This is a genomic window from Collinsella tanakaei (assembly GCF_030373545.1).
GTDB classification, from domain to species: Bacteria; Actinomycetota; Coriobacteriia; order Coriobacteriales; family Coriobacteriaceae; genus Collinsella; species Collinsella tanakaei_C.
The window spans coordinates 54,813-112,105 of the sequence record NZ_JAUDCO010000005.1; the positions used below are offsets into that span (position 1 = coordinate 54,813).

Annotated in this window: 52 protein-coding genes and 3 tRNA genes (2 of these 55 cut by a window edge); 49 read left to right on the forward strand and 6 right to left on the reverse strand. The window is 65.1% G+C overall.

The features are described from left to right. The 9 genes from hisC to QUW00_RS05630 all read left to right on the forward strand — a co-directional run. Positions 1 to 134: the 3' portion of a histidinol-phosphate transaminase gene (hisC, locus tag QUW00_RS05590; RefSeq protein ID WP_289613403.1), read on the forward strand. It extends 949 nt beyond the left edge of the window; only the last 134 of its 1,083 coding nucleotides appear in the window; its start codon lies beyond the left edge, outside the window; its stop codon occupies positions 132 to 134. Positions 135 to 196: 62 nt separating this feature from the next. Further along, on the forward strand, positions 197 to 784 hold the full coding sequence (hisB, locus tag QUW00_RS05595; protein ID WP_289613404.1) for an imidazoleglycerol-phosphate dehydratase HisB: 588 nt from the start codon (positions 197 to 199) through the stop codon (positions 782 to 784). A 105-nt stretch (positions 785 to 889) separates the two neighbouring features. Continuing rightward, complete coding sequence (locus tag QUW00_RS05600) at positions 890 to 1,642, forward strand: glutamine amidotransferase-related protein (RefSeq protein WP_289613405.1); 753 nt, start codon at positions 890 to 892, stop codon at positions 1,640 to 1,642. After that, positions 1,639 to 2,433, forward strand: coding sequence for a HisA/HisF-related TIM barrel protein (locus tag QUW00_RS05605; RefSeq protein WP_289613406.1), 795 nt, complete (start codon positions 1,639 to 1,641; stop codon positions 2,431 to 2,433). Before QUW00_RS05600 ends, QUW00_RS05605 begins: the two co-directional genes overlap by 4 nt. Further along, on the forward strand, positions 2,427 to 3,209 hold the full coding sequence (gene hisF, locus QUW00_RS05610) for an imidazole glycerol phosphate synthase subunit HisF (protein WP_289613407.1): 783 nt from the start codon (positions 2,427 to 2,429) through the stop codon (positions 3,207 to 3,209). Before QUW00_RS05605 ends, hisF begins: the two co-directional genes overlap by 7 nt. A 60-nt stretch (positions 3,210 to 3,269) precedes the next feature. Then, positions 3,270 to 3,590 (forward strand): phosphoribosyl-AMP cyclohydrolase, encoded by a 321-nt coding sequence (gene hisI, locus QUW00_RS05615; protein ID WP_289613408.1) that lies wholly within the window; start codon positions 3,270 to 3,272, stop codon positions 3,588 to 3,590. A 44-nt stretch (positions 3,591 to 3,634) separates the two neighbouring features. Next, positions 3,635 to 3,952 carry a phosphoribosyl-ATP diphosphatase gene (hisE, locus tag QUW00_RS05620; RefSeq protein ID WP_235422609.1) on the forward strand — a complete coding sequence of 106 codons (318 nt, stop codon included), beginning with the start codon at positions 3,635 to 3,637 and terminating at the stop codon, positions 3,950 to 3,952. A gap of 155 nt (positions 3,953 to 4,107) precedes the next feature. Further along, entirely contained in the window at positions 4,108 to 4,560 is a 453-nt protein-coding gene (locus QUW00_RS05625) for a response regulator transcription factor (RefSeq protein ID WP_289613409.1), read from the forward strand. Positions 4,561 to 4,622: 62 nt separating this feature from the next. Then, a complete protein-coding gene (locus QUW00_RS05630) occupies positions 4,623 to 4,982 on the forward strand; it encodes an arsenate reductase family protein (protein WP_289613410.1) in 360 nt (119 codons plus the stop codon). 410 nt (positions 4,983 to 5,392) lie between these two features. Here QUW00_RS05630 and QUW00_RS05635 read toward each other — a convergent pair whose 3' ends face one another. After that, entirely contained in the window at positions 5,393 to 5,833 is a 441-nt protein-coding gene (locus tag QUW00_RS05635) for a hypothetical protein (protein ID WP_289613411.1), read from the reverse strand. A gap of 202 nt (positions 5,834 to 6,035) precedes the next feature. On the opposite strand from QUW00_RS05635, the gene larB reads away from it, so the two are divergent. From larB to QUW00_RS05680, 9 genes are all read left to right on the forward strand, one after another. Then, entirely contained in the window at positions 6,036 to 6,800 is a 765-nt protein-coding gene (larB, locus tag QUW00_RS05640; RefSeq protein WP_289613412.1) for a nickel pincer cofactor biosynthesis protein LarB, read from the forward strand. A gap of 6 nt (positions 6,801 to 6,806) precedes the next feature. Continuing rightward, positions 6,807 to 8,192 carry a LarC family nickel insertion protein gene (locus QUW00_RS05645; RefSeq protein ID WP_289613413.1) on the forward strand — a complete coding sequence of 462 codons (1,386 nt, stop codon included), beginning with the start codon at positions 6,807 to 6,809 and terminating at the stop codon, positions 8,190 to 8,192. Between the two features lie 105 nt (positions 8,193 to 8,297). Next, a complete protein-coding gene (locus QUW00_RS05650) occupies positions 8,298 to 8,672 on the forward strand; it encodes a hypothetical protein (RefSeq protein WP_289613414.1) in 375 nt (124 codons plus the stop codon). A 62-nt stretch (positions 8,673 to 8,734) separates the two neighbouring features. Further along, complete coding sequence (yfcE, locus tag QUW00_RS05655; protein WP_289613415.1) at positions 8,735 to 9,304, forward strand: phosphodiesterase; 570 nt, start codon at positions 8,735 to 8,737, stop codon at positions 9,302 to 9,304. A gap of 2 nt (positions 9,305 to 9,306) precedes the next feature. Beyond that, entirely contained in the window at positions 9,307 to 10,167 is an 861-nt protein-coding gene (gene mazG, locus QUW00_RS05660) for a nucleoside triphosphate pyrophosphohydrolase (RefSeq protein WP_289613416.1), read from the forward strand. A gap of 208 nt (positions 10,168 to 10,375) precedes the next feature. Then, the gene (eno, locus tag QUW00_RS05665; RefSeq protein WP_289613417.1) at positions 10,376 to 11,665 is read left to right on the forward strand and encodes a phosphopyruvate hydratase; all 1,290 of its coding nucleotides are present in this window, start codon (positions 10,376 to 10,378) and stop codon (positions 11,663 to 11,665) included. Positions 11,666 to 11,913: 248 nt separating this feature from the next. Beyond that, positions 11,914 to 12,723, forward strand: coding sequence for an FtsB family cell division protein (locus QUW00_RS05670; protein ID WP_289613418.1), 810 nt, complete (start codon positions 11,914 to 11,916; stop codon positions 12,721 to 12,723). An 11-nt stretch (positions 12,724 to 12,734) separates the two neighbouring features. Next, entirely contained in the window at positions 12,735 to 13,703 is a 969-nt protein-coding gene (locus tag QUW00_RS05675) for a Ppx/GppA phosphatase family protein (protein ID WP_289613419.1), read from the forward strand. A gap of 50 nt (positions 13,704 to 13,753) precedes the next feature. Beyond that, positions 13,754 to 13,838, forward strand: a tRNA-Leu gene (locus QUW00_RS05680). A 150-nt stretch (positions 13,839 to 13,988) separates the two neighbouring features. Here QUW00_RS05680 and QUW00_RS05685 read toward each other — a convergent pair. Beyond that, positions 13,989 to 14,609: a tetratricopeptide repeat protein gene (locus QUW00_RS05685; RefSeq protein ID WP_289613420.1), complete on the reverse strand. Its 621-nt coding sequence runs from the start codon at positions 14,607 to 14,609 to the stop codon at positions 13,989 to 13,991. 290 nt (positions 14,610 to 14,899) lie between these two features. Between QUW00_RS05685 and QUW00_RS05690 the strand changes: the two genes are divergently transcribed. From QUW00_RS05690 to arcC, 7 genes are all read left to right on the forward strand, one after another. Beyond that, complete coding sequence (locus tag QUW00_RS05690) at positions 14,900 to 15,277, forward strand: VOC family protein (RefSeq protein ID WP_289613421.1); 378 nt, start codon at positions 14,900 to 14,902, stop codon at positions 15,275 to 15,277. Between the two features lie 99 nt (positions 15,278 to 15,376). Next, a tRNA-Leu gene (locus QUW00_RS05695) sits at positions 15,377 to 15,463 on the forward strand. A 475-nt stretch (positions 15,464 to 15,938) separates the two neighbouring features. Continuing rightward, on the forward strand, positions 15,939 to 17,096 hold the full coding sequence (locus QUW00_RS05700) for an Mbeg1-like protein (RefSeq protein WP_289613422.1): 1,158 nt from the start codon (positions 15,939 to 15,941) through the stop codon (positions 17,094 to 17,096). A gap of 84 nt (positions 17,097 to 17,180) precedes the next feature. Further along, complete coding sequence (locus tag QUW00_RS05705; protein WP_289613423.1) at positions 17,181 to 17,975, forward strand: biosynthetic peptidoglycan transglycosylase; 795 nt, start codon at positions 17,181 to 17,183, stop codon at positions 17,973 to 17,975. 534 nt (positions 17,976 to 18,509) lie between these two features. Further along, positions 18,510 to 20,735 carry a MurT ligase domain-containing protein gene (locus QUW00_RS05710; protein ID WP_289613424.1) on the forward strand — a complete coding sequence of 742 codons (2,226 nt, stop codon included), beginning with the start codon at positions 18,510 to 18,512 and terminating at the stop codon, positions 20,733 to 20,735. A 284-nt stretch (positions 20,736 to 21,019) separates the two neighbouring features. Beyond that, on the forward strand, positions 21,020 to 21,715 hold the full coding sequence (locus QUW00_RS05715; RefSeq protein ID WP_289613425.1) for a hypothetical protein: 696 nt from the start codon (positions 21,020 to 21,022) through the stop codon (positions 21,713 to 21,715). Between the two features lie 397 nt (positions 21,716 to 22,112). Beyond that, on the forward strand, positions 22,113 to 23,075 hold the full coding sequence (gene arcC, locus QUW00_RS05720; protein ID WP_289613426.1) for a carbamate kinase: 963 nt from the start codon (positions 22,113 to 22,115) through the stop codon (positions 23,073 to 23,075). A 214-nt stretch (positions 23,076 to 23,289) separates the two neighbouring features. Here the strand turns inward: arcC and QUW00_RS05725 are convergent, their stop codons facing one another. Continuing rightward, positions 23,290 to 24,600, reverse strand: coding sequence for a C39 family peptidase (locus tag QUW00_RS05725; protein WP_289613427.1), 1,311 nt, complete (start codon positions 24,598 to 24,600; stop codon positions 23,290 to 23,292). 236 nt (positions 24,601 to 24,836) lie between these two features. Between QUW00_RS05725 and QUW00_RS05730 the strand changes: the two genes are divergently transcribed. The 15 genes from QUW00_RS05730 (at position 24,837) to nth (ending at position 38,494) form a co-directional block, all read left to right on the forward strand. Next, positions 24,837 to 25,781 (forward strand): zinc dependent phospholipase C family protein, encoded by a 945-nt coding sequence (locus tag QUW00_RS05730; RefSeq protein ID WP_289613428.1) that lies wholly within the window; start codon positions 24,837 to 24,839, stop codon positions 25,779 to 25,781. Positions 25,782 to 25,962: 181 nt separating this feature from the next. Continuing rightward, positions 25,963 to 27,213: an MFS transporter gene (locus tag QUW00_RS05735; RefSeq protein WP_289613429.1), complete on the forward strand. Its 1,251-nt coding sequence runs from the start codon at positions 25,963 to 25,965 to the stop codon at positions 27,211 to 27,213. Between the two features lie 113 nt (positions 27,214 to 27,326). Beyond that, entirely contained in the window at positions 27,327 to 27,908 is a 582-nt protein-coding gene (locus tag QUW00_RS05740; protein WP_289613430.1) for a QueT transporter family protein, read from the forward strand. A 64-nt stretch (positions 27,909 to 27,972) separates the two neighbouring features. Beyond that, positions 27,973 to 29,181, forward strand: coding sequence for a glycosyltransferase (locus tag QUW00_RS05745; protein ID WP_289613431.1), 1,209 nt, complete (start codon positions 27,973 to 27,975; stop codon positions 29,179 to 29,181). After that, positions 29,157 to 30,527 carry a histidine kinase gene (locus tag QUW00_RS05750; protein ID WP_289613432.1) on the forward strand — a complete coding sequence of 457 codons (1,371 nt, stop codon included), beginning with the start codon at positions 29,157 to 29,159 and terminating at the stop codon, positions 30,525 to 30,527. Before QUW00_RS05745 ends, QUW00_RS05750 begins: the two co-directional genes overlap by 25 nt. A gap of 71 nt (positions 30,528 to 30,598) precedes the next feature. Continuing rightward, the gene (locus tag QUW00_RS05755) at positions 30,599 to 31,315 is read left to right on the forward strand and encodes a LytR/AlgR family response regulator transcription factor (protein ID WP_289613433.1); all 717 of its coding nucleotides are present in this window, start codon (positions 30,599 to 30,601) and stop codon (positions 31,313 to 31,315) included. 23 nt (positions 31,316 to 31,338) lie between these two features. After that, on the forward strand, positions 31,339 to 31,803 hold the full coding sequence (locus QUW00_RS05760; RefSeq protein WP_289613434.1) for a metallophosphoesterase family protein: 465 nt from the start codon (positions 31,339 to 31,341) through the stop codon (positions 31,801 to 31,803). A gap of 156 nt (positions 31,804 to 31,959) precedes the next feature. Then, positions 31,960 to 32,037, forward strand: a tRNA-Asp gene (locus tag QUW00_RS05765). Between the two features lie 420 nt (positions 32,038 to 32,457). Beyond that, positions 32,458 to 32,946: an RrF2 family transcriptional regulator gene (locus QUW00_RS05770; RefSeq protein WP_289613435.1), complete on the forward strand. Its 489-nt coding sequence runs from the start codon at positions 32,458 to 32,460 to the stop codon at positions 32,944 to 32,946. A 48-nt stretch (positions 32,947 to 32,994) separates the two neighbouring features. Further along, entirely contained in the window at positions 32,995 to 33,891 is an 897-nt protein-coding gene (locus QUW00_RS05775) for an adenine glycosylase (RefSeq protein WP_289613521.1), read from the forward strand. Positions 33,892 to 34,376: 485 nt separating this feature from the next. Continuing rightward, positions 34,377 to 34,916 (forward strand): rubrerythrin, encoded by a 540-nt coding sequence (gene rbr / locus QUW00_RS05780; RefSeq protein ID WP_289613436.1) that lies wholly within the window; start codon positions 34,377 to 34,379, stop codon positions 34,914 to 34,916. Positions 34,917 to 35,123: 207 nt separating this feature from the next. Further along, positions 35,124 to 35,795, forward strand: coding sequence for a hydrogenase maturation protease (locus tag QUW00_RS05785; protein ID WP_289613437.1), 672 nt, complete (start codon positions 35,124 to 35,126; stop codon positions 35,793 to 35,795). Between the two features lie 375 nt (positions 35,796 to 36,170). Then, on the forward strand, positions 36,171 to 36,350 hold the full coding sequence (locus QUW00_RS05790; protein ID WP_289613438.1) for a hypothetical protein: 180 nt from the start codon (positions 36,171 to 36,173) through the stop codon (positions 36,348 to 36,350). Positions 36,351 to 36,431: 81 nt separating this feature from the next. Beyond that, a complete protein-coding gene (locus tag QUW00_RS05795; protein WP_436232157.1) occupies positions 36,432 to 37,826 on the forward strand; it encodes a DNA recombination protein RmuC in 1,395 nt (464 codons plus the stop codon). Further along, positions 37,826 to 38,494: an endonuclease III gene (gene nth, locus QUW00_RS05800; protein ID WP_289613522.1), complete on the forward strand. Its 669-nt coding sequence runs from the start codon at positions 37,826 to 37,828 to the stop codon at positions 38,492 to 38,494. Before QUW00_RS05795 ends, nth begins: the two co-directional genes overlap by 1 nt. 133 nt (positions 38,495 to 38,627) lie before the next feature. Here nth and QUW00_RS05805 read toward each other — a convergent pair whose 3' ends face one another. Then, positions 38,628 to 38,840 (reverse strand): hypothetical protein, encoded by a 213-nt coding sequence (locus QUW00_RS05805; protein WP_289613440.1) that lies wholly within the window; start codon positions 38,838 to 38,840, stop codon positions 38,628 to 38,630. Here QUW00_RS05805 and QUW00_RS05810 point away from each other — a divergent pair. The 7 genes from QUW00_RS05810 to QUW00_RS05840 all read left to right on the forward strand — a co-directional run bounded on the left by QUW00_RS05810 (position 38,839) and on the right by QUW00_RS05840 (position 50,860). Continuing rightward, a complete protein-coding gene (locus tag QUW00_RS05810; RefSeq protein WP_289613441.1) occupies positions 38,839 to 39,567 on the forward strand; it encodes a UTRA domain-containing protein in 729 nt (242 codons plus the stop codon). The two genes, QUW00_RS05805 and QUW00_RS05810, sit on opposite strands and share 2 nt — an antisense overlap. An 802-nt stretch (positions 39,568 to 40,369) precedes the next feature. Continuing rightward, positions 40,370 to 41,959, forward strand: a complete 1,590-nt coding sequence (locus tag QUW00_RS05815; protein ID WP_289613442.1) for an alpha-glucoside-specific PTS transporter subunit IIBC — start codon at positions 40,370 to 40,372, stop codon at positions 41,957 to 41,959. A 153-nt stretch (positions 41,960 to 42,112) separates the two neighbouring features. After that, on the forward strand, positions 42,113 to 43,456 hold the full coding sequence (locus QUW00_RS05820) for a 6-phospho-alpha-glucosidase (RefSeq protein WP_289613443.1): 1,344 nt from the start codon (positions 42,113 to 42,115) through the stop codon (positions 43,454 to 43,456). A 414-nt stretch (positions 43,457 to 43,870) separates the two neighbouring features. Then, positions 43,871 to 44,470, forward strand: a complete 600-nt coding sequence (locus tag QUW00_RS05825) for a hypothetical protein (protein WP_289613444.1) — start codon at positions 43,871 to 43,873, stop codon at positions 44,468 to 44,470. Between the two features lie 218 nt (positions 44,471 to 44,688). Continuing rightward, positions 44,689 to 45,864, forward strand: a complete 1,176-nt coding sequence (locus QUW00_RS05830) for an MFS transporter (RefSeq protein ID WP_289613445.1) — start codon at positions 44,689 to 44,691, stop codon at positions 45,862 to 45,864. Positions 45,865 to 46,059: 195 nt separating this feature from the next. Continuing rightward, entirely contained in the window at positions 46,060 to 49,644 is a 3,585-nt protein-coding gene (gene mfd / locus QUW00_RS05835) for a transcription-repair coupling factor (protein ID WP_289613446.1), read from the forward strand. Positions 49,645 to 49,777: 133 nt separating this feature from the next. Then, a complete protein-coding gene (locus tag QUW00_RS05840; protein WP_289613447.1) occupies positions 49,778 to 50,860 on the forward strand; it encodes a YitT family protein in 1,083 nt (360 codons plus the stop codon). Between the two features lie 19 nt (positions 50,861 to 50,879). Here QUW00_RS05840 and QUW00_RS05845 read toward each other — a convergent pair whose 3' ends face one another. Together QUW00_RS05845 and QUW00_RS05850 are read right to left on the reverse strand one after the other, a co-directional pair. Further along, on the reverse strand, positions 50,880 to 52,112 hold the full coding sequence (locus QUW00_RS05845) for a Fic family protein (protein ID WP_289613448.1): 1,233 nt from the start codon (positions 52,110 to 52,112) through the stop codon (positions 50,880 to 50,882). 284 nt (positions 52,113 to 52,396) lie between these two features. After that, on the reverse strand, positions 52,397 to 53,392 hold the full coding sequence (locus tag QUW00_RS05850) for a YitT family protein (RefSeq protein WP_289613449.1): 996 nt from the start codon (positions 53,390 to 53,392) through the stop codon (positions 52,397 to 52,399). Between the two features lie 574 nt (positions 53,393 to 53,966). Here QUW00_RS05850 and QUW00_RS05855 point away from each other — a divergent pair. After that, positions 53,967 to 55,976, forward strand: a complete 2,010-nt coding sequence (locus QUW00_RS05855) for a RecQ family ATP-dependent DNA helicase (protein WP_354003406.1) — start codon at positions 53,967 to 53,969, stop codon at positions 55,974 to 55,976. A gap of 132 nt (positions 55,977 to 56,108) precedes the next feature. Beyond that, positions 56,109 to 57,293, forward strand: the 5' portion of a protein-coding gene (locus QUW00_RS05860; protein ID WP_289613450.1) for a zinc ribbon domain-containing protein. It continues 153 nt past the right edge of the window; the window shows 1,185 of its 1,338 coding nt (coding positions 1-1,185); its start codon is at positions 56,109 to 56,111; its stop codon lies off the right edge, out of view.

The window sequence follows — 57,293 nt, forward strand, 5'->3', positions numbered from 1 at the left end:
TCCGCGACGAGTTCTCGATCCTTGTGCGCGATTTCTCCTATGCGCCGGGGCTCGACGACTGCCTGCGCATCACAGTGGGCACGCCCGAGGAGAACGACGAGGTGCTGGCCGCGCTTGCGGCGCTGCTAGACTAACGGATAAGGCGCGGCGATACGCCGCCCTCCGGGACCGAGAATAACGAGGAGGTGCGATGCCCATGGCGCGCACAGCTGAAGTGACCCGCACGACGGGCGAGACCGATATCACCATCAAGCTCGATCTGGACGGCACGGGCATCTGCGACATCGCGACCGGCGTGCCGTTTTTCGACCACATGCTCAACGCCTTCGGTCGCCACGGCCAGTTTGACCTGACGGTGCGCGCGACCGGCGACGTCGAGGTCGACGCGCACCACACCGTCGAGGACACCGGCATCGTGCTGGGGCAGGCCTTCGCGGCGGCGCTCGGCGACAAGGCGGGCATCGCGCGCTTCGCCGATGTGGCCATCCCCATGGACGAGACGCTCGTCATGGCGGCGGTGGACATCTCGGGGCGCGGCCAGGCCTATTGCGACCTGCCGCTGCCGACCGAGCAGGTCGGCGCGTTTGACACCGAGCTCGCCGTCGAGTTCTTCTACGCGTTTGCGCGCGACGCCCGCGTCACCCTGCACGTGCGCGAGCTCGCCGGCGCCAACAGCCACCACATCATCGAGGCGGCGTTCAAGGCGGTGGGCCGCTGCATGCGCTTTGCCTGCGAGCTCGACCCGCGCGTGGTGGGCGTGCCGTCCACCAAGGGGTCGCTGTAGCGCCGGAGAAGGGCACGGCGCGGCTGCGGCGGTCGGCTTCGGACCCGACCCGTGCCCTGCCCCAAAATTCTCCTGGCCCCGATTGGGACATCTGAGAGGAGCGATATGCCGACGATCGTCGTCATCGATTATCACAAGGGCAACCTGTCGAGCGTGGCGCGCGGCCTTGCGCGCGCGGGCGCCGAGGCGGTTGTGTCCGACGACCCCGAGCGCATCCGCGCCGCGGATGGCCTGGTGCTGCCCGGCGTCGGCTCGTTTTACGACGCGATGGCGTTCATGTGCGCCACGGGTCAGGACCGGGCGGTCATCGACGCGATCGCACAGGGCTCGGGCACCCCGTTTCTGGGCATCTGCCTGGGGCTGCAGCTGCTGTTCGAGCGCGGCGACGAGGGTGTGCCGGCTGATGCCGCAGCCGAGTCCGCCGACGATGCGATGGGCGACGGCCTTGCTCCCGGCGCGGTGTTCGAGGCCGAGGGAACGCGCTGGGTGCGCGGCCTCGGCGTGCTGCCCGGCTCCTGCACGGTGCTGCCGTCGCGCCGCCTGAAGGTTCCGCACGTGGGCTGGGACCAGGTGCACCTGACGCCGTCGGGTGCCGCCTGCCCGCTGCTCGAGGGCTTCGACGAGGGCGCGAACCTCTACTTCACCCATTCGTACGCGCTCGACGAGGACGTGGACGCTGCCGACATCGCCGCGCGCACGTTCTATGCGCGCAATTTCGGGTCGGTCGTGTGGCACGGCAACATCTACGGCTGCCAGTTTCACCCCGAGAAATCCTCGGCGCACGGGCACCAGATGCTCGAGAACTTCGTGCGCATCGTCGCGGCACGCGCGCAGGGGGCCCAGGAGGTGCGCTCATGATCGTCTTTCCCGCTATCGACCTCATCGCCGGCAAGGTGGTGCGCCTGGAGCGCGGCGACCGCGCCCACATGAAGGTGTACTCCGAGGATCCGGTCGCCCAGGCGCACGCGTTTTTGGAGCAGGGGGCCACGTGGGTGCACGTGGTCGACCTGTCCGCCGCCCTCGAGGAGGACGATGACGCGCGCCACGCCAACTCGGAGGCGATTCGCGCCATCTGCCAGATCGAGGGGCTGTCCGTCGACGTGGGCGGCGGCGTGCGCTCGCTCGCGCGCATCGATGAGCTCGCCGGGTACGGCGCCCGCCGCATCGCGCTGGGCACGGTGCTCGTGACCGAGCCAGGGTTTGCCGAGGTCGCAGCCCGCGGGTTCGGCAATCTGCTCGTTGCCGACGTCGCCGCACACGACGGCCAGGTCAAGATCAACGGCTGGCGCGACGGGATCGAGCGCAGCGTCGAGGACGTGGTCGGCCAGCTGACCGAGCTCGGCTTCAAGCACCTGGTGTTCACCGACATCGCACGCGACGGCATGCAGACGGGCATCGATGTCGAAGCGTACCGGCGCGTGGCGGCTTGCGCGGGCTTTCCCGTGGTGGCTTCCGGCGGCATCTCCACGCTGGACGACATCCGCGCGTGCGCGGCTGCGGGTCCGGACGTCATCGAGGGCTGCATCACCGGCCGCGCGCTGTACGAGGGCAACTTCACGCTCGCCGAGGCGCTTGCCGCGGCGAGCGAGGGCGACGGCGACGCTGCGGGTGCGATCGCCGACGCAGACAACAAGGAGGCCGCATGCTGACCAAGCGCATCATCCCGTGCCTTGACGTGAAGGACGGGCGCGTCGTCAAGGGCGTGAACTTCGTGTCGCTGCGCGATGCGGGCGACCCCATCGAGCTCGCCGCCGCCTATGACCGCGAGGGTGCCGACGAGGTCGTCTTCCTCGACATCACGGCGACGAGCGACAATCGCGCCACGACGATCGACATGGCGGCGCACGCGGCATGCGAGCTGTCCATTCCCTACACGGTGGGCGGCGGCTTCCGCGATCTGGCGGGCATGCGCCAGATGGTCGCGGCGGGTGCGGACAAGGTGTCGATCAATTCGGCCGCGGTGCGCAATCCTGAGCTCATCTCGCAGGCGGCCGCGGCTTTCGGCAGCCAGGCGGTCATCGTGGCGATCGACGCCAAGCGCGTGGGTGAGCCCGGTGCTCCCGGTGCCGACAAATGGGAGGTCTACCTCGCGGGTGGACGCACGCCGACGGGCATCGACGCGGTGGCGTGGGCCGAGGAGGCGGCGCGCCGCGGCGCCGGCGAGATCCTGCTCACCAGCATGGATCGCGACGGCACCAAGGAGGGCTTCGACCTGGCGCTCACGCGTGCCGTGGCCCGTGCGGTGCCCATTCCCGTCATCGCGAGCGGCGGCGTGGGCACGCTTGAGCATTTTGCCGAGGGCATTCTCGAGGGCGAGGCTGACGCCGTGCTGGCCGCGAGCGTGTTCCACTTCGGCACGTACAGCATCCGTCAGGTGAAGGAGTACATGGCGGCGCAGGGCATCCCCGTCCGCCTCGACTTCTGATGTCCGATGTCCCAAAAGGGGCCAGGAGAAAATTGGGACATGCGCAGGGAAGGGATGACGATGGAGATCGATAAGCTGAAGTTCGATGCGCAGGGGCTCATCCCGTGCGTCGTGCAGCAATACGATACGGGCGAGGTGCTCATGGTGGCGTGGATGAACGCCGAGTCGGTGCGTCTCACGCTTAAGACCGGCACCACCTGGTTTTGGAGCCGCAGTCGCCAGGAGCTGTGGAACAAGGGCGCGACGAGCGGCAACATGCAGCAGCTGCACGAGCTGCGGGTGGATTGCGATGCCGACACGCTGCTCGCCCTCGTGGACTCACCCGGCCCTGCCTGCCACACCGGCAACCGCACCTGCTTCTTCCGCACCCTGGGAAAATAGGGGCAGGCACTTTTTTCCCGCTGCCTTCAAGAAAGGACCGCAACATGGGCGTTCGTACCGCCAACGTAACCGACGGCAACATCGGGGAGACCTTGACCGGACTTGCTGCGGTCATCCACGGTCGCCGCGAGGCTTCGCCGGAGACCTCCTACACGGCCAAGCTTCTGCAGGGCGAGGCCGACAGCCTGCTCAAGAAGCTTGCCGAGGAGGCGAGCGAGGTCATCATGGCCTGCAAGGACGACGACCACGACCACATTCGCTATGAGGCGGCGGACCTCGTCTACCACCTGATGGTCACGCTCGAGCGCTACGGCATCACCCTCGAGGAGCTCGCCGGCGAGCTGGATGCCCGCCATCGCTAGGCGCCGCATCGGTCGCGTCGAGCATGTAGACATCCTGCACGACACGTTTTATCTGCGAGGACGTTGGAAAAATCAAGCAGCTGCACGACAGACCGAATCGCGTCGATAGGGAATAATCCCCCATGTAGACAAGGGGTCGGACAAGGAGGTCGGCTATGTTCCCCAAAGGATTCGAGTGGGTCATCATCATGGTTACGTTCCTGTTCGTGCTCCTGCCCATCATCGCGGCGGTGCTCCTGGTCGTCTTGCTCGCAAGGCGTTCGAGCAGGAAGCAAGACTGCCCGCCTGCTACACCGGGCGCGGCGCAGACGGTCTCGGCGGGACCTTCCGTTCCCGCGCAGCCCGCGCCGACGGTTCCGGGTGCGGGTGTCGCCGAAGATGCCCGGGCGCGTATCGACCGCCTGCTTGCCGAGCGTAACCTGACCGACCGGGAACGCGACATCCTGGTCGGCATCTATCAGGGCAAGACCCAGGCGCAGCTCGCCGAGGAGCTCTTCCTGTCGCGCTCGACGATCGGCACCTATTGCACGCGCGCCTACGAAAAGCTCGGTGTCGCCTCTAAAGACGAGGCGATCGCGGCCCTGCGCCGTGCCGCCGGGCAACAATAGGACATTCGAGCGCATGGTACAATCGCCGCGATACCTGTTTGCGGCGTGAGAAAGGCCAGCGCATGTCCGTCCTGTTTGTCGAATACCCCAAATGCTCGACCTGCAAGAAGGCCAAGAAATGGCTGGATGAGCACGGTGTCGAGTATATCGACCGCCATATCGTGGAGGACAATCCGCGTGCCGACGAGCTCGCCGCGTGGCAGCAGAAATCCGGCCTGCCGGTCCGCCGTTTCTTCAACACGAGCGGCATGAAATACCGCGAGCTGGGCATCAAGGCCAAACTGGATGCCGGCATGTCCGACGACGAGGCGTTTGCCCTGCTTGCGACCGACGGCATGCTCGTCAAGCGCCCTATTGTGGTGACCGATGGAACGGTGCTCGTCGGGTTCAAAGAGGATGCGTGGGCCGAGGCCCTGGTGTAAGGGGCTCACGGCGCGACCGGGGAGGGCGCGCGGTAGCTAAAATGCCATATCCCCGTTTACGGTTCGGTTTTGGAGGCGCCTCTCGAGTAGAGGCGCTCTTTCGCCCAAAGAATCAGCAGGTACAGAGCTTGCCGTTTTGTGCGCTATTCGACCGGTCGTCTCCAAACCGAACCGTAAACGGGGTTTGCGTTTCGCGAGATTTCCAGTACCCCCGTTTAGGGGACGGATTTGCGCGCGCCTCTTGAGTAGACCGTATTTGAGCGCCGCATCTACCTGCAAGTTTTATAGTGCTAAAAACCCGTCTACTCAACAGCCCTTTCAAAAACCGTCCCCTAAACGGGGGTAGTGAAAATACGGCGTCGTGTGGGGCCAAAAACGGGTTTCGAGCAATGCCCGTGGCCGGCGAACGCCTACAGAATGCCGAGCTGCATCAGATAGAGCACGTAGCCGACGGCCATGACCGCGTTGGCGACGACGCAGATGAAGCCCAAGACCTTGCCGGCGGTGATCATGCGCGGGTACGGGGCGTTTTGGCGCTTGGCCATGGTGCCCAAGACGATGGCGACGATACCGGCGACGATGCTCAAGATCCAGCTAACGAACAGGGCGAGGATGATGCCGACGATGCCGAAGATCGCCGTCGCGACCGAGAGGCCAGGGTTGCCGAAGGCCTCATCGGCTTCCTCGTCGGCGTCGGCGCCCTCATCGGCGTCGGAAGGGGAGGCGACGTCGGCGGGCTCGTCGCCCCGCGGCGTGTCGGCCTCAGGCGTGCATGCAGCAGGTGCGGTCGCATCCGCCTCGATGCCGTCGTCGATGTTCTGCTTGATATCTTCGCTCTGGTCAGATGCCATGGTTCCTCCACAGGGGTCGGGCGGTGCAGCCGCCGCCGTGCCGCGCGCGTCCGTGCGGTTCGCGCGTTTTGCAGCAGGATACTCGCTTTTGTGCCGGCGTGTGCGCAGCCCGTGTGGAATCGGTTCCGCGTGCCATGGCTTGAAACGCGCCACATGGGGTATCGTCAAAGGCGGACAATCACGTGCAAGGCGGGAGGTTGCGATGGATGCATCCGATCTTGAGGAGCTGGCGCGCGCCGTTGCCGCGGGCGACATGACGCCGCGGCAGCTGGTCGAGCGCGTGCATATGGATTCCGTCGTCGATGTGGGCTACGCGCAGGTCGATACGGCGCGCGGCGTGCGCACCGGCGTGTCGGAGGTCATCTACGGAGCGGGTAAGACGCCCGAGCAGATCGCCGGCATCGTCGCCGCCATGTGCGACGCGGGACAGCGGCGCGTGCTGATCACGCGCCTCGACGCCGCCAAGGCCGCGAAGCTCGCCGAGTTGGGCTGCACGTTTTCCTATCACGAGCTCGCGCGTGCGGGCGTGGTGGGCGAGCTGCCCGAGCCCGACGGCAACGGGGAGATCTTGGTGCTCACGGCCGGTACGAGCGACGCCGCCGTCGCCGAGGAGGCGGCGCTGACGGCGCGCTTCCTGGGAAACCGCGTCACGTGCGTGCACGACGCGGGCGTGGCGGGCATCCATCGCCTGCTGCGGCACGGCGAGCAGATCGCCCGCGCACAGGTGATCATCGCCATCGCGGGCATGGAGGGCGCGCTGCCCTCCGTCGTGGGCGGCCTTGCGTCCTGCCCGGTCATCGCCGTCCCCACGAGCGTGGGCTACGGGGCGAACCTGGGAGGTCTGACCGCTCTGCTCGCCATGGTCAACAGCTGCGCGAGCGGGGTTTCCGTGGTGAATATCGACAACGGGTTCGGCGCTGCCTACCAGGCGTCGCTCATCAACCATCTTCCGGGCAAGGAGGCCTGATAGCCTATGGTCAGCAACGGTTGCGCGCGCACGGGAAGCGCGCTGTATCTGGACTGCCAGGCCGGCATCGCCGGTGACATGCTCGTTGCCGCCCTGCTCGATGCGGGCGCCGACGAGGCGGCGATGCGCCGTGCCCTGGCGAGCCTGCCGGTGGACGGGTTCGAGATCGAGGTGTCTCGCGTCAAGAAAGCCGGCATCGACTGCTGCGACTTCGCCGTCGCGCTGGACGCGGCGCACGAAAACCACGACCACGATATGGCGTATCTGCACGGAATCGGCCATGCTGCCTCCGAGCACGAGCACGAGCACGAGCACGAGCACGAGCACGAGCACGAGCACGAGCACGAGCACGAGCACGAGCACGAGCACGAGCACGGCGGCCGCCACGGTCACCACCACCATGAGCATCGCGGCCCCGCCGACATCGCGGGCATCATCGATGCGGCCGACATGACCGTCGGCGCCCGGACGCTCGCCCATCGCACGCTCGACATCCTCGCCGCGGCCGAGGCGGCGGCGCATGCCGTCCCGCTCGACCAGGTGCACTTCCACGAGGTGGGCGCTGTCGATTCCATCGTGGACATCGTCGCGGCGAGCGTCCTGCTCGACAGCCTCGACGTCGAGCGCGTCTACGTCCCCGTCCTCGTCGACGGCAACGGCGCCATCCGCTGCCAGCACGGCATCATCCCGGTTCCCGTTCCCGCGACGCTCAATGTGTGCACGCAGCACGGCCTTCCGCTTGCTCAGGCCGACGTCGAAGGCGAGCTCGTCACGCCGACCGGCGCAGCGCTGGTGGCCGCCCTCGACCCCACATTCACGCTTCCGAAGCGCTACGTCGTGCGTCGCGTCGGACTCGGCGCGGGCAAACGTACCTACGAGCGCCCTTCCATCGTCCGTGCCCTGCTGATCGATGAGCTTCCCGCACCGGAGGCCGCGCCCGAGCAAGTCCCCGGGACGCCGGTGCACGTGGTCAAGCTTGAGTGCGATATCGACGACTGCTCCTCCGAGGTGCTCGCCTATGCGGCGGAGCGCCTGCGCGACGCCGGCGCGCGCGAGGTTCATTGGCTGTCGGTCTACACAAAGAAGAATCGCCCTGCCTATCAGCTGCAGGTCATAGCGGCGCCTGAGGATGTCGAGCGGCTCGAGGCGATCATCTTCGCCGAGACGACGACCATCGGCGTCCGCCGGAGCGCATGGGACCGCACGGTGCTCTCGCGCACGTTCGAGTCGGTCGAGACTCCTTGGGGAGGCGTGCGCATCAAGCGCGTCGCGCTGCCCGACGGGAGCGCGCGCATCGCTCCCGAATACGAGGATTGCGCCGCCATCGCGCGCCGCGAGGGCGTCGCCCTGCAGGCGGTCATGGACGCCGCCCGCGCCGCTGCCCGCGGGTGATTGCCGCCGGAGCCGTCGTCCGTCCGCATGTGCGAGCGGGGTACAATGGTCGTCGCGGGCGGCCGCGAGGCGTCCGGTTCGGTACGAGTGCGAAGGCGGTTGGGCATGTCTGTTCTGCAACGGGCGTTTCGGGTTATAAGCGCGCTGGCGATCGTCGGAGCGATCGACCTGAGCATCACCGCGCGCGTGCTCGCCACCTCCGGCACCTCGATCGAGCCGCTTCAGGTGGTGACGATCGTGCTGTCCGTCGCCATGTCGCTCGTCTTGGGTATCGCCGGCTTGGCTTCTGCAGGCAGGCCCGATGCGGTGCGGCGGCTCTTCCTTGCCATCGTGCTGGCGATCTGGGCGAACGCGTGCGACGTGCTCCTGCTGGTGTTAGAAGGGGAGTTCATCTTCTCCGTCGTGATCAACGCCGCGATCGTGGTCGCCTACGCGTATCTGGCGCATCGGGTGCGCCGCGAGCCCCCTTCGTCCTCATAGTCACCTGTGCGCTCGGCGCAACAGGGCGCCGCGGCTTCACATCCATCTGAAAGGACCCTCCCATGAAGTTCCTCATCGCCTCGGATATCCACGGATCGGCCTATTGGGCCGGCCGCCTCATGGAGGCCATCGACACCGAGGCGCCCGACCGTATCATCCTGCTGGGCGACCTGCTCTATCACGGCCCGCGCAACGACCTGCCGCGCGACTACGCGCCCAAGCGCGTCATCCCGCTGCTCAACGAGCTGGCCGCAACGGGTCGTCTTATCGCCGTGCGCGGCAACTGCGAGGCCGAGGTCGACCAGATGGTGCTCAGCTTCCCGTGCATGGCCGACAGCGCGACGGTGATGGATCCCGACGGGCGCCAGCTGTTCTGCACGCACGGCCACGTGTTCGGCGCCGGGTTCCACAACAGCGTGGACAACCTGCCGCAGCTGCCCGAGGGCTCGGCGATCGTGTACGGGCACACCCACGTCAAGGTGAACGAGGCCGTCCCGGGCTTCCCGTCGATCTGGGCGTTCAACCCGGGCAGCGTCTCCATTCCCAAAGACGGCACGCACAGCTACGGCATCTACGAGAGCGGGCTTCCCGCGGCGGAGGCTTTCCGCCACGTGGTGCTTGAGGAGGAGTAGCCATGGAGACTTCGCAGGACGCCGCCGCGCGCGACACCTCGACGCTTGCGGATGCGCGCGATGAGTTCCAAGCGCTCGTCCAGACCATCTGGCGCCTGCGTCAACCCGACGGGTGCCCGTGGGACCGCGTGCAGACGCACGCCTCGATCGCGCGGAACATGATTGAGGAGGCCTACGAGGCGGTCGATTGCATCGAGCAGGACGATGTGGTGCACCTGCGTGAGGAGCTGGGCGACGTGCTCATGCAGGTCGTGCTGCACGCGCAGATCGCGGCAGATGCGGGCGAGTTCACCATCGCCGACGTCGCGGCGGAGCTCAACGAGAAGCTCATCCGCCGCCATCCCCATGTCTTCGGCGAGCACGCGGACGCCCAGAGCGCCGGCGAGGTGCTCGACATCTGGGACGACGTCAAGCGTGCCGAGCGCGAGGCGCGCGCGACGAAGGCGGGCGAGTCCGCCGACGACGCACGGCCCGAGGGGCTGCTCGACAGCGTGCCGTCGTCGTTCCCGGCCCTCATGCAGGCGCAGAAGGTGTCCAAGCGCGCCGCCAAGGTGGGGTTCGAGTGGGATACCGTCGATGACGTGTGGGATCAGGTCGCCTGCGAGCGGCGCGAGTTCTTGGCCGAGGAGCCGGGCAGCGACGCGCGCGAGATGGAGTTCGGCGACATGCTCTTCGCCCTCGTCAACGTGGCGCGCCGCGAGGGCATCGACGCCGAGCACGCCCTGCGCAGCTCGACGGCGAAGTTCAGGCGCCGCTGGAGCGCGGTCGAGGCGCGTGCGGCACAGATGGGGACGACGGTCGAGGACCTGACGACCGAGCAGCTCAACGAGCTGTGGGACGACGTCAAGCGCGCGGAGTCCTAAGGGCGCAGAACCATAAGAGCCTGATGGCGGAGGCAGGCGGCCGACAGCGGGGGCGTTTCCGTTGTCGGCTGCCTTTTGTTGTGCTCCGGCCACCGTTTGCGCCGTATCCCCGTTGCTGTGCATAGGCTCCTGGGAACTGGGCATACTGTATAAAGTTTGCTTTGGGTAACCTAGCCCGAGCAGTGTGCTCAAGAGAGAGGACTCAGCTATGAGCGAAATTCTGGATGTCTACGGTCGCGAGGTTCTCGATTCCCGCGGCAACCCCACCGTCGAGGTCGAGGTCGTGCTCGATGACGGCTCCTTCGGTCGCGCCATGGTGCCCTCCGGCGCCTCCACCGGCGCCTTCGAGGCCGTCGAGCTGCGCGACGGCGACAAGGACCGCTATATGGGCAAGGGCGTCACCAAGGCTGTCGACCATGTGAACAAGGAGCTCGCCGACGCCGTCATCGGCATGGACGCCTTCGACCAGCGCGCGGTCGACGCGGCCCTTATCGAGGCCGACGGCACCCCCAACAAGGGCAACCTGGGCGCTAACGCCATCCTGGGCGTATCGCTTGCCGTGGCCCGCGCCGCCGCCCAGTCCACGGGCCTGGAGCTCTACCAGTACCTGGGAGGCGTAAACGGCCATCTGCTGCCCACGCCCATGATGAACATCCTGAACGGCGGCGTGCACGCCGACAACAACGTCGACTTCCAGGAGTTCATGATCATGCCGGTCGGCGCTCCCACCTTTACCGAGGGCCTGCGCTGGTGCGCCGAGGTGTACCACACGCTCAAGAGCGTCCTCAAGGACTCCGGCCACAGCACCGGCGTGGGCGACGAGGGCGGCTTCGCTCCCGACCTGGCCACGAACGAGGAGCCGCTGCAGTACATCGTCCGCGCCATCGAGGCGGCCGGCTACAAGCCGGGCGAGGACTTCATGATCGCCATGGATCCCGCGACGACCGAGTGCTACGACGCCGAGCGCGGCGTGTACGTGCTGGCGGGCGAGGGCCGCGAGCTCACGACCGACGAGATGATCGACTACTGGGCGGCGCTCGTGGAGAAGTACCCGATCATCTCCATCGAGGATGGCCTTGCCGAGGAGGACTGGGACGGCTGGGTCAAGCTCACCCAGCGCATCGGCGACAAGGTCCAGCTCGTGGGCGACGACCTGTTCGTCACCAACACCGAGCGCCTCAAGAAGGGCATCGAGATGGGCGCGGCCAACGCCATCCTGGTCAAGGTGAACCAGATCGGCTCGCTCACCGAGTCCCTCGAGGCCATCGAGATGGCCAAGAAGGCCGGCTACGCCTGCATCGTCTCCCATCGTTCGGGCGAGACCGAGGACTCCACGATCGCCGATCTTGCCGTGGCCACCAACGCCGGCCAGATCAAGACGGGCGCCCCGTGCCGCTCCGACCGCATCGCCAAGTACAACCAGCTCATCCGCATCGAGGACGAGCTGTACACGAGCGCTCAGTACGCGGGCAAGGATGCGTTCTACAACATCAAGTAGCCGTTGAGGCTTGCGCGTCCTGCTTCTTTCGCGCGGGTGCGCGGGCTGCCGGGCGTAAAGCTCGGCTGCCCAGCATGTTGAGCATGCGCGGCGCCGGCTCCTCGAGGGGCCGGCGCCGCGTTCGTTGGATGCGCGCATGCGTGCGGCTTTCGCGTGGGCGCGAACTGTGCCGTTCGCGTATCGGCCCGCGTGGTATAAACTAGATGCACAAACCAAGCGCAAACGAACTTCAAACACACAAGGCGCCTATGAACGACTACCGTAACAGCTCTATTCCCCTCGCCACGGTGCGACCGCGCGAAGGCTCTGCGCGCCGCGCCCAGGGCCCGTCCTATGCCGCTGCCGCCCCCGCGCTCGCGGGTGCGGGTTCGCGCGCCTCGTCGGGCTCGGCCTCCTCGGTCGCATCGGGGCGTGGGGCACGGACCCGCTTCGGCGCGCAGACGCCCGCGGGCGACGGCCGCCGCCCGGCGTCGCGTCGCGGCGCTGCCCGGCAGGACGGCACAGCTGAGCCGCGCACCCCCGCGCGCGGTGCCAAGGCCCGGCGTGCGGGTTCCGCTTCGGGTCGCCGCCAGACCAACTTCATGCGGTATGCCGCCGACAATCGCTTTATCCAAGCGGCCTATTCCTTCATGACGGGGTCCACGCGCCCCCTGTTCATCGCGCTCGTCGCGCTTGCCGTCGGCGTCGGCCTGTATTTTCCGGTGCGCGACTACTACATCGCCCAGCGCACCAACGAGATCCTGACACGTCAGGTGGCCCTGCGCGACTCCTTTAACGAGAAACTCGGGGATGAGGTCGACCAAGATTTGTCCCTAGACGGCATCGAGCGCTCCGCGCGCGAGCTCGGCATGGTGCTTCCCGGCGAGACCTCCATCGAGGTGACCGGGGGGTCGTCCTCTGATGCCGACGAGGGAGACGACGCTACCGCCTCGAGCGAGGCGCTGCGCGCCGAGCAGGCCGTCGCGGAGGACATCCCGTGGTACTTCAGGGTCCTCGACGCGGTGTTCTTCTTCCACGGCGTCGAGGGTCAGGTCATGACGTCTGCCGGCGAGGAGTAAGGACGAATCCCATGCGCATCGCAGCCATCGATCTGGGGACGGTGTCCTCGCGCCTGCTGACGGCACGGGTCGAGAACGGACGGGTGGTCGACTCGACCAAGCGGACCGTGATCACCGATTTGGGCGAGGGTGTCGATGCGACGGGGCGCCTGGGCGACGCCGCCATCGCGCGCGTCGTCGATGCGTGCGCGGGTTTCGTGCGCGAGATCGCGGCGTTTGGTCCGGATGCGGTGTGCACCACGCTGACGAGTGCCGCGCGCGACGCCGACAACGGCGCCGAGCTGCTCGACGGGCTTGCCGCGCTCGGACTGCATCCCCAGGTGATTCCGGGCGAGATCGAGGCGCGATTGACGTTTTACGGCGTCGCGCACGACTTTGCCGGCGAGCGCATCGCGGTAGCCGACTCGGGTGGAGGCTCGACCGAGCTCGCCTTGGGTTCCTATGTGCCCGGCGAGCCCTTGGCGCTCGAGGCGGTCCGCTCCCTGAATATCGGATGCCGCCGGGTGACCGACCGGTTTTTATCGGGCGATCCGCCGACGGCCGACGAGATCGGGCGCGCGGCAGCGTGGGCGCACGATCAGTTTGCGGCGTACTGGCAGGACAGGGCGTCGCGTCCCGACCGGCTCGTCGCCGTGGGCGGTACGGTGACGACGCTTGTCGCCATGGCGCACGAGCTTGCCGTGTACGACTCATCGTTTGTCCATCTGCGCGAGCTGCCGATTGCAGACGTGGAGAAGTGCATCGAGCTCATGCGCGTGCGGACCCGAGCCCAGATCGCCAAGCTGCCGGGCATCCAGCCCAAGCGCGCGCCGGTGATGCTGGGCGGCGCGCTCATCATGCGCGAGCTCATGCGCGCGGCGGGGTACGAGATGTTGACGGTGAGCGAGAACAGCCTGCTCGTGGGCATGGCTCACACGGTCGCCGAGGTGTTGGAGGGGCACGAGCCGGTCATCGGCTGGACGCCCGAGCTCTCGCGCTGATCGCACCGACAGGCTCCGGACAACGCGAACGTGCTACACTTACCCACCACGGGGGCGTGGCGGAATTGGCATACGCAGGAGACTTAAAATCTCTCGCCGCAAGGATTGAGGGTTCGAGTCCCTCCGCCCCTACCAGGTAGAATCGGGCTCCGACGCCGGGGCCCTTTTACGTTTTGGGCCCCTTGTCTGGGTCAGTTGGGGACGTGTTCGCTCCAACCCATTGAACCTTTCAATCCCTACCAAGTGATGGCGGGTCCCGGCGACGGAGACTTTGTGCTTCGGGCCCTAGCCCTCGTTGATGCGGGAGACCGAGCGCTTCAGGTACTCGTCGCGCTTCTCCATGTTGCCCTTGTTTTGGTACTGCAGGGCGAGCAGGTACTCGAGCTGGCCGCGCGCGGGGCCCGATTTCTTTTCGAGGGCGCTCTCCATCAGCTCGATGTAGTTGTACTTCTTGAGCACGGCGATGTCATACATCATGCGGCAGTCATCCTGGGCGCTTTTGTACTTGGACGGGTCGAGCTGCTCGATCTCTTTGAGCATCGCCTTGGCCTTCTTGCCCTTGTTGAGACTGATGTACACGTTGAAGGCCTTGATGATGAGGTCGGCGCGCTGCTCGGCGCTCGTCTTGCGCGAGAGAAGGTCATCGAGTACCTCGAGCGCGGCCTTGTCGTCACCTTTCACCATGTAGGCGTTGAGCTTGAAGTACGTGCGGTTGTAGTCGGGGAACGTCAACCGCGTGAAGGGCGCATCGATCAGGCGGAAGAACTCGTCAAACTTGCGCTCCTCGACCAGCATGGTCAGCTTCGCGAACGCGCGGCGCTTGTTGATGGCGATGGCAATCGAGATGATCGCCAGCACGACGAACATGACGATGGTGACGATGGTCAGGATCTGCAGCGGCTCCATGGGTCCTCCAGCTCAAAACCGCCCGTGTCTGCGCGGGCGGACGATGTGCGTTTGGGTATTATCGCGCAACCGGACGCTTCGTGCACGGACGCTCGCTGCGAGGAGCGGGCGAATCTGTCGTGCCGACCATTGCGCGCGCTTTGTAGGGCTGCGAATATGGGTCTGGTGTTTCGATTGCCCTGCGTGTGGGTAAAGCGGATATACGTGACGGCGCGCCGGCGGGCGCGCTGCGATTGCAACGATGACGCCGCCGGTCAGGTGCCGGCGCAGCGGCATCGGGAAGGAGCATTATGGCCGAGAACACCCAGAATCCTGTCGAGCTGTTTGATATGTACGTCGCCCACGTGGGCATCAACGCGACCGATCCCGCGGATGCCGACCGCATCGCCGGGGAGTTCGGCGACCTGATGGGTCTCGAGGCGCGCGATACGCCCGTGTCGGTTTTCTCCGGCACGCTGGTCGAGACCATGAAGCAAAACGGCCGCGGCACCAAGGGCCACATCGGCTTCCATGTGAACGACATGGCTGCCGCGGAGAAGTGGTTCAGCGAGCACGGCATGGAGATCAACGAGGAGTCCCGCGCGCTCAATGCGGACGGCACGACGCGCCTGGTCTACTTCAAGCAGGAGATCGGCGGGTTTGCCATCCACATCACGTCGGATAAGTAGGAGAAGAGCGACGTCGCGCAGGGTGGCGGTTTCTGCGGCGCAAGATTTGCGAAAAAACTCCTTGCACTCGGCGCACGATTTGCTAAACTTTAACAGCACGCGGGCGTGGCGGAATTGGCAGACGCGTATGGTTCAGGTCCATATGGGGGCAACCCCGTGAAGGTTCAAGTCCTTTCGCCCGCACCATCTGAGATTGAAGGCACCTGCAAGGGTGCCTTTTTTCGTGCCGGGCCCCGCGCAGGGACTTGAACCTGGGAAGGCGCGGAGTGGAGCCAACGGCGCGAGCCGTTGGCCACGGAGCGCGCAAGGCGCGAAGCGCCGCGGCGGCGGCGCGGCCGGAGGCCGCGCGCAAGTCCTTTCGCCCGCACCATCTGAGATTGAAGGCACCTGCAAGGGTGCCTTTTTTCATGCCGGGCCCGTGCAGGGACTTGCGTGTTATGGGACAAAACGTGTGTCTGATTCAGGAGCATCGACGCAGCGTGACGCCTCTTTTTCGCGTTTTTAAATTCGAGCGGGAACGGCGGCCACCTGGACAGGATGCGTGTCTGGGATCACCTTGGCTTCGCAGGAAGATGCCGTGACATGTTAAAAAATCCCTAGGGTGTTTTTACATCGCTCGTGGGTACAAGGCGTACAAGCACCAGATTCCAAGGGGGTCGCTATGCCCGTGCTCTTTGATTATCTCGAGTCGGAGCTCGCGACGTTTGACCAGAAGCCGTTCTGCCCGCTCGATTCAGCCGTTCTTTCGCAGGCGTGTCTGATAGACGGTGCCGGTGTCGTGCCGATGGTGCCCAGCGAGCCAGACCATGCTTTTGCCAGGCTCGGCGTCCTCTTGGCTGGCCGCTCGCCCTCCGCTCGCTTTGCGGATCTGATGCGCACCGAGCGCTTTGCCACGATGTTTGTCGGGCTTGTGCCCGGCGACCTCAAGCGCTGCTTGTTCTTGCTTGCGTCGAGCCCTCGCTATCGCGATCTTGAGCTGTGCCACTATCGCAGCGTGTTCGACGAAGCCTCCCATACCCAGTTTTGTGCCATGGCTTTCGTGTGGCGCGACGAGTTCGCATACGTTGGGTTCCGCGGGACGGACGCTTCCTTTACGGGGTGGCGCGAAGACCTGGACATGGCCTACAAGCCTCGCGTGCGCTCTCAGGATCTTGCCTGCTCGTACTTGGAGGAGGTCGCAGACCTGTTGCCGTCCCGCTTGCACGTGGGCGGGCACTCCAAGGGCGGCAACTTGGCGCTGTTCGCGGCGCTGAGCTGCAGCGATCGCGTTCGCGCGCGCATCGAGCGCATATGGTGCCACGATGCGCCGGGATTTCTGCCAGGGACGTTTACGGATGAGGACTACGTGCGTCTCGGCGGGCGCGTCCACCGCACCGTCCCGCAGGACAGCATCGTCGGGATGATGCTCGACTGCCCGATTGAGCCCCGGGTGGTCGAGAGCCGTGCTTCGGGCATCTTGCAGCACGACGTATTCAGCTGGGAGGTCGATGGCGACGACTTCCGCTATCGCGACGGCTTGGGCGATATGTCGGCCGTGCTGCACGACGTTGCCGCCGAATGGCTTGCCAGCGTGGACGACGAGCGGCTGGAGCGCATCATGGAGGCGGTCAGCAAGGCGGTCGTCGCGAGCGGCGCGCGTGACGCCCGGGAGATCCTTGAGGGCCGGGAGCAGTCGCTTCGTCGTGTTGTCGAGGTGGCCCACAAGCTCGATCCTGATTCGCGTGACCTGCTCGGCCAGGCGATCGGCGACATCGCGAACCTGGTCGCCAAGCGCTTGGGGCGCGATGTCGCCGCTGCGGTGCTCAAGCTGTGGGAGTGACGCGGCACAGCGTCCCTACCTTTCAAAATCGTTAGCTATCGGGCGCTCGATGTCGGGGGACAATAGCCGCTAAGGAGGTGCTCGATGGAGATGCTCGCCAAAACGGTGCGACGCCTGGTGCTCGTGGTGCTCGTGGCGGTGCTGCTGCTCGTTGCCGCGACCGTGTGGCGCGGGTACGGGATGTATCGCGACGCGCTCGACCGCATGTCGATTTCCGAGGCGGTTGCGCAGCTGAAGCGCCAGCCGGGTTACACAACCGTCGACGAGCTGCCGCAGCGCTACCTCGATGCCGTCGTGGCCGTCGAGGACCATCGCTTTTACGGGCATGCGGGCATTGATCCTATCGGCATCTGCCGCGCGGCCGTCAACGACCTGCGTTCCTTGAGTTTGGAGGAGGGCGGCAGCACCATCACGCAGCAGGTCGCCAAGAATCTGTTCTTTACCGGCGAGAAGCGCTTCTCGCGCAAGGTCGCCGAAGCGTTCATGGCGTTTGACCTGGAGAGCCGATATGACAAGCGCGAGATTCTCGAGCTGTACGTGAACTCGTCGTATTTCGGTCTGGGCCATACGGGCATCGGGCTGGCGGCGCCTGCTTACTTGGGTTGCTCGCCAAGCGAGATGGATGATTTCTCGTGCGTCCTGATGGCGGGAATCCCCAACGCCCCCGAGTCGCTCGCGTCGGATTGGCAGGCCGCCATCGACCGCGCATACGTGGTGATCGGGCAGATGGAGAAGTATGGCTACGACCCCGGTGATGCGGTCCTTGGCGAAGGCGACGGTGCGCCGGCGGGCACCGATGCCGATCTAGATCCGTCGCCCGCCTCATTGGTAGGCCGACAGGCGAGGAGGGGCCCTCGGATTCGTTCGTTTTTCCGTTGATGGTCACGAGGGAACGATAATTGTCGTATTGGCCTATTATTTGACCCCCTTATGAGTCTGAGAGAAACGATCTGGAGGGCATGGTGAGCGTGACGGTGTCCATCCGCTGGTGTTTCCGCAGGATTGGTTCGCGGCGGGCGGCCGTGAGCCGCCCTTCGGGCAGCTGCGGGTCGCCTTTAGGGGTGGCCATGCTTCAGTAATCGTTGTCTCGTGACCACGATGAGGATTACGAGCGCGCGAGGCGGGCGGGAATGGCCGACGGCTCCCGATCGGAGGTCGGTATTTTGCCGCGGTTTCAGCGGTTTCTTGCCTGTACGGGCAAAAGGGTTGCTGCGGCGGGTTCCGGCATGGCGGGCGATCGTCATGGGCTCCTGCGGCAGGTCCGGGCGGTTCTCGAGCTTCCGATTGTGGGGAGCACTTGAGCAGAGGGTGAAGGGATTCTGAGGATGCACTCCAAATCCATGCCTGCCGTATAATGGTCAGCTGCACCGTTTTGCCAGCCTGGCTGGCTGTTCGTACGTAAAGGAGCCAACCTTGAGCACTGCCGTTCAGGGCCGTCGCGGACCTCGCTTCCATCTGGCCATGGCTGCCGCCAAGGCCGCCGTGGCGGGACTCAAGCTGCTGCGCCGCAACGCTGGTCAGATGCCCGGCGTCATCGCCGAGAAGTTCGACCCGGCGTTCCTCGACCATATCGACAAGCCTGCCCATATCGTGTTCGTCTCGGGCACCAACGGTAAGACCACGACGAACAACCTGTTGAACGACCTGCTTGCCGACAACGGTATCGATCTGATCGATAACCGCGCAGGCGGCAACATCAGGACCGGCATCGAGAGCACGTTCGTCAAAAACGCGACGCTTTCGGGCCGTCAGCGCAAGGACACCGCGGTCATGGAGCTTGACGAGCTGTCGTTCCGCCGCGTGCTGCCCGACGTCACGCCCGAGATCATCCTGGTTACCAATCTGTACCGCGATTCGTTTGCGCGCAACGCCAACCCCGAGTTCATCTTCTCGGTCATGAGCGAGCACATCTCGCCCAAGACCAAGCTCATCCTCAACGCTGATGACCTCATCAGCTGCCGCTTGGCGCCGCAGAACACCAACCGCGTGTATTTCTCGCTCGGCCCGCTGGCCGAGGACACCCCTGACCCGCAGGGCATCGTATGCGACCTCACCGCCTGTCCCGAGTGCGGCGGCAAGCTGGAGTACGACTATTGCCACCTGCGCCATCTTGGCCATGCGCACTGCACTTCGTGCGGATTCACCAACCCTGACCCCGCCTACGAGGTCATCGCCGTCGACCGCGACGCGCATACGTTCACGGTGCGCGAGAACGCGGCGGACGGGCTTCCCGAGTACACCTACCGCTTCGGCGTGTATTCCCTCACCAACCTGTACAACCTGTTCGCCGCGACCGTCGTGGCACGCGAGATGGGCCTTGCGCCCGCCGCGATCGCCGCGTCGCTCGAGCGCGGCATCAACGTGACCGCCGCGCGCTACGCTGAGCAGGAAGTGGGAGGCAAGCGTCTGGTGGCGCTTGCATCCAAGGGCGAGAACAGCACGGCGACTTCGGTGGCGCTTGACACCATCCGACGCGAGCCGGGCGACAAGATCGTCATCCTTATGCTCGCCGACGCGCACAAGGCCGAGAGCCCCACAACGACCGAGTACATCGGTTGGTACTACCAGTCCGACTTCGAGTACCTGACCGATCCGGCCATCAAGCAGGTGATCGTGCAGGGTGTGACCAACGAGGACCTGCTGCTGCGCCTGAGCCTGGCCGGCATCGATCCCACCAAGCTCTACATGGTCACGACGCCCGACGAGGCGGCCGACGCCGTCGACCTGTCGTGCGGCGTCGACAACATCTTCTGGGCCTACGACATCTTCAACGGCGCCGATGTCGACAAGAGCCGCAGCCGACTCATCCACCGCATCGAGGCGGGGGAGCAGGGCGGCCCGGCCTCGCCGTCGGTGGCCGAGTCCGATGGCGGCGCATCCTCGCGTCCGACATCGTCGGCTGCCCCGGTCATCGAGGTGCTGTTCCCGGAGTACGGCAACCAGGCGGGCGACAACGGCAACGTCATGTACCTGCGCGCCTGCCTGCCCGATGCGACGTTTATCGAGACCTCCCACGGCGACGTGCCCTATTTTGCCGAGCACCGCCCCGACCTCATCGTCATGTGCGGCATGACCGAAGGCCAGCAGGTCACGGCGATCGAGCAGCTCAAGCCCTATCGCGACCGCCTGGCCGAGCTCGTCGACGACGGCGTGTTCATGCTGTTCACCGGCAACGCTCCCGAGACGCTTTGCCGCCGCATTACCGATGCGCGCGGCGAGCGCATCGAGGGCCTGGGCATCATCGACGCCGAGGTGGCCCGCGATACCGCTACGCGCTACCTGTGCGTGCAGTCCGGTTCGTTCGTACCCGCTCCGGGTGCCGAGCCCCTGGACGTCGTGGGCTTTAAGATTCAGTTCACCCAGGTCGCCGGCGACAACGCAGGGCGCTTCTTTATCGAGGACCGCGCCGGCTGGGGCCTTGATGAGCGCAGCAAGCTCGAGGGCTTCCGCATCAACAACCTGTTTGCCACCTGGATCATCGGTCCTCTGCTCCCGCTCAACCCCGATTTCACCTCGTGGTTGCTCAAAAACGTGACGGGAGGGGGTTCGGTGCATTTGGCATACGAGCCGCAAGCCCGAGCTGCCTTCGTCAAGCGCCTGCACGAGTTCAAGGCGCCGGGGATGCACCTGGCCTACTAGCGATCGCGCTGCCCGCCGTGCGCTTTGCGCGCGCGGCGCAGCTTGGCATCAATCGAATAGCGGTCTATCGCGAACGTCGCGACCTGCTTTATCCGGCGGGCCGCGACGTTCGCGTTGTATGCGGGCGACGACGCGCGATGCGGCGGCGGTATCCGCACAACCGGCGCGAAAGCCGCGGTGCAGTGGGCCGGAAGGACGCTGCGAGCTGCGGGCGAGCTGCGGCGTAGCGCGATCGCACTAGCAAGACCGAAGTAGGTACCAGGACAAACGCAAAGGAGCACACCATGGAATTCAACATGAATGAGGGGCACCCCATCGAGGTCGAGGTCGGCGGCAAGCGCTACGCGCGTCACGCCATCCGCACGCGGTTCGTCGAGATCGGGGAGAGCTATCTCGATCTGATCCGCGAGTACGTACTGCCCGTCTGGCAGCCCGGCGACATCCTGTCCTCGAGCGAGAAGGTCGTGGCGCTTTGCCAGGGGCGTGTGGTGTACGAGAAGGATGTCGAGCCGGGCCTGCTCGCGCGCTTTCTGGCGCCGTTTGCCAGCGGCACGCCCGACGCGTTCGGCGTGAAGCATCCCGCCAAGATGCAGTTCGCGATCAACGAATGCGGTGCCCCGCGCGTGCTGTGGGCAGCTATCTGTGCCGGCGTGGCCAAGCTCTTCGGAAAGCACGGCGTCTTCTACGAGATGACGGGCCGCGAGGTCGCCGGTCTCGACGGCTTCTACGGAGCGGAGTTCGACACGTATGCCCACATGGGCGTGCGCATCCCGGCGGATCCCGACGGCGTTTGCGATGAGGTGGAGCGCGAGCTCGGCGTGCAGATGATGATCGTGGATGCCAACAACATCAACGTCGAGATCCTCGGCCGCAGTTCGTCGCTTGCGCTGACCGACGACGACCTGCGCGCCCTGATCGCCGACAATCCGGCGGGGCAGGGCACCGAGCTCACGCCGTTCATCCTCATCCGCCCGCTGTAGAACCCGATAACATCGGCGCGCACTCGGTTGGCGCGCCTTGCGTGCATGCCCCCGGTTCGCTTTGGTGAGCCGGGGGCATTTTGTGCAGCGCGCGCTTTAGCAAGGCGGTGCACCAATGCATGAGAAGGGATACATATGCATAAAACGGAGGAACAGAAGGCTTGGATATCCGAAATACGGGACGCTTCGTCCGTTTTGGATTGGCTGAAATACAATACTATTTACCTGTGATAATACAAAAATCAGGCACAAATATACGCTGGGCGGCGAAAAGGTACCGTTCACCGGCTCTCGCCAAAGAAATGAATAAAAACTGGGTGGCTGAGTATACTCAATAGAGTAATGAAAACGCGCGGGCGCCACGAGGTCGCGCGTGCCATCAAGAAAGGGGTTTCCCATGTCCAAGCCTTTCGGCAAGCCCGATCGCATCGTCGTCGCCCTGGGAGGCAATGCCTTGGGTGACACCCCCGAGGAGCAGATCGAGAAGGTCGGCGCCGCCGCCCACGCGCTGCTCGGTCTTATTGAGCAGGGTAACGAGATCATCATCACCCATGGCAACGGCCCGCAGGTCGGCATGATCCAGAACGCCTTCGCCGCCGCTCACGACGCCATCGGCACCCCGTCCATGGACCTGCCCGAGTGCGGCGCCATGAGCCAGGGCTACATCGGCTATCACCTGCAGCAGGGCATCGGCCGCGAGATGCACCGTCGCTATAAGCGCTGGCACGCTGCCACGGTCGTGACCCAGATCGAGTGCGATCCGGACGATCCGGCGTTCGCCAACCCCACGAAGCCCATCGGCCCGTTCTACACCGAGGAGCAGGCCAAGCAGATCATGGCCGAGAACCCCGACATGACCTTCGTCGAGGACTCCGGTCGCGGCTGGCGTCGCGTCGTCGCCTCGCCCGAGCCCAAGAAGATCGTCGAGGCCGACTCCATCCTGAACCTCCTCGACAACGAGTTCATCGTCATCGCCTGCGGTGGCGGTGGCATCCCGGTCGTGCGCGACTACAACAACAAGGGCTGCTACAAGGGCGTCGCTGCCGTTATCGACAAGGATATGGGCGGCGAGCTGCTCGCCGAGGACTGCGGCGCCGACGTGCTGTTCCTGCTGACTGCGGTCGACCACGTCGCTATCAACTGGGGCAAGCCCGACCAGACCGATCTCGAGGAGATCTCTGCAGACGAGGCGGAGAAGCTCGCTGACGAGGGTCAGTTCGGCAAGGGCTCCATGGAGCCCAAGGTCCGCGCCGCCATCAAGTTCGCGCGCAGCCGCAAGGGCCGCGTGTGCATCATCGGCGCGCTCGAGAAGGCCGCCGAGACCATGGCCGGCCTCTCCGGCACCCGCATCTACGCGTAATCGAGCATGTCTGTACGGGCGCCGCGGCGCGACGCCCCGTGAACACGTCCTCTCTCCTTTCCCCGATGGCTGCCACCCGGCAGCCATCGGGGTTTTGCGTTTGGATGGGTGCGCGGGGCGTGCCGTTCGCGTCGGCTGGGGAGACTCCGCGCGACGCCGGCGCAGCCGATAGCTTGCATCGGTCGTTTGGTTTGGATGGGCGCTTGGTTGGATCCTATGCGGCCGAGTAGACCCAGGCGACGTCGGCTTGGTTGAGCACGCGGACCAGGTCCCATTTGCGCGCGCTGGTATCGGGGCTGTTGGGGTCGTAGATCTCCACCATGCCGCGCTCGTCGATGCTCTTCAGGATGATATAGTGCCCGAGCATGGTGAAATCGCCCGCTCCCACGACGCAGATGACGGGGTTTCCCTGCCGCAGGGCGCTCTCGACCGTCTGACGCGTGGGCGCGACCATCTCGGCGTAGAAGCCGAACGCGTAGGCTGCCTCCGTCATAAACGACCATTCGGTGGCGCCGGTGGGCGCGTAGTTGTTGGCGTCCGCCCAGCTCGACATCGTGCCCGGATCCATGTCGGTGTTGCCGGTGAAATACACGTACAGCATGGTCATGGCGGTGGGGCCGCAGGCATTTTGGGCGACCGTGCCGCCGCCGTAGGGCAGGTTGCACCAGGCGACGTCCGTCTGATACAGATGCGGCATCTCGCCTTGCTCCCACTGCGACACCGGCGTGGAGACGGGGAACTGCGAGGGCGTGAGCGTGCCTATGTTGAGCTGCGAGGACTCCTGCTCCGGCGCGATGCCGGCGGGCGTGGTCGACACGACGGAGCCGACGAGGAACAAGACGAGGAACAGCGCCGCGGCCGGTACGGCGATGGAGGCTGCCGAGAGCGGCCGTGCCGCCGGGGAGCGCCATCCGCCTGCACGGCCATAGTCGCGGCCGCGATTGCGGCTCCGGCCCCGCGAGAACGAGGGCTGCCCGCGTCGCAGGGTGTGCCCGATCACGGACGAGGGGCCCGATCCGTAGCGTCCGCGCTCTAGGACGCTTGACGTTCCCTGCGAGCGAAGCGAGCTGACGGTCGAGGCGGCCGAACCGGAGCGGAAGGTGGTATGGAGCTGATCGGCGTGCCCGTGCCCGTATCCGCGTTCGCGCGGATGGGCGTCGTGGCGCGCACCTCCTTGGAGGGCGTCGCGAATCGTGTCGACGATGGCGCCGAAGAGGTTGGCGATTGTCGAGGGCCGCGTGCCGCGCCGTTGCGCGCGGCTGCGTCCAGAGGTCGCGGTGGTGCGGCGTACGGTGCCTGCACGTTCGGTTGAAGCGGATGAGGCGCGAGAGGAAGAGGGCCGTGTGCTCTCGGCGCGACGTCCAGATCGTCCGGCTTCACTGCCCGTGCCCGTTGCGGCGTAGCCGGTCGGCATGCGTCCCGATGCCAAACGCACGTTGCGGCGGGAAATGCCGGAAGAACGGTGCTCTGGGGGCATGCTCGTGCGCGCCTCGCCGCTCTCGCGGCGGGACCTTGCGTCTGCCATGGGGCACCTCCTTCACGGCCTCGTTGCCGCCGATGTTCCCTATATTACAGTGTGCGCACAAAACGTGCAGGCAAAAGGCCGCGAGCGCGCGGCTGGCTCGCCGCGGCGGTCGAGCGGCGACGCGATTTGGAAGCTTCGTCGGCGCGGTATGTCCGTGGGGCGGGTGGGCATAATAGCGCCAGAAGCTATCGCGGCCGGGCCGGTGCGCCGGCCGCTGCATCGTGAAAGGACCCGGTATGCCCGCATTGATCACCCATCATCTGTTTGGCGAGGAGAGCGTGGAGCGCCTTCCTGCCGGTATCGTCTCCACCGAAGAGGAGCGCTGCGCCTTTCTGATCGCCAACCAGGGGCCAGATCCATTTTTCTTCCGCGTGCGCACCCCGGGCTTCAAGGAAAGCACCGCGCTCGGACACCGCATGCACGCGGGCCGCATCTCTCAGCAGTTCCGCGCGCTGCGCGAGGGCGTAGGGCGCCTGCCCGCGCGGGATGCCGACCTCGGGCGCGCGTTTGCGCTCGGCATGCTTTCGCACTACGTCCTCGATCGCAACGCGCATCCGTTCGTGTATGCGCAGCAGTGGGGAATCCAGGAGGTTGACCCCGACCTCGCACGCGCCGGCAGCCAGGTGCACGCCGTGATCGAGAGCGACCTGGACGTCTTGATGCTGCAGAGCAAGCGTGCGGGTGCCACCTGCGCGGACTGTCCGCCCGCCGACGAGCTTGTCACCACGGAGCGTATCGATCGGGTGGCCGGCGCGCTCATGAGCTACGTTGCCCGCAGCGTCTATGGGCTCGAGGTGGGGGCCGCGGAGTACGGCGGCGCGGTCGCCGACATGAAGCTCGCCTACCGCGTCATCGAGCCCGCCGGATCCCTGCACACCCGCGCACTGGGCGCGCTCGAGGGGCTCGTGCGCAACTACTCCCTGCTCTCCTCGCTTGCGCATCCCGTGACCGATGAGGCGCCGGCTGCCACGGCGAACCTTGCCCATCGGCCGTGGACCGACCCGTTTGGTGGGCAGGAGTCGCGCGAGAGCTTCCCCGAGGTCTTCGATCGGGCGCTCGACGACTACGGGCGCGCCAGCGCGCTTTTCGTCCGCAGCGAGGACATGGTGCCCATAACCGAGCGCAAGAACTACTCGGGCCGCGTGCTCGACGCCGACGAGGAGTGCCGCGCCGACGACTGAGACCCGGTGGATTGACCTGGCATGACGCCAAAAGGGGACTGACAGGGGGACAAGCCCTTTGTCAGCCCCTTTTTTGTCGGGCGGCATCCTGCCGCGTGCTTACCGAATCCTGACGCGCGGGTCCGCAGCGTTGCCGTACCATAGATGGGTTCGTATCCGACTGCGGCCAGGAGAACCCGCTATGAAATACACCAAGCTCGAGCGCAACTGGGTTATGTACGACGTGGGCAACTCAGCTCTCGTGCTGCTGAATACGTCGGTCGTGCCCATCTACTTCGACGCGATCAACACCGGGGCGAGCTCGGCCGAGCTCGTGACCGCCTGGGCGAACGCCCAGACCGTCGCCTCGCTCGTCGTGGCGCTGCTCATGCCCGTGCTGGGGTCGCTTGCGGACTTTGCGGGCAACAAGATCAAGTTCTTCTTGGGCTTCTTCCTGACGGGACTCGTCTTGTGCCTGGCCCAGGCCATCCCCATGGGCGCTATGCCCTTCCTGGTCGTCTACGTGCTGTGCACGATCGGCCTGAACTCCTCCATGACGTTTTACGACGCCATGCTGCCCGACGTCACGACCGACGAGCGCATGGACAACGTGTCCAGCTCGGGCTACGCCTGGGGCTACATCGGCTCCTGCGTGCCATTCATCGTGTGCATCGCGCTCATCATGCTCGGTCCCAGCGTGCTCGGGCTCGACATGATGCTCGCCACGCGTCTGTCCTTCGTCATCACCGGCATCTGGTGGCTTGCCTTCACCCTGCCGCTGCTGCGCACCTATCGTCAGCGCTTCGCCAAGGAGCTCAAGCCGGGCGAGACCTTCGGCAGCGAGGTCGTGCGCACGTTCAAGGGCCTGCTCGCCACGCTCAAGCGCATCGCCTCCGACCGCGCCATCCTCATCTACATGATCGCGTTTTTCTTCTATATCGACGGCGTGCACACGGTCATCTCGATGTCCACCACCTACGGCACGTCGCTGGGCATCGACTCGACCCAGCTCATCCTCGCGCTGCTCGTCACGCAGTTCGTGGCCTTCCCCTCGGCGATCGCCTACGGGCGTCTCGCCGGCACGTACGGCACGCTGCGCATGATCATGATCGCGGTGACCGCCTATGTCTGCATCGTCTTGTTCGCAGCGTTCTTCCTGAAGACCGCGACGGAGTTTTGGATCCTCGCCATCGCGGTCGGCCTGTTCCAGGGCGGCATCCAGGCGCTGTCGCGCAGTTACTTCGGCAAGCTCATCCCCAAGGAGCGCGCCAACGAGTATTACGGTTTCTTTGACATTTTCGGACGGTATGCGTCCGTCATGGGAACTCTGCTAGTATCGGTTGTGACATCGCTCACGGGGAATCCTTCTTTAGGAGTGCTTTCCATCGGGATCCTCTTGGTTGTGGGCCTTGTCATGCTAGCAAAGCTCTCCCGCATGAGGGGCGTCGCGTAGGGCGCGTGCGACACGCGCATGGGCAGGCGCCGCCCATGAATTCGCGCCTTGTACACGGAGGGCTTTGCTGCGGTTTAGCAAAGCCCTCCGATTTTGTAGAAGGTGACCGACAGATGAAATCGACCTACATCGCCCACGCCGGGGTTATCGCCGCCGCGTATGCAGCCTGCACCCTGGTGGCCATGCTCTTTTTGGGAAGTCTCGCCTGGGGCCCCATCCAGTTCCGCATCTCCGAGGCGCTGTGCGCGCTCGCGCTCGTGACGCCCGCCGCCGTGCCCGGTCTGACGCTGGGATGCGTCATCGCCAACGTCGCCAACATCGCCATCTCGGGAACCGGCGCGCTCGGACTGCTCGACGTAACGTTCGGCTCGCTCGCGACGTTCGCGGGCGCCCTGTTCACCTGGAAGATGCGCGAGCGCCCGCTCGTGGCGCTTGCCGGCCCCGTGCTCGCCAATGCGCTGATCGTCCCGGCCTACCTGCCGATTCTGCTTATGGGCGCCGGCTTTTACACCATCCCCTTCACGTCCATCTCGCTCGACGGCTCCTGGCCGTTCATGTACCTGTTCGGTTTGGTGACCACGGGTGTGGGCGAAGCGGTCGTGATGTATGCTTTGGGGTATCCGCTGTACCGCTCGCTGTCCAAAACGCATATCGTGAAAAAGGGCATGGCCGAGATGGGTACAACAAGCAAGTAAGCGGGCGAGAGGCGTCGGGCGCCCCCGTCCCGCATGTCACGCGCGGCGCGGGGAAGGGGTGCCTATGAATCCCGCAATCGTCATACCGACCTATTGGGCGGCCGATGCGGCTGATACTCATGCCCCCGGTGCGTACGACCACAGCACCGACCTGCACAGCCCTGCGCCCGAGCTCGACGCGTGCCTGAAGTCGCTCGAACAAGTGCGCGATATCTGCCGCATCATCGTTTTGGTGGTGTGCCCGCCAGCCACGACCGCGGCGGCGCGCGAGCGCGTCGAGACCATCGCGCGCTCCCACCCCTCGCTCACGGTGACCGTCGTCTCCAACACCGAGGCCGCGCGCATCCGCGACCGCGTGAGCGAGATCGCGCCTCGGGCGCCCGGCGAGCCTGTGTCGCTGCGCGGATACGGCGCCATCCGCAACATGGGGCTCGCCGTGGCAAACATCCTCGCCCACGACGCCGTGATCTTTTTGGATGACGACGAGCTCGTGCTCGGCCCCGACTTCATGAAGCAAGCGCTGTACGCCCTGGGACAGCTGACGCGCCAAGGCCTGCCGATTCTTGCCAAGAGCGGGTATTATTACGACCGTTCGGGCTCGCCGCTGGCCGATACGTCCAAAGCCGACATCAACCATCGCTGGTGGACCAAGCGCATCGAGTTCAACCGCTGGATGCGCCGCGCCCTTGCGGGGACGCGCATCTCGCGGTCCAACTACGTCTGCGGCGGCTGCTTTGCCCTGCACGCCCGCGCCTACACGCGCGTGGCTTTTGACCCGTGGATCACGCGCGGCGAGGACCTGGATTACCTGTTCAACATGCGCATGCACGGCATGGACGTCTGGTTTGACAACGAGTGGGCGGTCAAGCACCTTCCGCCCGCGAGCGACCACCGTTCGCCGCGCTTCATGCAAAACGTCTATCGCTGGTACTACGAGCGCGCCAAGCTCAGCTATGCCGCCGGCCAGCACGACCTGACGCCTGTGACCCCCGCCTCGCTCATGCCCTATCCCGGGCCGTGGTTCTCGCGCGAGCTTGACGAGCGCGTCCGCAAGACCGCTGCCGCCCGCATGATGTTTACCTCCGAGCACGAGGGCTACTGGCGCATCTGGCGCGACGGCATCGCACGCGCCGAGCGCTATGCCAACGAGAATAAAACCAAGTACTTGAAGTTCCAGAGTTTTTGGCCCAGCATCATGGACGGCCTGTGGAACGATACGGAGCTGGCCCAGATGTTGGAGGAATGCACATGCCGCGCAAGCTCAAGCACCTAAGCGAACGGATCTCGACGCGCTCGCGGATCTTGCCGCGGCTGCGGTTGTTTGCCATCGTGTGCGCCCTCGGCCTCGCCTCATATTGTGTCTACGCCCTGTCCCACGGGCTCGACCCCATCATCGCGGTTCTTGCCTGCGCCCTGCTGTGCGTCTTCCTGGTGGCCTTCATCTACCTGTGCCTGAACCCCGATTCGCTGCGCTCCCTCTACACCGAGCAGGCCCTGTCGACGGCATCGGAGATGCTCGAGATCATCAAGGAGGGCCTGGACGAGCGCAGCGCGCAGGACATCTGCTGCCGCCTTCTGCCCGAGACGCGCGCCATGGCCATCGCCGTGACCGATGACAAGCGCGTGCTCGCCTGCGTGGGCGAGCTCGCCTCGGATTTTCCGCCCGGCTCGCTCATCCACACGCCCGCGACGCGCTATGTGCTTGAGCACGGCGTCGCCCAGTCGTTTACCCACATGGTCGACGTGCCGAGCGAGCGCACGCCCCATCGCGCCATCCCCGCCGGCATCATCGTGCCGCTCAAGGTGCGCGACAAGGCGGTGGGCACGCTCAAGTTCTACTATCGCCGCTCGCATGATGTGAACCGCACGCAGTACGCACTGGCTTCCGGGTTCGCCGAGCTGCTCTCCACGCAGCTCGCCATCCACGAGCTCGAGCTGCAAGACGAGCTCACCGCCCGCGCCGAGTTGCGCGCCCTGCAGGCCCAGATCAACCCGCATTTCCTGTTCAACACCCTGAACACCATCGCGTCGTTTACCCGGACCGACCCCACGCGCGCCCGCGAGCTGTTGCGCGAGTTCTCATCGTTCTACCGCGCGACGCTCGAGAACTCCGGCTCGTTCATCCCGCTGTCGCGCGAGATCTCCCAGACGGCGCGCTACCTGCTGTTCGAGAAGGCCCGCTTCGGCGAGGACCGCATCCTGGACACCTTCGATATCACGTCGGATGCGCAGGGTGCGCCCGTCCCCTCGTTCATCATTCAGCCGCTCGTTGAAAACGCGGTTCGCCATGGCATGAAGGACGAAGGCGCCCTGCACATCTCGGTGCGCGCGAGCATGCCCGAGGAGGGCATCGTGCTCATCGAGGTGGCGGATGACGGCGCCGGCATGGATGCCAAGACGGCGGCGCGTCTGTTTGACATGCGTGAGGACGTGCCCGCTCGTGATGCGCCCCAAGGCGGGGGAGCCGGGGTCGCCATGCACAACATCTCCGAGCGCATCCTGCGCTTCTACGGTCCGCGTTCGTCCACGAATGTGGAGTCCGAACAGGGGCGGGGCACAACCGTTTCGCTCAAGCTGGATTTGGAAAACAGCATTCTGGGGCAGAGAGTTGTAGAATAGCTACACGGCTCGCGGATGCCGCCGGGGCGCCGCGTATCGCCAGAATCTGACGGGAAGGGATTTACACGCTTATGCTACGTGCAATGATCGTCGACGACGAGGCGCCTGCACGCTCCGAGCTGCGCTTCTTGCTGGAGCAGACCGGCAAGATGGGATCCATCAGCGAGGCGGCGAGCGTCCGCTCCGCCATCGAGATGCTGATGGAGAATCGGGTCGATGTCGTGTTCCTGGACATCTCCATGCCGGGCGCATCGGGCATCCAGCTCGCTGAGGCCCTCCATAAGCTCAAGAATCCCCCCGCGATCGTGTTCGTGACCGCCTACAGCGATCATGCCGTCGAGGCTTTCGACGTCGACGCGGTCGACTATCTGCTCAAGCCCGTCGAGGAGGCCCGACTCGATCAGGCCATCGGCAAGGTGCTCGCTCGCGTGAAACCCGTGACCGAGAGCAAGGCGCCCATCGAGCGCATCCCGGTCGAGAAGGGCGGTCGCAAGGTCCTGATCCCGGTGGACCAGATCCGCTACATCATGGCCAAGGACGACTACTCCTGCATCTTCACCGAGGACGACCGGTACCTGTCCACCACGTCGCTCGCGCAGTTCGAGTCCAAGCTGGGCGACTTCGGCTTCTTCCGCGTGCACCGTCGCTACATCGTCAACCTCGCCTGCGTCGAGGACGTCGAGACCGCGGCGACCGGCGCCATCCAGCTGGGCGTCACCGGGGTCGATGACCGTATCCCGGTCTCTCGCCGCCGCGTCGTACCGCTCAAGAAGGCGCTCAACCTCTAGGTTGTCCCAGAAAGGTCGCATGCATGGGTAGCGACGGTGCGAAGCGCATCGACATCATCTCGGATACGCATGGACGGCTGTCCGACAGGCTGCTCGCGCAGCTCGAGGGCGCCGATCTCATCCTGCATGCCGGCGACCTGACCTCCGAGGCCGATTACTTCGAGCTGGCGACTATCGCCCCGCTCAAGGCGGTGCTGGGCAACAACGATTTCTTCTACGACTACGGATCGGATGTGCGCCGCCAGGCGACCTTTGAGTACGAGGGGCTTCGCTTTGCGATGGCGCACTATCGCGAGGATCTGCCCGAACGCGGCGTGGATGTCGCGGTGTGCGGACACACCCACAAGCCTGTGATCGTGCCGCGCTCGACCGGTCTTCTGATCAACCCCGGTTCGCCTACCTATCCGCGCAGCATGCGCGGCGCCACCATGGCGCGCCTGCAGGTGCGCGCCGGCCAGATTCTCGGCGCCGAGATCGTCGAGCTGTAGGGGGCTGTGGGTCGGCAGCAGGTGGGGATGGTTCCTATGTGCGCCGGTAGACGTCTTGTTTGCGCGTCGATGCGGCATCGCCAAAGTTTTTAAAAAAAGTTCTTGCGCCGCCTGAGGAAGTCTGTGTATACTAGCTCTCGCAGCAAAGAGCTGTCTGGGGAGTTAGCTCAGTTTGGTTAGAGCGCCGGCCTGTCACGTCGGAGGTCGCGGGTTCGAGCCCCGTACTTCCCGCCATCGCAAAATAAGCCCTGCCTTGTGCGGGGCTTTTTGCTATTTCGAGCAGATGGGTGAGGCTGCGGCGGGCGATTCCCGTGGGCCGCGAGTCGTCCCATCGGATTTCCAAAGCAAGGGAATGCATGCAGGGGCCGACGTTCGGGTCGGCCAATGCGGCGGCGCGCGGGCCGCGTTTGGTTGCGCGGAGGCTCCGCCAGGCGGCGACGAAGCGGACTGCTTCGCAGCCGTTCGTCTCGACATCATGCCCTTTTTTCATGCTTCTGTTCCCATTGAGGGGTCATTTTCTAATTAGCATGTAGAACACCAGATGTCTGGGTGTATAGTAAATCTCACCCGGTTGGGGGTAGGTTGCGTTGACAGGCCGATTGTCCGGGCATTTCGGATGCGTCACGGTCGGCCGCACGGCTGCGAGGAGGGGATATGGATATCTCCCGTAAGACCGATTACGCCCTTCGCATGCTTTCCATGCTGGTACAGGGCGAAGACGGCTTGCTATCCGTGCGCACCGCTGCAGAGCAGGTGGGCGTTCCTTACTCGTTCGCACGGTCCATTCAGCACGGCTTGGTGCAGGCCGGTATCGTGGAGAGCCTGCGCGGTGTCCATGGCGGCATGCGGCTCAAGGTCGATCCCGCCCAGGTGACGATCAGGCAGATCGTCGAGGCCGTCCAGGGCCCTCTTTCCATGAACGACTGCACCGCTCCCGACGGTTCCTGCGCGCGCAGCGCCGACTGCTGCTATCATCCCCTCTGGGCCGGTACGCAGGCGCTCGTGTACAGCTATCTCGACTCCGTCACGCTCGACGATGTCGTCAACTGCAAGAGAGCGCCCGCTGTCGACCCCAAGTTCGCCGATCGCTCGGCGTTCTGTTCGTACGTTTCGTGCGGCGAGGCATGCCGGTCGGCCCAGTAGGGCACAGGGTGGCGCTCGCCCTGCCGCGAGGTTAAGGAGCGCTTCGTGATCTCACAGGACCCCTTTCGCGCAACGGTTCGGGCGGAAGGGGCCCGTCTGTATCGCGACCTGCCCTGGCGGCGTACGCGCGACCCGTATGAGATCTGGCTGTCCGAGGTCATGCTGCAGCAGACGCAGGTGCCCCGCGTGCTTGCGCGCTGGCAGGAGTGGCTCGAGCGGTTTCCCACGGTGGCTGCGCTCGCCTGCGCCGATACCGCGGACGTTTTAGCCGCCTGGCAGGGTATGGGCTACAACCGGCGGGCGCTTGCGCTCAAGGCCGCCGCTGAGACCGTGTGCACCGACTACGACGGGGTCTTTCCGAGCGACACCGCCGCGCTCAAGGCGCTGCCGGGAATCGGTCCAGCGACCGCCCAGGGCATTCGAGCGTTTGCGTTCGACCTTCCGGGCGTCTATCTCGAGACCAATGTGCGCACCGTGCTGTTGCACCATTTCTTCCCGGACGTGCCGGGCGTGCCCGACCGCGAGCTCATCCCGCTGGCTGCATCGACGTGTCCGGGGACGGGTGAGGAGGCGGGCGTCCCGTTTGCCGTCCCGTTTGATGAGGGGGACACGCCGCGCTCGTGGTACTACGCGATGCTCGATTACGGCGCGTATCTGAAAAAGACGATCCCCAATCCATCCCGGCGGTCCAGCACGTATACCAGGCAGTCGCGTTTCGAGGGGTCGCGCAGGCAGAAGCGTGCGCACATCGTGCGCATGCTGCTCGATGCGCGTGCGTCGGGGGCAGGCGCGCTGACGCTCGATGAGGTGCGTGCGGGCGTGGACGAGCTTGAGCTTAGCGCGGGACGCGAGCGGGTGGGGGAGTCCGACGTCGTGTCGATTCTGGATGACCTGGTCCGCGAGGGCTTCGCGTGCGAAACCGACGGGACCTGGAGCATCGCCTAAGCTGAGGGAGCACCGTGCAAGAACACCCTGCTGCCGGGGTCGTGTTGCGCGAGGACACCCTGCTGCGGCGGCGCCAGAGGCGAAAACGCCCGGTTGCTGGGGGCGCTGCGTGAGAGCCCGGTTGCTGGGGAGCCAGGGGTTAAAACACCCTAGGGATTATTTTACATGGCGTATGTTTCTACATACGCCATGTAAAATAATCCCTAGGGTGTTTTAACCCCTGGCTTCCCAGCAACTTCCACACACGCCGCCCCTCGGCCGAACGCCATCTCGCAAGCGGTCGCCCCCGGCAGCAGGGTGTTTTCACCCCCGACGCTCCGTGACCGGGGCCGGTGCCGATTCGGCTGCGAGCGGCAGGGTGTGTAGCGTCGGTGGAGTTGGGTATACGACCATTGGGTGGAATGATTTCTTATTAGGAATCATTTACAATAAGGACACCGAAGCGCACCGTCTTCGGATCCTGCAACACAGAGGAGGAGCTACCAATGGACTTCGAGAATTCCCAGACCAAGAAGAACCTCGAGACCGCGTTTGCGGGTGAGTCCCAGGCTCACACCAAGTATCGTTACTATGCGTCCCGTGCCAAGAAGGACGGTTACGTGCAGATCTCCAACATCTTCATGGAGACCGCGCTCAACGAGTCCGAGCACGCCAAGCTGTGGTTCAAGTACCTGCATGACGGCGCCGTGCCCGATACGCTGACCAACCTCAAGGATGCCGCCGCAGGCGAGAACTACGAGTGGACCACCATGTACGACGAGTTCGCCAAGACCGCCGACGAGGAGGGCTTCAAGGAGATCGCCGCCAAGTTCCGTGGCGTCGGTGCCGTCGAGAAGGCCCACGAGGAGCGTTACCTCAAGCTCGCCGAGCGCGTCGAGAAGGGCGAGGTCTTCACGCGCGAGGGCGTGAAGGTCTGGAAGTGCGGCAACTGCGGCCACCTGCACGTCGGTCCGACCGCTCCGGAGCTGTGCCCCGTGTGCGCTCATCCGAAGAGCTACTTCGAGGAGCAGGTCGTCAACTACTAGCGCTTCGTTTCGAGGTTCTTCTGCCGGCCCCGTCGCATGGTTGCGGCGGGGCTGCTTTGTGCGCACGCCCCGTGCTGGCCCCCACCGCCATTCTGGTGCCGCTCACTCCATTTTGCGCTGCTGGACTATACCTCTTTGCGTACAGTTGGTAGCAGATTGACAAAACGGAAGCCGAAATGCGGCTTTTGGACAGCGGGGGAATAGGCCATGAGGGTATCCATCATCTGTGTCGGTAACGATTTTCACGGCGATGACGGCTTCGGTCCGGCGGTCGCCGCATACCTGAGGGACCGGTACATGCTTCCTTCGGAGGTCGAGGTTATCTCGCATATGGAGTACGGGCGTGCGCTTGTGGGCGACCTCATGGCCTGCGAGGCGTCGGTGGTCGTCGGCGCGTTTGACGATGCGACGGCGCCTGTCGGAACGCTGGTGACGTTTGGGCCGCAGGATGTTGACCAGGTCGCCGGTATGACCTCCACATTGGACATGAGCTTTGCCGACGTCTTGAACCTGTCGCACGCCTTGGGGATCGACTGTTCACAGATGCGCTGCTTCGGCGCGCAGATCGACCATGAGCGCGGGCTGTCCGGCACGGGGCTGTCCGACGCGCTCTCCGCATCGATCGCGCCGTGCGCACGCGCCATCGTCAAGCATCTTTCCGATGCGTTTTGGCACAAGGCGGTCGACTACTGGGCGATGACCTCCGATTCGCGGGCCCTGGTGGACGACCCTGCCGTCTACGCCTGCTCCGTGCTCGCCGCGATCGGCGAGTCCGAGCAGGCTGATGCCGTGCTCGCGTCGCTCGACGGCACGCCTGCACCCGACTACGAGGTCGACCGGCTGATCGCTCAGGTGCTCGAGGGCAGGCTGGCGGCGTAGGCGCGCCGCTCGCACGCTCGGTTTCCCGTTTGTCAGGATCGCGTTGACAGTCCGCCTTGTCCGTTTCATAATGAGGAGGCCCTTCTCCGTGCATGCCTCGATAGGAGGCGTGCCATGAATCTATTTATCGAAACCTCCCGCGATGGGGGCGAGATGGCGTTTGCCGGTGCATCTCGCGCCGATTGCGCGCCGAGCCGCCCTTCTGGGGAGAGCCGGGGCGTGTTTCACCCGCCGGCTCCGTCGGCTTGCGATGATGCGTGCGGGACAACGGGGGGCCTGCCGGTAGCGGGAACAGCGAGCGCTCCAAGCTATCAGGCGTATCGGGACGAGATCATCCATGACCAGAGGCGCTCTCGCCGGCACAGGTGGCACGGCGTGCTCCGCATCGTCGCTATGCTCGTCGCCATACCTGCGGTTCTTGCGGTCGCATTCGTCGTTTCCTATGTGCTGACCCTCATCGCCGGCGGCGCCACGCCGGAAGAGGTCATGGAGCTGCTGCGCAATCTGTGGAGCCGTCTCCAGGGAGCCGCGTTCCATCTGCTCGGCATGGTGTGACGGCTGCGAAGGGCGGCGGGTATCCGGATATAATGGCAGGCGGATCGATAGATGCGCGCCGTGCGATGGGCGATGGGAGGCATGCCGGTGGATACGGGCATTCTGATAGGTGTGGCCGCGCTTGCCGCCGTGTGCGTGCTGCTGTCTGCCGTATGCGTGGTGCTTGTGGTGCGGCTTTCCCGCGAGGTGCGGGAAGGCCGTGAGCGGGCGGATGCGTCGACCAGGGATGCCGAGCGCCTTGCTGCGGCGCTCGATGAGCTGGCGGCGACGGGCGCACGGGCCGATGCGTCGCTTGCCGCGCTGCTGCAGCGCGCCGCCAGCGACGCTGCCGTCGATGCCGAGCGCTTCGACGTGGTCGCCCGCGAATTCAACCGCTCCGTCGTGCGCATGGACGCTCTTCGCCGCGAGGTGCAAAACCAGCTTGGACAGAATCGCGACGTCATGGAGGCCAAGATCGGCGAGGTCCGCACAACCGTCGACCAGCAGCTCGGCCTTATCCGCGAGGACAACGAGCGGCAGCTTGAGCGCATGCGCCTTACGGTCGACGAGAAGCTCCAGGCCACGCTCGAGAACCGCCTGGCGCGCTCGTTTAAGCAGGTGAGCGATCAGCTCGAAGCCGTGTACCGGGGCCTTGGCGACATGCAGGGCATTGCCGCGGGCGTGGGCGACCTCAAACGCGTGCTTGCCAACGTCAAGACCCGCGGCATGCTGGGCGAGGTCCAGCTGGGCGCGATCCTGGCGGACATCCTGGCGCCCGAGCAGTACGCGCGCAACGTGGCGACCAGGCCGGGTTCTGCCGAGCGCGTCGAGTTCGCCGTGAAGATTCCCGTCGAGGGCGCGGATCCCGTGTGGCTGCCCATCGACGCCAAGTTTCCCGGAGATACCTACGAGCACCTGCGCGGTGCCATGGAGGCGGGGGATACCGACCGGCTCGCTGCGGCCCGAAAACAGCTCGAACAGCGCATCAAGCTCGAGGCGAAGGACATTTCGACCAAGTATATTTCCGTACCCGAGACCACGAACTTTGCGATCATGTTCCTGCCGTTTGAGGGGCTGTACGCCGAGGTGGTCGACACTCCCGGCCTCATCGAGTCGCTGCAGCGCGACTACCAGGTGAGCGTTGCGGGCCCGTCGACCATGGCGGCCATCCTCAACAGCCTGCAGATGAGCTACCAGAGCTTCGCCTTCCAGCGTCGCGCCGACGAGATCCAGCGGGTGCTGTCGGCCGTGAAGGCCGAGTTGCCGCGGTACCAGGCGGCGCTGCAGAAGGCGTACGACCAGATCAACCGTGCCGGTTCCACTGTCGAGAGCATCATGACCACGCGCACCCGCGCCATCGAGCGCAAGCTGCGGTCGGTGACGGCGATGGAGGACGAGCGCGAGGCCGCGCGGGTCTTCGAGGATGACGAGTCGGTGCCGGTGGCCGTAGAGGTCGAAGTGGATGAGCAGGATGCGCCCGGGGAGGCTGATGCGTGATGCCGAGGGAAACGAATGCCGCGAAGCGCGAACGCGCGATCGAGGTGTGCCGACGTCTCAACGAACGCTATGGCCCGGTCGAGTGCTTCTTGGACCATGCGAACCCCTTCCGGCTGGTCATCTCGGTGTTGCTTTCCGCTCAGACGACGGATGCCCAGGTCAACAAGGTGACGCCGCAGCTCTTCCGCCGCTGGCCCACGCCGGAGGCCATGGCGGGGGCGACCCCGGCCGAAATCGCCGAGGTCATCAAGTCCCTGGGGTTCTACAAGACCAAGGCGAAGCACTGCGTCGAGTGCGCCCAGATGATCGCGGCGGACTACGGCGGGCAGGTCCCCGCGGATATGAAGGAGCTCGTGAAGCTTCCGGGCGTCGGGCGCAAGACCGCCAACATCGTGCTGAACGTCGGGTACGGCATCGTGGAGGGCATCGCGGTCGACACGCATGTGAACCGCATCGCGCACCGGCTCAAGCTCTCGCCCAAGACGCATGAGAAGGAGCCGCTCAAGACCGAGCAGGACCTGCTCAAGATCCTGCCGCGCGAGTACTGGAACGACGTCAACCATCAGTGGATCATGCTGGGCAGGGAGATCTGCGACGCGCGCCGGCCGCGCTGCGGGGAGTGCCCGCTTGCGGACATCTGCCCCAGCGTACGGGCCGAGTCCGCGTAGGCGTGCCCGGCGATACGTCCGGTCGCTTTCCGGGAAACGGTAAAGGGCTCATCCACTCAGGGGCTTCGCCGAGTCGGCGGCGTTCCGGCTCACGCCGCCCTCCCGATCCGGCGGCGCTCCGGCTTGCGCCGCCCTACCGATCCGGCGGCGCGTCGTCTGCAGGGACTTCGCCGATCCGGCGGTGCGTCGTCTGCAGGGGCTCGATCGTGCCGAGGCGTGCTGCCGCTGCACGTTCGATCGGGTTGAAGGCGCCGTTTCGCAACAGGTTCCGCAGGGTGCGCAATCGGTTCGAAATGCCGACGGGGTATACTGGGGAGAACAAGTTGTTCGAATAGGTGGATCCCATGCCCAAGTCTGTATTTCAGGATATCTATCGCGCCCTCAAGGGAAACATAGAGGACGGGACCTTCGCATATCAATCGTTCCTACCCTCCGAGGCGGAGCTTACCGCGCGGTTTGAATGTTCGCGCAGCTCCGTGCGCCGTGCGCTGCGTATGCTCGCGGAGGACGGGTACGTCCAGTCCCAGCAGGGCAAGGGCGTCCGTGTGATCCGCAACCCCGCTCTGCACGATATCAGCGGCTACAACGGCTTGGAGACGTTCAACGAGCTTGCCGCCCGCCTGCGCTTCACGCCCCACACGGATGCCGTACTGCTCGAGGAGCTCATCGCCGACGACCAGCTCGCGGAGATGACCGGGTTCGCGGTGGGGAGCAACCTCACCCATATCATGCGCGCGCGCAGCGCGGACGACATGCGCATCTCGACCGACGAGAGCTTCTACCTGTCCGAGGAGGTACCCGGGCTCACGCTCGAGATCATCTCCGACTCGGTCTACGCCTACCTGGAAGGCGAGCTCGGCATGAAGATCGGGACGAGCAAGCGCACCATAACCGTGGAGGCGGCGACGGAGAGCGACTACAAGTACATCGACCTCGGTGAGTTCAACGCTGTGGGCGTCATGCGGTCGCACACCTTCGACGCGGACGGCGTCATGATCGAATACACCGTGTCGCGCCAGCGCCCGGGCTTCTTCGCCTATCACGAGACCGCGCTGCGGCGTCAGGTGGGGTAGCTTCGGGGCCGTTTCCGTCGGATCTCCGGTGCTGTACGTTCGTTTTCCCGAGCATGGCAGAGAATCGCCGTTTGGGGGAGGGGTGTCCGTCGGTCGGAGGCGGTTTTCCCGCTTCCCGAGCGCGAACCGGCTTCCCGGACGGTAGGATCGGGCCGCCGAGGGCGTACCGGATCGAGAACCGACGCGTATGTAACGGACATATCATCCAAAGCAGACAAAGCGTCATCATCTATCGGGACGGCGTGCCGAGCGACCCTCCCCCAAACGGCGATTCTCTGCCATGCTCGGGAAAACGAACGGGCGAAGCCCCCCGTTCGTCGCCGCCACCCGGAAAACGAACGGGCGGGAGCTTCCGATCAACGCCGCGGCCCGCGGCGTCAAGTGCGGAAAGCGACCGAAACAGCGTCACGGCATACCGTATCCTCAGCGCGGGAGACAGTTCGAAATGCCCGGGGCACGCGGTCTCTGTGCGGGAGACGGTTGGGCCGCATGCCGGCAGGGGCTCCGGCCTCGTCGCTCCCTCGCCGGCAATGCGCTCCTAGCGAGCAGCGCGAATACCTACCAAACTTGTACGAACAAGATAAACGCTCACCGGAGAAATCCGACCGTTCGCGGGGCGTTCCCCTATGAGCCTAGACTTGTACGAACAAGAAAAGCATACTATGGCCATAACTTGTACGAACATGTTTGGCGCGTTATAGCCGGCTGCGTGTCTGAGCAGGGGGGATGCAGGTTATCGTCAGAGGAAGACATCCGGGTTCGCCTGCCCGGACGACTCGTACAGGAAAGGAGGAAGCCCGTCATGATGCAAAAGATCCAGAAGTTCGGCGGAGCGATGTTCACGCCGGTGCTTCTCTTCGCGTTCGCTGGCGTGGTGATTGGCCTCGGCACGCTGTTCACCACCGAGGTCATCTTCGGCCCATTGGCGGCTCCCGATACGTTGTGGTATGGCGTTTGGAACGTGATCCTGCAGGGTGGTTGGACGGTGTTCAACCAGCTCCCGCTGCTGTTCGCGGTCTCGCTGCCCATCGGCCTGGCCAACAAGCAGAACGCGCGCTGCTGCATGGAAGTGCTCGTGGCCTACCTCACCTTCAACTATTTCGTCTCCACGATGCTCTCCCAGTGGGGGCCGACCTTCGGCGTCGACTTCTCCGCCGAGACCGGCGGTTCCTCGGGTCTCGCCATGGTCGCGAGCATCAAGACGCTCGACATGGGCATGATCGGCGCCCTCGCCATCTCCGGCATCGTCATCGCGCTGCACAACAAGTTCTTCGAGACCGAGCTCCCCGAGTGGCTCGGCGTGTTCTCCGGCTCCACGTTCGTCTACATGATCGCGTTCTTCGTGATGCTGCCCACCGCGCTCGTCGCCTGCCTGGTGTGGCCGCACGTTCAGGACGGCATCCGCGCCTTCCAGGGGTTCGTGGCAACGGTCGGCCTGCCCGGTGTGTGGATCTTCGCCTTCCTGGAGCGCGCGCTCATCCCGTTCGGCCTGCACCACCTGCTGTACAGCCCGTTCTACTATGACAACGCCGTGGTGAACGGCGGTATCTACGCCGCCTTCGCCAAGCAGCTCCCCGAGATCGCGGCCTCGTCCGCCCCGCTCACCGAGCTCGCCCCCTACGCGGCCTTCACCTGCTCCACCTGGTCCAAGATGTTCGGCTGCCCCGGCATCGCGCTGGCCTTCTACGCCACCGCGAAGCCCGAGAAGCGCCAGGAGCTTCTGGGCCTGCTGATCCCGATTACCCTCACCGCCATCTTCTGCGGCGTCACCGAGCCCATCGAGTTCACGTTCCTGTTCATCGCGCCCGCGCTGTTCATCGTGCACTGCGCGCTTGCCGCGTGCCTCGCCACGGCAATGAATGCAGTGGGTGTCGTGGGCGTCTTCGCCGGCGGCCTCATCGAGATCAGCTCGCTGAACCTCATCCCGCTGTGGGCCAACCACTGGATGACCTATCTCACCGGTCTGGTCGTGGGCCTCGTCTTCACCGGCATCTGGTTCGTCGTCTTCCGCTTCCTCATCCTCAAGTTCGACTTCAAGACCCCCGGTCGCGAGGACGACGAGGAGGAGATCAAGTTCCGCAGCAAGGCCGAGTACCGCGCGGCCAAGCAGGGCGGCGGCGCGGCGGCCATCGAGGCCGGCGCCGAGGAGAACCCCTACGCCGTGACCGCGGCCGCGTGCATGGAGCTCGTCGGCGGCCCCGACAACATCGTCGACGTCACCAACTGCGTCACCCGCCTGCGCCTGAACGTCAGGGACGAGACCCTCGTCGCCGACGACAAGGACTTCAAGGCCGTCGGCACGAGCGGCTGCATGAAGAAGGGCAAGTCGGTCCAGATCATCATCGGACTCAAGGTGCCCAAGGTTCGCGACGAGTTCGAGAAGCTCCTGTAATCCGGGATGTGCGTCCCTCCCATCGGACGGGGCGGCCTACTGCGAACCCCCTCGGCTGCCCCGTCCGCTCCCTTTGATAATCTGCCCGTCGAATCGGTCGCACCGGCGAGCAGCGAAACCTCGAGCGACCGGAAACCAAGGAGGACTGACACCATGTCCAAGAAGTCGTATGCAGTCACCATTGCCGGCGGCGGCTCCACCTTTACCCCGGGCATCGCGCTGATGCTGCTCGAGGAGCACGATCGCTTCCCGGTCAACAAGATCACCTTCTACGACAACGACGCCGAGCGCCAGGAGATCGTGGCGAAGGCCTGCGAGATCTACTTCCGCGAGAACGCGCCCGAGATCGAGTTCAGCTACACCACCGATCCTGAGACCGCCTTCACCGGCATTGACTTCGTGCTCGCCCACATCCGTGTCGGCAAGTACGCCATGCGCGAGAAGGACGAGAAGATCCCGCTGAAGTACGGCGTCCTCGGCCAGGAGACCTGCGGCCCCGGCGGCATCGCCTACGGCATGCGCTCCATCGGCGGCGTCATCGAGATCCTCGATTACATGGAGAAGTGGAGCCCCGACGCGTGGATGCTCAACTACTCCAACCCGGCTGCCATCGTGGCCGAGGCCTGCCGCGTGCTGCGCCCGAACTCCAAGATCATCAACATCTGCGACATGCCCATCGACCTGATGGACAAGATGGCCGTGATGTGCGGCATCAAGGACCGTCGTGAGCTGCAGTACAGCTACTACGGCCTGAACCACTACGGCTGGTTCACCAAGATCTACGATAAGGACGGAAACGACCTTATGCCCGAGATCAAGAAGCACATGGCCAAGAACGGCTACCTCGACGGCATCAGCCACGAGGCGGGCCAGGAGCAGCACATCGACGAGTCCTGGATTCACACCTTTGGCAAGGCCAAGGATGTCTACGCGCTCGATCCGGAGACCATCCCCAACACGTACCTGAAGTACTACATCTTCCCGGATTACGTGGTCGAGACCTCCAACCCCGAGTACACCCGCGCCAACGAGGTCATGGACGGCCGCGAGAAGCGCGTGTTCGGCGCCTGCCGCGAGGTGATCGAGAAGGGCACCGCCGAGGGCTGCGGCTTCGAGGCGGATGCGCATGCTACCTACATCGTGGACCTCGCGTGCGCTCTTGCCGAGAACACGCTTGAGCGCTTCCTGTTGATCGTCCCCAACGACGGCGCGGTGTCGAACTTCGACCCGACCGCCATGGTCGAGGTGCCCTGCATCGTGGGCAAGAACGGCTACGAGAAGATCTGCCAGGGCCAGGTGCCGCAGTGGCAGAAGGGCATGCTCGAGCAGCAGGTCTCCGTCGAGAAGCTCGTCGTCCAGGCGTGGGTCGAGCACAGCTACCAGAAGCTGTGGCAGGCGCTGTCGCTGTCCGCGACGGTGCCCTCCGCCAAGGTCGCCAAGCTCATCCTCGATGACCTGATCGAGGCCAACAAGGGCTACTGGCCCGAGCTGCACTAGGGTTTTCGCGAAGGGGGCTGCGCGTCCGCAGCCCCCTTCGGGCTTCGCAGGGTTGCGCCGCGAGGTTTAGGTCCCGTCGCGTCCCGCGAAACCCGTGGAAACCCCTGCGGATTTCGCGGCGGGATCCGAAATGGGGCAATTTGTTCAGATATGAAGGTTTGTCCACCGCTGATGTGACCGGGCCGCGCCGCATGAGGGGTGCATCGTTGCGCGGGATAACATGTTATGTTGCGTTTGATATAGCAAGCCGATTCAGTGCGCGTTGCGAATCACCGTCAAAGCGTCCAAGAGCGCTCCGACGCGCCCGTTTCGCCCGTTTAAACCTTCATATCTGAACGTATTGTCCACCTGGAGTGGGAAGTCGGTACAATCGGGTCGGTTTCTTGGGATTCCGCCCGCCTGAGAGGGGACGCCATGGCAAAGATGAGTCGCTCGCAAGCTGCCGCCCGGGGCACCAAGCGGGATGCCGGTCGCACGGTGGATGCTGCGGTCATCGCGGCCGGTTCAGGCCGGGATCTGCATGCTCGCCCGCAGTCCACCTACGAGGCGCGCACCGCCAAGATTTTCACCGTGGTGCAGGTGTTGCTCGTGGTGGTTCCCGTGGCCATGGTCGCCTACGTGTGGATGGCGGGGGGCGGTTCCGTCGATGGGCTTCGCGACGCCATGGAGCAGAACCCGACGATCACGGTTGCGTTCATCTCTGCCATGTGTCAGCCGCTTGTGGCGTGGCTGCTCAAGTTCGTGCGCGAGCACTACCAGGCGGGCGACGGGGGATACGCCGCCGGTAACCTCATCGCCCTTATCTGCGGCGAGCTCATGCTGCAAAACGCCGTGGGCGTGCTGGGCTGTGCATTGCTGCTGTGGCGCATCTGGAGAAAGATTCCCGGCGAGCTGGGCGCTTGGAAGGAAGACCGCAGGCTGGGCGGCATGGCGGCGGATCTGTCCGGTGCGATTGTGGTCTGCGTGGTCGGTGCGCTGTGCGCCTTCGCGACGTGGCGTATCGGGTTGGCGTAGGCGTGTGAGCCGAGCTGGCGGGGGCGCATCGCGCAGGTCGGCATGGGTGCAGGCGCCCTGTTTGCCGGCCGTCACCATCGCGCAAACATTTCGAAAAGATGCAAGATGCCGCGCGAAACCGATTGCGATGATGGTACCATCCGCGTGGCAAAAATGACGAAACCGGGCCGGGTTGCATGCGCATCCGGCCCGTATGCTGAGGAAAGGGCGGAGAGCCTGTGAAGAAGAGTCTGATCGCCCTCGCTATGGGCGCGTTCGTGCTGGGCTTCGCCGAGTTCGTCATGATGGGTATCCTGCCCGTCGTAGCCGAGGGCGTAAACGTGAGCGTCGCGTGGGCGGGCAACTTTATCACCGCGTACGCGGTGGGTGTCTGCGCGGGCGCGACCATGCTCGTGGTGGGGCGTCGCGTGCCGCCGCGCACGCTTATCATCGTGTTCATGGCGATCTGCGCCGCCGGCAACGCGCTGTCTGCGGTGTCGGGCTACCCCACGATGCTGCTCATCGGCCGCTTCATCGCCGGTCTGCCGCACGGCGCGTTCTTCGGCACGGCAACGCTCGCGTCCAAGATGCTTGCCGATCCGGGTCGCGAGGGCCAGGCGGTGGCGACGATGGTGCTCGGCCAGACCGTGGCCAACATGATCGGCGTGCCCGCGGGCACGCTCATGGCGAGCATGTTCTCGTGGCACGCGCCCTTCGTGTTCGCTGCGGCATGGGCGGTGCTCGCCGCTGTGCTGATCATGCGTTTCGTGCCCGCGCTCGACGCCATTCCCGATGCGGGCCTTGCCGGCCAGTTCGCCTTCCTGAAGGCTCCGGGCCCCTGGCTCATCCTGGGTGCGGTGCTGCTCGGCAACACCGGCATTTTCTGCTGGTGGAGCTACGTGTCGCCCTGGCTGCAGCACATGGGCGGCTTTGCCGAGGCGGCGGTGCCGATGCTGCTCGTGCTCGCCGGTGCGGGCATGGTCGTGGGGTCCACGCTCGGCGGGCGCGCGGGCGACCGCAAGAGCCCGGGTGTCGCCGCGGCGGCGGGCCAGGCGCTTGCCGGTGTCGCGCTCGTGCTCATCTTCCTGTTCGGCCGCGGACCGGTGCTGTGCGCCCTGCTCATGTTCCTCGTGTCGGTGGGCCTGTTCTTCGTGTCCAGTCCGCAGCAGATCCTCATGGTCGAGGTGGGCCAGGGCGGCGGCGAGCTGCTCGGCGGCGCCTGCGTGCAGATCGCCTTCAACGGCGGCAACGCCATCGGCGCCCAGGTGGGCCAGATGGTGCTCAACACCGGGGCGGCATACAACTGGATCGGTCTTGCCGGCGTGCCGTTCTCCATCGTGGCGGTGCTGCTTCTGCTGGCGTTTGCCCGCCGCTACGAGCGTCAGTATCACCTGAAGGCCACCGGCCGCGCGTAGCGGCAGCCCCGTCCGGCGCAATGTAGGGGGATTGCGTCAGACGCAATTTCATGCGATGAGCCGATGCCCGCCGGAGTTCTGTGAGGTACGATAGCGGGCGACAAACGATTCGCATCGCCCGCCTGGATTCGTCCAGGTGGGCTTTCGGCGTGGGAAAAGGCGCCTGCCCCATTTTCCCGCGGACGGGAGACATGCATGCTCATACACCGCATAGCAGCGCAGCTCTACACGGCCGAGGCGCTTCAGACCATCGAGGCGGCGCTTGCCGAGGGCCAAGACGCCACGCTCGCCGTGTCGCAGTCCGGTCGCACGCTCATGCTCGCCGCGCAGTTCGCGCGCGCCCCGCGCCCGGTGGTCTATGTCGTGTCGGGCGAGGACGCCGCCGACCGCGCCGCGCGCTCCCTTGCCGCCTACGTGGGCCTCGAGCGCGTCGTGCGCTTCCCTGAGCGTACCGATTACCCGTGGAAGGCCAAGGCCGACGACGCCGTCGTGGCCTCGCGCTGTGCCGCGCTCGGGCGCGTGGCCCGCGGCGAGGCGGTCATCATGGTGACCTCGGCTCGCGCTCTGCTGCGCTGCGTGCCTCCGCGCGAGAGCCGCTATTGGGCTTCGACCACCTTTGCGGTGGGCGAGGAGATCCCCTACGAGGAGGTTCCCGCGCGCCTGGTGGGCATGGGCTACACCAACGCCGACGCGGCGGATGCGCCGGGGCTGTTCCGCGTGCACGGCGACGCGGTGGACGTGTTTCCCGCGCAGGCGAGCGCTCCGGTGCGCATCGAGTTTTTCGGCGACGAGATCGACCGCATCCGCCGCATGGTGAGCTCCACCGGCCAGACCATCGGCGACGAGGACGCCGTCGAGATCTTCCCCGTGCGCGAGCTGGCGCTTACCGACGACGCCGTCCGCCGCATCTCCGCGGCCCTGTATGCGTCGGCCAAGAACGACACCGAGCTCGCGGCGATGCTCGAGATGATCAAGGCGCGCATCGTCACGCCCGAGCTCGACCGCTTCATGCCGCTCATGTACGAGGGCACGGCCAGCCCGCTGGCGCACATAAGCGACGACGCGCTCGTGGTGCTCTCCGAGCCGCGCAGCCTGTTTGATGACTGCTCGCGCGCCTACGAGGACCTGGAGCGGCGCGCGGGCGAGGCCAAGATCTCGCACCTGGACGGCCTGTACGTGCGCCCTCAGCAGCTCGACTTCGGCCGCCAGCAGCGCCTGAACTACGTCTCGCTCATCCGGGCGGGCGGTGCGGTGACCGCCGAGCTCAAGATCGAGCAGCCGGCGCTTGCGGGCTCGGACAACCGCTTCATCTCCCGCATCCAGGAGGTCGTCAACAACCATTACGCCGTGGCGTTCGCCATTCCCGACCGCGGGGCGCGCGAGTCGATGGAGCTGTCGTTTACCGACGAGTCGATCCCCTTCGAGGAATCGCTCCAAAACGCGCCTGAAAACGCCGGCGCCGTGGCGGGCGACACCCAGGTGAACGTGACCTTGCTCAAGCGCGATGCCGACAAGCTCAACGCGGCGGATATCGGTGGAAAGCCCGCTGTCACGGTGCCCACGATCACGCGCGGCCGCGTGACCTTCGTGGACGCGCCTATCCCCTCCGGCGTGGTGGTGCCCGACGCGCATCTGGCGGTGTTCTCGCTCGCCGACCTCAACGCCCGCATGGACGCCAAGCGCGCCCGCGGCCGCGCCCGACGCCACGTGGACATCACCGAGGTCACCTTCCCGTTCAAGCCGGGCGATTACGTCGTGCACGCCACGCACGGCATCGCCCTGTTCTCCGAGATCGTGCGTCAGGAGGTCGCTGGGCGCGAGCGCGACTACTTTTTGCTGGAATACGCGGGCGGCGACAAGCTCTACGTGCCGCTCGAGCAGGTCGATCGCATCTCGCGCTACGTGGGTCCCGACGGCGCCAACCCGCGTCTCACCCGCCTGAACACCGCCGACTGGAGCCGCGCGACCACCAAGGCGCGCAAGAGCGCGAAAAAGCTCGCCTTCGACCTTGTCGACCTGTACACGCGCCGCAGCTCCATCACGGGCTTTGCCTTCGGGCCCGACACGCCCGAGCAGATCGAGATGGAGGAGAGCTTCCCCTACGAGCCCACGCGCGACCAGCTCGAGGCCATCGCCGACATCAAGGGCGACATGGAGAGCGCCAAGCCCATGGACCGTCTGCTGTGTGGCGACGTGGGCTTCGGCAAGACCGAGGTCGCCCTGCGCGCGGCGTTCAAGTGCGTGGACGGCGGGCGGCAGGTCATGGTCCTGTGCCCCACGACGATCCTCGCGCAGCAGCATTTCGAGACGTTCTTCGAGCGGTTCGCGCCGTTCGGCGTCGAGGTGGAGGTGCTGTCGCGCTTCCGCACGCCGGCGCAGCAGAAGCGTGCGCTCGCGGCGTTCGCGGAGGGCAAGGTGGACGTGCTCGTGGGCACGCATCGCCTGCTGTCGGCCGACGTGAACCCGCACAACCTGGGCCTCGTGATCATCGACGAGGAGCAGCGCTTCGGCGTGCAGCACAAAGAGCAGCTCAAGAACTTGCGCGAGCAGATCGACGTGCTTACGCTGTCGGCCACACCCATCCCGCGCACCATGCAGATGGCCATCTCGGGCGTGCGCGACATGAGCCTCATCACCACGCCGCCCACCGGCCGTCGACCGGTCGTGGTGCACGTGGGCGAGTACGACCCCGACGTGGTGAGTGCGGCGATCCGTCTGGAGCTCGGCCGCGGCGGGCAGGTGTATTACGTGTCCAACCGCGTGAAGACCATCGACGACGCGGTCGAACGCGTGCACGACGTGGTGCCCGAGGCGCGCGTGGGCGTGGCGCACGGCAAGATGAGCGCGCGCGAGGTCGAGGACGTGATGGTGCAGTTTGCCACGGGCAAGATCGACGTGCTCGTGGCGACCACGATCATCGAGAGCGGCATCGACAACCCACACACCAACACGCTCATCATCGAGGACTCGCAGCGCCTGGGTCTCGCCCAGCTCTACCAGCTCAAGGGCCGCGTGGGTCGTTCCGCCACGCAGGCCTACGCCTACTTCATGTTCCCCGGCGAGCTGCCGCTCACCGAGGAGGCCACCGAGCGTCTGACGGCGCTCTCCGAGTACCAGGACCTGGGTAGCGGCATGCGCATCGCCATGCGCGACCTGGAGATCCGCGGTGCGGGCTCGCTTGTGGGCGCCGAGCAGCACGGCAACCTGTCGAGCGTGGGCTTCGACCTGTTCACGCAGATGCTGGGGCAGGCCGTGGCCGAGGCGCGCGGCGAGGGCGGTGCCGATCTGGAGCAGGCACAGGTCGCCATCAACCTGCCGGCCGATTTCTACCTGTCCGAGGAGTACCTGCCCGCCGTCGACCAGCGCGTGCTCATCTACCGCAAGCTGGCCGCCGCCGATTTGCTGTCGGTCGTGGACGAGGTGCAGGAGCAGACCGAGGCGAGCTTCGGCGAGCTGCCGCTGGCGGCGGCGAACCTGTTCGACCGCGCGCGCATCCGCATCCGCGCGGAGCGCCTGGGGCTCGAGAGCATCTCGCTCACGCAGGGCCGCTTGGTGTACCAGGGGGTGGACGTTCCCAAGACGGTGGCGTTCGACCTCAAGGGCAGGCTCGGGGCAATCAACTATCCGAAGAGCCGTAAGTTTACGGTGCCGGCGCGCCCCGGCGCGGGCGCGGGCAGCGGCGTGGGCCGTGGTGTGGACACCGGCGAGAACGGTTCCGGCGTCGTGGCGGCGGCGCTGGCGATCCTCGTGCAGCTCGGGGCCTCCGGCGACGACGACTGACCGACAACCGACAAGATGGTGCCAGGTGCAAGCTTGTCGGCAGGCGACAAGTTTGCACCTGGCACCATCTTGTCGTCATGGCCCCGCGCTATACTGAGGGCGCAGTGCCCGCGTTCGCAAGGAGCTATGCACCATGGCATACGAACAGGACCAGCGCGGCTTTGGCCAGATCAGGCGTCTCGGTCGCTATGTTCTCATCCGGCGCCTCGTCACGCTGTGCAGCGTCGCGATTGCGGCACTTTTGCAGGCATTCGTCATCCGGGTGTTCGTCGACCCGGCCAACCTGCTCTCGGGCGGCTTCACCGGCCTCGCCATCCTCATCGACCGCATCACGAGCCTCTTTGGCGTCAGCTTCCCCACGTCGGCGGGCATGATCGCGCTCAACATCCCCGTCGCCATCCTGTGCTGGAGAAGCATCAGCAAGCGCTTCGTGATCTTCTCGATGACGCAGGTGTTCCTCGCGAGCTTCTTCTTGCAGTTCGTTCCCTTTGAGCCGCTGCTCGACAATACGATTCTGTGCGTGCTGTTCGGCGGCGTGCTCAACGGCTTGGCCATCTCCATCGCGCTCAAAAGCGGCGCCTCGACGGCGGGCACCGACTTCATCGCCCTCATGGTGTCCAACAAGACCGGCAAGACCATCTGGGGCCAGGTCTTTTTATTCAACTGCATCATCCTGGTGATCTTCGGCGCGATTTTTGGCTGGGAGCATGCGGCGTACTCCATCGTGTTCCAGTTCCTGTCCACGAAGACGATCGACAGCTTCTACCACCGTTACGACCGCGTGACGCTTCAGATCGCCACCTATCGCGCCGACGAGGTGCTCGCGGCGTACAACGACGTGTTCCATCACGGGTCGACATGCTTCGAGGCGTACGGAGGCTATAGTAAAAAGCCGCTGACCTTTATCGTGAGCGTGATTTCTTCCTATGAGTCGGAGGACGTGATCAGACTCATCCGCCGCGTCGATCCGCGCGCCGTCATCAACGTGACCAAGTCCGAGAACTTCGTGGGCAATTTCCACCGCGCTCCCGCCGACGAGCCCTTGCCCACCGAGGTCGACGGCACACCGCCGGACGACCCTGTGCTCGAGCTCGCCTCGACGATTCGCCACGGCTTGGAGCAGTCGGCCGATGCGCTCGAGCAGACCGCCTCCGCCCGCGGCGAGCGCGTCACCGAGGACCTGGCCGACGCCGTCGATCGGCTTATCGAGAAGTGAGTACGCTTCGGGGCGAGTTTTACAACTTCAAGATGCTCCGCCCCGTATCGCTCAAACGGAAAACCGGAGGTCTTTTGCTTACCCTTACGATGAGGTTCGCCGAGATCAGCTCATCGAAGGACTTGCGTGCCGTAGGTTTGCTCACACCCAACCACGCGGCGACATCCGCCATGCGTGTTTCGCGGAACGCATCGAACAGTTCCATCTGCGCCGCGTAAAAGAGGACATCGAGCGAGCGCTTGGAGAGGTCGAGTTTGCAGCTGGCAATGCACTCCTCAAGTGTGTCGAGTAGATGACGCTTTTCGTCGAGTTCGGCGATAAGTTGTTCTTGCGCTTCTGCAACAAGCTCGAGCATTGTCATGACGAAATGCGTGCCCTCTGCGCAATTGAGCTTTCGCTCCGTTACATCGAACGCGCGATAATATACGCTTTTATGCTCGGCAATCGTTCTTGACAATGATAAGACCGTGGGCAGGGATAGCGGCTTGCTGAGGTGTAGCGCGAGTAGATATCGGCCCGTGCGTCCGTTCCCATCGTAAAACGGATGGATATAGCCAAATAGGAAATGACAGAGCAGCGCGCTATATGTCTCTGGAATGGCTTCGGAACGAGAAAGCTCAAGCCATTGTTCGAGCATTTTCTCGATTTTCGCCTCCGGGGAAACTCCAACGTGCACCACTTTTCCGGTGCCGGTTTCGACCACGACCTGCCCTGTACGGAACAAGCTGTCGCCTAGCTTATCCTTTTCGTCCAGTGCGTCCACTACGATCGCGTCATACGAGCTACGGATATCTTGAAGGGTCCGCGGGGGTTGAGGGTTATCGATGAGTCCGAGGTAGAGCTTCGCGAATTCAAAAAACGGCGCATGTCGCCCCGGCGATTCGCTGAATACCGATCTGCGCTGTGCTTCCTCGAGGGCCAGCTCAATGTCGCGGTGCGTACTGTGTACGCCCTCGATTTCGTTGCTGCAGACCACCTCATCCATGATGAGCGTCCGAATATAGGCGCCGAGTGCGGCGGTTGGAAGGCTGCGCCACAGAGCAGATACCTTGCGCTCTCTTCTCAGCACTTGCTCGTTCATCAATGACAACTCGCGTGGAACGGCGAGGTACAGTTCGCCCGTATCCAGGTGGATTCCCGTACGGAATGTCGATTCGCTTTCGAGTCGCTGTTGGAGCAAGAGCTCATGATTCTGATATCTATCGGAGGAACCGTCAGCATAGAAGAGCTTTTCAAGCGTTGCGTATGCCATGCATCCTCCCCGAATCGGTAATTTCTTTCCGATAGTCTAGCGTATTTCTATGCTATCGGAAAGAAATAGCGTATTTTTTCCGATAGCATCGAGTTGCTCACGTCTATCGGAAAGAAATCGTTGATTCTTTCCGATAGCTATGGGGTAGAGGAGCCTATCGGCAAGCAGAAACTCTTTCTTTCCGATAGGGAGGGGTTGCCGGGGCCTGCGGAAAACCGATCGCCTGTCGTGCGCAACCGGCTCGGGATCGCAGCCCGCTGCGGCAATACCGCTCGCGGTCGCCGCTACCTGCCGTCGTCCTGCAGCAGCGCATTGCGCTTGCGGGTCGCCGACGAGCGCGGCGGCAGCTTGTCCGGGTCGGGCACGGCGGTCGGTACCGGCTCGTCGACGTGCCCGTGCCACCAGCCGCCGATGAAGTTGTCGGTGCGTAGGATATTGATCACCACGCCGGGGTCGATATCGCGCATGAGCTTGACGATGTCCTCCGACTCGTAGGTGGAAACCACCGCGTGCAGCAGGTACATCTTTTCGCGGCTGTAGCCGCCGATGATCTCGGCGCAGCTGATGCCGTGCTGGAAGCGCTCGATGTAGGCGGTCATGATCTCGTCGGCGTACTTCGTGGTCACCTGCAGCGTCACGCGGTCGTACCGGTGGTAGAAGCTGTCGATCGACTTGGTCGAGATGAACTGGAACACGATGGCGTACGCGGCGTTGTCCCACCCGAACATCGCGCCGAAAATCACGAGCACGAGGCAGTTGCCCGCGAACACGAAGCCCCAGATGGTCTTGCCGGTTCGGTTGGACACGAGCAGGGCGATGAAGTCGGTGCCGCCCGTGGACGCGCCCGCCTTGAGCGCGAGCGCGATGGAGATGCCCGACAGAAAGCCGCCGAACACCACGAGCAGCATCTTGTCGTCGAGTAGCGGCTCAAAGTGGAATATCTGCAGGAACAGGGAGGACAGCGCAACCTGCATCATGGAGAAGAGCACGAAGCGGTGGCTGATGCTCTTCCAGCACAGGATGGCGACGGGCACGTTGAGCGCAAGCATGCCGAGCGAGGTGTCGATGCGCACGCCGCCAAGCGAGGTGATGCGATCGAGCAGCACGGCGATGCCGGTAAAACCGCTCGGCAGCAGGTCGGCGGGGTTCACGAACGCCTGGATGAGGAACGCTTGGAGTAGGGCAGATGCCGTGACTGCCACCGCGGTGATGATGCGGCGGACGACGGTGAGGCGTGCGAGCTCGTGGGCGCGATCGGTCAGGGTATCGGCTGCTGCCACAGGTCCTCCTTATGGGTATCGGCGGGTATCGCGCCGATTCTATCACGCGCGCCGCGCCGCAACGCGAGGGCCCGCAGGGGTATCGGCTTCGTCATGCCGTCCACACGCTTGGGTTTCGCTGCGCCTGACCGTGCTGCGCCGGTGCGCTGTGGGCGGTCTGGCACCCTTGCGGCTTGGCGCTCCTGGCGCCCTTGCGGCTTGGCGGCTTGGCGGCTTGGCGACGCGAAGTGAGCGCTTGGATCGGCGGGCCTGACATATACCGATTAGGGACGAGCTTGTGACCTGCCGTTTTTCTGTCGCGGAGACGGTCTGTACCGAGCGATTTCAAAATGAAGCGCTCACTTCGTAAGGGTCAGTAGCTTTATATTGTGTTCTATTACTTATGTATGTAGCGAAAGGTGCGCTTTGCCCACCGGCGGTATAGCGACCTCTGTCGTATAATCCTCTGGCAAGCTATGCGGAGGCGGAGGTCACGCTTTGGCAAGGCCGTGCCGACGGGGCCTCGTCGGGACGGAGAGCATGCTGGGGCAGGGGCCGCGCCGGGGCGGAGAGCGCTCGCGGCAAGGGGGCGGAGGTGGCAAGCGGCATGGCCGACATCATGGACGAAGCGAGGCAGACGCTCTCGCGCTACTTTGGCTATGAGGCCTTTCGCCCCGGCCAGGACCGTCTGGTCCAGGCGATTCTTTCTGGCCGCGACGCCTTGGGCGTCATGCCGACGGGCGCGGGCAAATCCATTTGCTATCAGGTCCCCGCGCTCATGCTGCCCGGCATCACCTTCGTGGTGAGTCCCCTCGTCTCACTCATGGGCGACCAGGTGCGCGCGCTCAAGGCGACGGGCGCGCGACCGAGCTTTCTCAACTCGTCGCTTTCGCCCGCACAGCAAAACACCGTGCTCAAGCGCGCCCGCGAGGGCTGGTACCAGATCATGTACGTGGCGCCCGAGCGCCTGCTCGAGCCGCGCTTCCTCGCGTTCGCCCAGGCTGCGGCCGCATCCGATGGCATCGGCGTGCCGCTCGTGGCGGTCGACGAGGCGCACTGCATCTCGCAGTGGGGCCAAGATTTCCGCCCGTCGTATCTCGAGATCGCGCAGTTCGTGGACGCGCTGCCCGCACGTCCGGTCGTGGCGGCCTTCACCGCGACGGCGACCGAGCGCGTCCGCGCCGATATCGTCTCGATGCTCGGGCTGCACCGCCCTGAGACCGTGGTGACCGGCTTTGATCGCGCGAACCTCTTCTTCGGCGTGGAGGAGATGGGCGACAAGGCCAAGACGGTGTGGATCCGCGATTACGCGCTCGCCCACGCCGACGAGAGCGGCATCGTGTACTGCTCGACCCGCAAGGCCGTCGACGAGCTGTATCTCAAGCTCGCCCACGCGCTCGAGCCGCAGGGCGTCCACGTGGTGCGCTACCATGCGGGAATGTCCAACGCGGACCGTACGGAAAGCCAGGTTGCCTTCATCAACGACACGGCGCCGGTCATCGTGGCGACCAACGCCTTCGGCATGGGTATCGACAAGCCCAACGTGCGCTACGTGATCCACAACAACGTGCCCGAGAGCATCGAGGCTTACTATCAGGAGGCGGGCCGTGCCGGTCGCGATGGCGATCCGGCGAGCTGCTATTTGCTGTGGAACGGCAACGACTTCCGCCTGCGCCGCTATCTCATAGACCGCGAATACGACGGCGACGAGTTCATGACCGAGGTGCGCGAGTTCGCGCGCCAGAATCGCTATCGGCTGCTGGGCGCCATGGAGGGCTACTGCCAGACGACGGGCTGTCTGCACGAATACATCCTGCGCTACTTCGGCGACGAGGGTGCGCTGGGGACGGACATCTCCGCTGCGCAAGGCGGCACGGCGGATGGTTCGTCCGCGGGGTGCGGCGCCTGCTCAAACTGCACGACGCCGTACGAGACCGAGGACGTGACCGACATCGCGCGCGCCGCGATCGAGTTCGTGCGCGATACCGGCGGGCGTTTCGGCCGGGCGATCGTGGCGGACGCGCTGCACGGTGCCAACAACGAGAAGATCCGCGGCTACCGCTTGGACGAGGTTGCGGGCTACGGGGTGCTGGCAGGCGAAAAGACCGCGCACATCAAGGATGTGATCGGTCAGCTGATCGGCCGCGGCTACCTCGTGCAGTCGCAGGGACAATATCCGGTTGTGAGCTTGGGGCCCCACGCCGTCGAGGCGCTTGCCGACAGCAGCGAGCAGCCGTTCTCGTTCACGATGAAGCGGCGCGCGGCGCAGGCACGGGCAAAGACCCGCGTGCAGCGGGCGGTCGACCGCGTGCGCAGCCAGATCGAGGCCGAACAGGACCTGGCGTCCGCGCCGACCCGCCCGCACGTGGGAGACGACGCGGAGCTGTTCGAGCGTCTGCGAGAGCTGCGACGCGACTTCGCCGCCGAACGCCAGTGGGCGCCCTACATGGTCTGCTCGGACAAGGCGCTGCGCGGCATGTGCCGGCGTCGTCCGCTCACCCGCGATGAGTTGCTGGAAGTTCCCGGCATCGGCGAGAAGAAGGCCGACGATTTCGGCGACGCGTTCCTGTCGGCCATCCGGCAGTTCGAGGATGAGCGGCTGTAAGGATTCGCCGTCTACTGGGGAAGGGTGGCGGCAGCGACGGGTCGGAACGTGCCGCCTACCTGCTCAATCGGAGATTGAACCGGACCTCGTGAGATAATCGACCCACGCACGCCGTCCTGATCGGGGGTCATCATGTTCTGTAGGCACTGTGGGAAGAAGCTGCCGGACGACTCGCATTTTTGCACGTACTGCGGCAAGAACGTCGAGGTGGACGACGATGCGGCTCAGGTCGAGGGCGACGCGGCGACCGTCGATGACGGCACGACCTCCGACGCTCGGGAGCCTGCGGACGATGGCGTGTCGGTCGCCGAGCCGTTGAACGATGGGCTCGCCGCGACGGACGCCGCGGTCGGTCGCGATGACGCCGCGAACGTCGGTGCCGCGACAGACACCGCATCCGCATCCGATGACGCCGCGCACGCCGACGCCGCCGCGCCCCCAGCCGGCTTTACCTCGGATGCCCCTGCTGCGTCGCATGCGCCGAGCGGTTCCCGCGCCGACGTCGCATCGACGAAGCGCTGGATACCCATCGCCATCGCGGTGGCGGTCGTGGTCATCGCCGCCATCGGTATCGGTGTGTTCGCGCAACAGCGCGCCGAGGCCGAGCGCATCGCCCAGCAGGAGCGTGCGGAGCGCGAGCGGGAACAGGAGGAGCGCCTCGAACGGCTTTCGATTGCCCACGATGTGAGAATCGGTGTTTCCGCAAACGGATGGGATACCGATGACGGCAGCACGCCGCTGCCGGTGCATGTCGAGGGGATGACCGACGCCGGCGACACCTACGAGGAGATCCAATTCGTCGACGGCGCCGGCAACGGCATCTCGCTTTTGCCGGGAACCTACACGATCGACGTCGCCGCATCGCCCTTTGCGGAATACGGGCGCATGTACGATTACACGGTCGACCCGTTCACGGTCGAGGTCGATGACGACCTCGAGGAAAAGATCCTGATCGACCTGTCGGATGAGATTCAGATCGAGCTCACCTATCCCGACAACCTCACGGAAGACGGTATCGAGCGGGCGCGCGAGATCGCGCTGAACGGCGGCTACGACGAGGCCGATGAGCTGGCGGACAAGGCGTACGAGCGCTATTTCGACGACGAGGACGACGATGACGACCGCACTCCCTCCTCATCCACGAGCTCCTCGGGTCTCAACACGAAGACCTACGACGGCGACTTCTTCGAGATCGACTTGCCTGCGGCATGGGAGATCAATGTCGCCAGCGGTGGCGGGGACGTGCTTGCGCGTCATTCCATCAAGCTCGAGGGCGAGACCATCCTGACGATCGACGTCATGGTGGGCGACGAGGAC

Bases quoted from the DNA above. Each gene is read 5' to 3' on its own strand.
- QUW00_RS05705 (WP_289613423.1), top strand. From the start codon at position 17,181: ATGGAGATGCTCGCCAAAACGGTGCGACGCCTGGTGCTCGTGGTGCTC.
- QUW00_RS05630 (WP_289613410.1), top strand. From the start codon at position 4,623: ATGTCCGTCCTGTTTGTCGAATACCCCAAATGCTCGACCTGCAAGAAG.
- hisF (WP_289613407.1), top strand. From the start codon at position 2,427: ATGCTGACCAAGCGCATCATCCCGTGCCTTGACGTGAAGGACGGGCGC.
- QUW00_RS05645 (WP_289613413.1), top strand. From the start codon at position 6,807: ATGGTCAGCAACGGTTGCGCGCGCACGGGAAGCGCGCTGTATCTGGAC.
- QUW00_RS05825 (WP_289613444.1), top strand. From the start codon at position 43,871: ATGGCAAAGATGAGTCGCTCGCAAGCTGCCGCCCGGGGCACCAAGCGG.
- QUW00_RS05820 (WP_289613443.1), top strand. From the start codon at position 42,113: ATGTCCAAGAAGTCGTATGCAGTCACCATTGCCGGCGGCGGCTCCACC.
- QUW00_RS05750 (WP_289613432.1), top strand. From the start codon at position 29,157: ATGCCGCGCAAGCTCAAGCACCTAAGCGAACGGATCTCGACGCGCTCG.
- QUW00_RS05725 (WP_289613427.1), bottom strand. From the start codon at position 24,600: ATGGCAGACGCAAGGTCCCGCCGCGAGAGCGGCGAGGCGCGCACGAGC.
- nth (WP_289613522.1), top strand. From the start codon at position 37,826: ATGCCGAGGGAAACGAATGCCGCGAAGCGCGAACGCGCGATCGAGGTG.
- mfd (WP_289613446.1), top strand. From the start codon at position 46,060: ATGCTCATACACCGCATAGCAGCGCAGCTCTACACGGCCGAGGCGCTT.
- hisB (WP_289613404.1), top strand. From the start codon at position 197: ATGGCGCGCACAGCTGAAGTGACCCGCACGACGGGCGAGACCGATATC.
- rbr (WP_289613436.1), top strand. From the start codon at position 34,377: ATGGACTTCGAGAATTCCCAGACCAAGAAGAACCTCGAGACCGCGTTT.
- arcC (WP_289613426.1), top strand. From the start codon at position 22,113: ATGTCCAAGCCTTTCGGCAAGCCCGATCGCATCGTCGTCGCCCTGGGA.
- QUW00_RS05685 (WP_289613420.1), bottom strand. From the start codon at position 14,609: ATGGAGCCGCTGCAGATCCTGACCATCGTCACCATCGTCATGTTCGTC.
- QUW00_RS05740 (WP_289613430.1), top strand. From the start codon at position 27,327: ATGAAATCGACCTACATCGCCCACGCCGGGGTTATCGCCGCCGCGTAT.
- QUW00_RS05715 (WP_289613425.1), top strand. From the start codon at position 21,020: ATGGAATTCAACATGAATGAGGGGCACCCCATCGAGGTCGAGGTCGGC.
- QUW00_RS05670 (WP_289613418.1), top strand. From the start codon at position 11,914: ATGAACGACTACCGTAACAGCTCTATTCCCCTCGCCACGGTGCGACCG.
- QUW00_RS05600 (WP_289613405.1), top strand. From the start codon at position 890: ATGCCGACGATCGTCGTCATCGATTATCACAAGGGCAACCTGTCGAGC.
- larB (WP_289613412.1), top strand. From the start codon at position 6,036: ATGGATGCATCCGATCTTGAGGAGCTGGCGCGCGCCGTTGCCGCGGGC.
- hisI (WP_289613408.1), top strand. From the start codon at position 3,270: ATGGAGATCGATAAGCTGAAGTTCGATGCGCAGGGGCTCATCCCGTGC.
- QUW00_RS05845 (WP_289613448.1), bottom strand. From the start codon at position 52,112: ATGGCATACGCAACGCTTGAAAAGCTCTTCTATGCTGACGGTTCCTCC.
- QUW00_RS05805 (WP_289613440.1), bottom strand. From the start codon at position 38,840: ATGGGATCCACCTATTCGAACAACTTGTTCTCCCCAGTATACCCCGTC.
- QUW00_RS05690 (WP_289613421.1), top strand. From the start codon at position 14,900: ATGGCCGAGAACACCCAGAATCCTGTCGAGCTGTTTGATATGTACGTC.
- yfcE (WP_289613415.1), top strand. From the start codon at position 8,735: ATGAAGTTCCTCATCGCCTCGGATATCCACGGATCGGCCTATTGGGCC.
- mazG (WP_289613416.1), top strand. From the start codon at position 9,307: ATGGAGACTTCGCAGGACGCCGCCGCGCGCGACACCTCGACGCTTGCG.
- QUW00_RS05730 (WP_289613428.1), top strand. From the start codon at position 24,837: ATGCCCGCATTGATCACCCATCATCTGTTTGGCGAGGAGAGCGTGGAG.
- eno (WP_289613417.1), top strand. From the start codon at position 10,376: ATGAGCGAAATTCTGGATGTCTACGGTCGCGAGGTTCTCGATTCCCGC.
- QUW00_RS05650 (WP_289613414.1), top strand. From the start codon at position 8,298: ATGTCTGTTCTGCAACGGGCGTTTCGGGTTATAAGCGCGCTGGCGATC.
- QUW00_RS05755 (WP_289613433.1), top strand. From the start codon at position 30,599: ATGCTACGTGCAATGATCGTCGACGACGAGGCGCCTGCACGCTCCGAG.
- QUW00_RS05815 (WP_289613442.1), top strand. From the start codon at position 40,370: ATGATGCAAAAGATCCAGAAGTTCGGCGGAGCGATGTTCACGCCGGTG.
- QUW00_RS05745 (WP_289613431.1), top strand. From the start codon at position 27,973: ATGAATCCCGCAATCGTCATACCGACCTATTGGGCGGCCGATGCGGCT.
- hisE (WP_235422609.1), top strand. From the start codon at position 3,635: ATGGGCGTTCGTACCGCCAACGTAACCGACGGCAACATCGGGGAGACC.
- QUW00_RS05810 (WP_289613441.1), top strand. From the start codon at position 38,839: ATGCCCAAGTCTGTATTTCAGGATATCTATCGCGCCCTCAAGGGAAAC.
- QUW00_RS05785 (WP_289613437.1), top strand. From the start codon at position 35,124: ATGAGGGTATCCATCATCTGTGTCGGTAACGATTTTCACGGCGATGAC.
- QUW00_RS05770 (WP_289613435.1), top strand. From the start codon at position 32,458: ATGGATATCTCCCGTAAGACCGATTACGCCCTTCGCATGCTTTCCATG.
- QUW00_RS05700 (WP_289613422.1), top strand. From the start codon at position 15,939: ATGCCCGTGCTCTTTGATTATCTCGAGTCGGAGCTCGCGACGTTTGAC.
- QUW00_RS05795 (WP_436232157.1), top strand. From the start codon at position 36,432: ATGCCGGTGGATACGGGCATTCTGATAGGTGTGGCCGCGCTTGCCGCC.
- QUW00_RS05840 (WP_289613447.1), top strand. From the start codon at position 49,778: ATGGCATACGAACAGGACCAGCGCGGCTTTGGCCAGATCAGGCGTCTC.
- QUW00_RS05605 (WP_289613406.1), top strand. From the start codon at position 1,639: ATGATCGTCTTTCCCGCTATCGACCTCATCGCCGGCAAGGTGGTGCGC.
- QUW00_RS05635 (WP_289613411.1), bottom strand. From the start codon at position 5,833: ATGGCATCTGACCAGAGCGAAGATATCAAGCAGAACATCGACGACGGC.
- QUW00_RS05625 (WP_289613409.1), top strand. From the start codon at position 4,108: ATGTTCCCCAAAGGATTCGAGTGGGTCATCATCATGGTTACGTTCCTG.
- QUW00_RS05675 (WP_289613419.1), top strand. From the start codon at position 12,735: ATGCGCATCGCAGCCATCGATCTGGGGACGGTGTCCTCGCGCCTGCTG.
- QUW00_RS05735 (WP_289613429.1), top strand. From the start codon at position 25,963: ATGAAATACACCAAGCTCGAGCGCAACTGGGTTATGTACGACGTGGGC.
- QUW00_RS05760 (WP_289613434.1), top strand. From the start codon at position 31,339: ATGGGTAGCGACGGTGCGAAGCGCATCGACATCATCTCGGATACGCAT.